Origin of the sequence: Spirulina sp. CCNP1310 (assembly GCF_034932185.1) — a bacterium.
Lineage (GTDB): Bacteria > Cyanobacteriota > Cyanobacteriia > Cyanobacteriales > Spirulinaceae > Spirulina.
In genome coordinates this window covers 1-56,518 of the sequence record NZ_JAYGHW010000067.1, presented here as the reverse complement: position 1 = coordinate 56,518, position 56,518 = coordinate 1, and the positions used below count along the sequence as shown (strand labels likewise).

At 53.4% G+C, this 56,518-nt stretch carries 56 protein-coding genes (1 of these 56 cut by a window edge); 19 read left to right on the top strand and 37 right to left on the bottom strand.

The window, feature by feature from the left end:
• Together VB712_RS12170 and VB712_RS12165 are read right to left on the bottom strand one after the other, a co-directional pair.
• On the bottom strand, positions 1-513 hold the 5' portion of the coding sequence (locus VB712_RS12170; RefSeq protein ID WP_323255035.1) for a Ycf66 family protein. The gene continues 372 nt to the left of window position 1, outside the view; the window shows 513 of its 885 coding nt (coding positions 1-513); its start codon is at positions 511-513; the stop codon falls past the left edge of the window.
• 87 nt (positions 514-600) lie between these two features.
• A complete protein-coding gene (locus VB712_RS12165; protein WP_323255033.1) occupies positions 601-3,291 on the bottom strand; it encodes a polysaccharide biosynthesis tyrosine autokinase in 2,691 nt (896 codons plus the stop codon).
• A gap of 250 nt (positions 3,292-3,541) precedes the next feature.
• On the opposite strand from VB712_RS12165, the gene VB712_RS12160 reads away from it, so the two are divergent.
• Positions 3,542-4,546 carry a diguanylate cyclase gene (locus VB712_RS12160; protein ID WP_323255031.1) on the top strand — a complete coding sequence of 335 codons (1,005 nt, stop codon included), beginning with the start codon at positions 3,542-3,544 and terminating at the stop codon, positions 4,544-4,546.
• Here the strand turns inward: VB712_RS12160 and VB712_RS12155 are convergent.
• Both VB712_RS12155 and VB712_RS12150 read right to left on the bottom strand, forming a co-directional pair.
• Positions 4,543-5,484, bottom strand: a complete 942-nt coding sequence (locus VB712_RS12155) for a S1 RNA-binding domain-containing protein (RefSeq protein WP_323255029.1) — start codon at positions 5,482-5,484, stop codon at positions 4,543-4,545. The genes VB712_RS12160 and VB712_RS12155 overlap by 4 nt on opposite strands.
• Before the next feature lie 57 nt (positions 5,485-5,541).
• A complete protein-coding gene (locus tag VB712_RS12150) occupies positions 5,542-6,306 on the bottom strand; it encodes a dienelactone hydrolase family protein (protein ID WP_323255027.1) in 765 nt (254 codons plus the stop codon).
• Positions 6,307-6,397: 91 nt separating this feature from the next.
• Between VB712_RS12150 and VB712_RS12145 the strand changes: the two genes are divergently transcribed.
• Entirely contained in the window at positions 6,398-7,390 is a 993-nt protein-coding gene (locus VB712_RS12145) for a GntR family transcriptional regulator (protein WP_323255025.1), read from the top strand.
• Between the two features lie 52 nt (positions 7,391-7,442).
• Positions 7,443-7,688 (top strand): UPF0175 family protein, encoded by a 246-nt coding sequence (locus VB712_RS12140; RefSeq protein WP_323255023.1) that lies wholly within the window; start codon positions 7,443-7,445, stop codon positions 7,686-7,688.
• Between the two features lie 5 nt (positions 7,689-7,693).
• Here VB712_RS12140 and VB712_RS12135 read toward each other — a convergent pair whose 3' ends face one another.
• From VB712_RS12135 to ureG, 7 genes are all read right to left on the bottom strand, one after another.
• Positions 7,694-7,963, bottom strand: coding sequence for a UPF0175 family protein (locus tag VB712_RS12135; protein WP_323255021.1), 270 nt, complete (start codon positions 7,961-7,963; stop codon positions 7,694-7,696).
• Between the two features lie 45 nt (positions 7,964-8,008).
• Positions 8,009-8,560 carry a DUF2808 domain-containing protein gene (locus VB712_RS12130; RefSeq protein WP_323255019.1) on the bottom strand — a complete coding sequence of 184 codons (552 nt, stop codon included), beginning with the start codon at positions 8,558-8,560 and terminating at the stop codon, positions 8,009-8,011.
• Positions 8,561-8,615: 55 nt separating this feature from the next.
• Positions 8,616-9,506, bottom strand: a complete 891-nt coding sequence (locus VB712_RS12125; protein ID WP_323255017.1) for an alpha/beta hydrolase — start codon at positions 9,504-9,506, stop codon at positions 8,616-8,618.
• 36 nt (positions 9,507-9,542) lie between these two features.
• On the bottom strand, positions 9,543-10,145 hold the full coding sequence (gene arsH, locus VB712_RS12120) for an arsenical resistance protein ArsH (RefSeq protein WP_323255015.1): 603 nt from the start codon (positions 10,143-10,145) through the stop codon (positions 9,543-9,545).
• A gap of 83 nt (positions 10,146-10,228) precedes the next feature.
• Positions 10,229-10,726: a DUF3368 domain-containing protein gene (locus tag VB712_RS12115; protein WP_323255013.1), complete on the bottom strand. Its 498-nt coding sequence runs from the start codon at positions 10,724-10,726 to the stop codon at positions 10,229-10,231.
• On the bottom strand, positions 10,723-10,983 hold the full coding sequence (locus VB712_RS12110; RefSeq protein WP_323255011.1) for a UPF0175 family protein: 261 nt from the start codon (positions 10,981-10,983) through the stop codon (positions 10,723-10,725). Before VB712_RS12110 ends, VB712_RS12115 begins: the two co-directional genes overlap by 4 nt.
• Before the next feature lie 96 nt (positions 10,984-11,079).
• Complete coding sequence (gene ureG, locus VB712_RS12105) at positions 11,080-11,679, bottom strand: urease accessory protein UreG (RefSeq protein WP_323255009.1); 600 nt, start codon at positions 11,677-11,679, stop codon at positions 11,080-11,082.
• A gap of 227 nt (positions 11,680-11,906) precedes the next feature.
• Here ureG and VB712_RS12100 point away from each other — a divergent pair, with 227 nt between their 5' ends.
• A complete protein-coding gene (locus VB712_RS12100; protein ID WP_323255007.1) occupies positions 11,907-12,419 on the top strand; it encodes a TIGR02652 family protein in 513 nt (170 codons plus the stop codon).
• Positions 12,420-12,517: 98 nt separating this feature from the next.
• On the opposite strand, the gene VB712_RS12095 is transcribed toward VB712_RS12100, so the two are convergent.
• Positions 12,518-14,170, bottom strand: coding sequence for an AarF/ABC1/UbiB kinase family protein (locus VB712_RS12095; protein WP_323255005.1), 1,653 nt, complete (start codon positions 14,168-14,170; stop codon positions 12,518-12,520).
• A gap of 268 nt (positions 14,171-14,438) precedes the next feature.
• Here VB712_RS12095 and grxC point away from each other — a divergent pair, with 268 nt between their 5' ends.
• Entirely contained in the window at positions 14,439-14,756 is a 318-nt protein-coding gene (gene grxC / locus VB712_RS12090) for a glutaredoxin 3 (protein ID WP_323255003.1), read from the top strand.
• Positions 14,757-14,777: 21 nt separating this feature from the next.
• Here grxC and VB712_RS12085 read toward each other — a convergent pair whose 3' ends face one another.
• The 10 genes from VB712_RS12085 to coaE all read right to left on the bottom strand — a co-directional run bounded on the left by VB712_RS12085 (position 14,778) and on the right by coaE (position 23,661).
• A complete protein-coding gene (locus VB712_RS12085; RefSeq protein ID WP_323255001.1) occupies positions 14,778-15,086 on the bottom strand; it encodes a TIGR03792 family protein in 309 nt (102 codons plus the stop codon).
• 47 nt (positions 15,087-15,133) lie between these two features.
• Positions 15,134-16,534, bottom strand: a complete 1,401-nt coding sequence (locus tag VB712_RS12080) for a DnaJ domain-containing protein (RefSeq protein ID WP_323255000.1) — start codon at positions 16,532-16,534, stop codon at positions 15,134-15,136.
• A 104-nt stretch (positions 16,535-16,638) separates the two neighbouring features.
• Positions 16,639-17,541, bottom strand: a complete 903-nt coding sequence (locus VB712_RS12075) for a phosphatidate cytidylyltransferase (RefSeq protein ID WP_323254998.1) — start codon at positions 17,539-17,541, stop codon at positions 16,639-16,641.
• 70 nt (positions 17,542-17,611) lie between these two features.
• The gene (locus tag VB712_RS12070; protein ID WP_323254996.1) at positions 17,612-18,166 is read right to left on the bottom strand and encodes a helix-hairpin-helix domain-containing protein; all 555 of its coding nucleotides are present in this window, start codon (positions 18,164-18,166) and stop codon (positions 17,612-17,614) included.
• Between the two features lie 3 nt (positions 18,167-18,169).
• Positions 18,170-18,970, bottom strand: coding sequence for an ABC transporter permease (locus tag VB712_RS12065; RefSeq protein ID WP_416236333.1), 801 nt, complete (start codon positions 18,968-18,970; stop codon positions 18,170-18,172).
• A 35-nt stretch (positions 18,971-19,005) separates the two neighbouring features.
• Complete coding sequence (locus VB712_RS12060) at positions 19,006-20,013, bottom strand: ABC transporter ATP-binding protein (RefSeq protein WP_323254992.1); 1,008 nt, start codon at positions 20,011-20,013, stop codon at positions 19,006-19,008.
• Positions 20,014-20,121: 108 nt separating this feature from the next.
• The gene (locus VB712_RS12055; RefSeq protein ID WP_323254990.1) at positions 20,122-20,769 is read right to left on the bottom strand and encodes a PspA/IM30 family protein; all 648 of its coding nucleotides are present in this window, start codon (positions 20,767-20,769) and stop codon (positions 20,122-20,124) included.
• Positions 20,770-20,809: 40 nt separating this feature from the next.
• Positions 20,810-21,778, bottom strand: coding sequence for a hypothetical protein (locus tag VB712_RS12050; protein WP_323254988.1), 969 nt, complete (start codon positions 21,776-21,778; stop codon positions 20,810-20,812).
• A 92-nt stretch (positions 21,779-21,870) separates the two neighbouring features.
• Positions 21,871-22,956, bottom strand: a complete 1,086-nt coding sequence (locus tag VB712_RS12045; RefSeq protein WP_323254986.1) for a peptidoglycan-binding domain-containing protein — start codon at positions 22,954-22,956, stop codon at positions 21,871-21,873.
• 99 nt (positions 22,957-23,055) lie between these two features.
• Positions 23,056-23,661 (bottom strand): dephospho-CoA kinase, encoded by a 606-nt coding sequence (gene coaE / locus VB712_RS12040; protein WP_323254984.1) that lies wholly within the window; start codon positions 23,659-23,661, stop codon positions 23,056-23,058.
• 223 nt (positions 23,662-23,884) lie between these two features.
• Here coaE and VB712_RS12035 point away from each other — a divergent pair, with 223 nt between their 5' ends.
• Positions 23,885-24,766: a 4-hydroxybenzoate solanesyltransferase gene (locus VB712_RS12035; RefSeq protein ID WP_323254982.1), complete on the top strand. Its 882-nt coding sequence runs from the start codon at positions 23,885-23,887 to the stop codon at positions 24,764-24,766.
• A 1-nt stretch (position 24,767) separates the two neighbouring features.
• Here the strand turns inward: VB712_RS12035 and VB712_RS12030 are convergent, their stop codons facing one another.
• The 4 genes from VB712_RS12030 to VB712_RS12015 form a co-directional block, all read right to left on the bottom strand.
• Complete coding sequence (locus tag VB712_RS12030) at positions 24,768-26,348, bottom strand: SpoIID/LytB domain-containing protein (protein WP_323254980.1); 1,581 nt, start codon at positions 26,346-26,348, stop codon at positions 24,768-24,770.
• A 210-nt stretch (positions 26,349-26,558) separates the two neighbouring features.
• Positions 26,559-27,056, bottom strand: coding sequence for a pentapeptide repeat-containing protein (locus tag VB712_RS12025; protein WP_323254978.1), 498 nt, complete (start codon positions 27,054-27,056; stop codon positions 26,559-26,561).
• A gap of 536 nt (positions 27,057-27,592) precedes the next feature.
• On the bottom strand, positions 27,593-27,985 hold the full coding sequence (locus VB712_RS12020) for a nuclear transport factor 2 family protein (RefSeq protein WP_323254976.1): 393 nt from the start codon (positions 27,983-27,985) through the stop codon (positions 27,593-27,595).
• A 101-nt stretch (positions 27,986-28,086) separates the two neighbouring features.
• Positions 28,087-28,581, bottom strand: coding sequence for an orange carotenoid protein N-terminal domain-containing protein (locus VB712_RS12015; RefSeq protein ID WP_323254975.1), 495 nt, complete (start codon positions 28,579-28,581; stop codon positions 28,087-28,089).
• A gap of 303 nt (positions 28,582-28,884) precedes the next feature.
• Between VB712_RS12015 and VB712_RS12010 the strand changes: the two genes are divergently transcribed.
• The 4 genes from VB712_RS12010 (at position 28,885) to leuS (ending at position 34,171) form a co-directional block, all read left to right on the top strand.
• The gene (locus VB712_RS12010; protein WP_323254973.1) at positions 28,885-30,222 is read left to right on the top strand and encodes a 16S rRNA (cytosine(967)-C(5))-methyltransferase; all 1,338 of its coding nucleotides are present in this window, start codon (positions 28,885-28,887) and stop codon (positions 30,220-30,222) included.
• A gap of 25 nt (positions 30,223-30,247) precedes the next feature.
• Positions 30,248-31,075 carry an alpha/beta hydrolase gene (locus tag VB712_RS12005; protein ID WP_323254971.1) on the top strand — a complete coding sequence of 276 codons (828 nt, stop codon included), beginning with the start codon at positions 30,248-30,250 and terminating at the stop codon, positions 31,073-31,075.
• A gap of 86 nt (positions 31,076-31,161) precedes the next feature.
• Positions 31,162-31,437: a hypothetical protein gene (locus VB712_RS12000; protein ID WP_323254969.1), complete on the top strand. Its 276-nt coding sequence runs from the start codon at positions 31,162-31,164 to the stop codon at positions 31,435-31,437.
• Positions 31,438-31,612: 175 nt separating this feature from the next.
• Positions 31,613-34,171 (top strand): leucine--tRNA ligase, encoded by a 2,559-nt coding sequence (leuS, locus tag VB712_RS11995; protein ID WP_323254967.1) that lies wholly within the window; start codon positions 31,613-31,615, stop codon positions 34,169-34,171.
• 164 nt (positions 34,172-34,335) lie between these two features.
• Here the strand turns inward: leuS and psbU are convergent, their stop codons facing one another.
• Positions 34,336-34,719 carry a photosystem II complex extrinsic protein PsbU gene (gene psbU / locus VB712_RS11990; RefSeq protein WP_323254965.1) on the bottom strand — a complete coding sequence of 128 codons (384 nt, stop codon included), beginning with the start codon at positions 34,717-34,719 and terminating at the stop codon, positions 34,336-34,338.
• A 583-nt stretch (positions 34,720-35,302) separates the two neighbouring features.
• On the opposite strand from psbU, the gene VB712_RS11985 reads away from it, so the two are divergent.
• From VB712_RS11985 to VB712_RS11975, 3 genes are read left to right on the top strand one after another with little or no spacing between them, the layout of a single operon-like run.
• Positions 35,303-36,778: a TldD/PmbA family protein gene (locus VB712_RS11985; protein WP_323254963.1), complete on the top strand. Its 1,476-nt coding sequence runs from the start codon at positions 35,303-35,305 to the stop codon at positions 36,776-36,778.
• Between the two features lie 48 nt (positions 36,779-36,826).
• Positions 36,827-37,423, top strand: a complete 597-nt coding sequence (locus VB712_RS11980) for a Uma2 family endonuclease (RefSeq protein ID WP_323254961.1) — start codon at positions 36,827-36,829, stop codon at positions 37,421-37,423.
• A 20-nt stretch (positions 37,424-37,443) separates the two neighbouring features.
• Entirely contained in the window at positions 37,444-38,784 is a 1,341-nt protein-coding gene (locus VB712_RS11975) for a TldD/PmbA family protein (protein WP_323254959.1), read from the top strand.
• Positions 38,785-38,855: 71 nt separating this feature from the next.
• Here the strand turns inward: VB712_RS11975 and VB712_RS11970 are convergent, their stop codons facing one another.
• Complete coding sequence (locus tag VB712_RS11970) at positions 38,856-40,328, bottom strand: site-2 protease family protein (protein WP_323254957.1); 1,473 nt, start codon at positions 40,326-40,328, stop codon at positions 38,856-38,858.
• A gap of 44 nt (positions 40,329-40,372) precedes the next feature.
• Here VB712_RS11970 and VB712_RS11965 point away from each other — a divergent pair, with 44 nt between their 5' ends.
• Positions 40,373-41,041: an MBL fold metallo-hydrolase gene (locus tag VB712_RS11965; RefSeq protein ID WP_323254955.1), complete on the top strand. Its 669-nt coding sequence runs from the start codon at positions 40,373-40,375 to the stop codon at positions 41,039-41,041.
• A gap of 198 nt (positions 41,042-41,239) precedes the next feature.
• Here the strand turns inward: VB712_RS11965 and VB712_RS11960 are convergent, their stop codons facing one another.
• The 3 genes from VB712_RS11960 to VB712_RS11950 all read right to left on the bottom strand — a co-directional run bounded on the left by VB712_RS11960 (position 41,240) and on the right by VB712_RS11950 (position 44,378).
• On the bottom strand, positions 41,240-42,253 hold the full coding sequence (locus tag VB712_RS11960) for a Gfo/Idh/MocA family oxidoreductase (protein WP_323254953.1): 1,014 nt from the start codon (positions 42,251-42,253) through the stop codon (positions 41,240-41,242).
• A 68-nt stretch (positions 42,254-42,321) separates the two neighbouring features.
• Entirely contained in the window at positions 42,322-43,329 is a 1,008-nt protein-coding gene (locus tag VB712_RS11955; protein WP_323254951.1) for an NAD(P)-dependent oxidoreductase, read from the bottom strand.
• The gene (locus VB712_RS11950) at positions 43,326-44,378 is read right to left on the bottom strand and encodes a Gfo/Idh/MocA family oxidoreductase (protein WP_323254949.1); all 1,053 of its coding nucleotides are present in this window, start codon (positions 44,376-44,378) and stop codon (positions 43,326-43,328) included. Before VB712_RS11950 ends, VB712_RS11955 begins: the two co-directional genes overlap by 4 nt.
• A gap of 196 nt (positions 44,379-44,574) precedes the next feature.
• Here VB712_RS11950 and VB712_RS11945 point away from each other — a divergent pair, with 196 nt between their 5' ends.
• Positions 44,575-45,186: a Uma2 family endonuclease gene (locus VB712_RS11945; RefSeq protein ID WP_323254947.1), complete on the top strand. Its 612-nt coding sequence runs from the start codon at positions 44,575-44,577 to the stop codon at positions 45,184-45,186.
• 65 nt (positions 45,187-45,251) lie between these two features.
• On the opposite strand, the gene priA is transcribed toward VB712_RS11945, so the two are convergent.
• Complete coding sequence (gene priA / locus VB712_RS11940) at positions 45,252-47,777, bottom strand: primosomal protein N' (protein ID WP_323254944.1); 2,526 nt, start codon at positions 47,775-47,777, stop codon at positions 45,252-45,254.
• A 132-nt stretch (positions 47,778-47,909) separates the two neighbouring features.
• On the bottom strand, positions 47,910-48,791 hold the full coding sequence (locus VB712_RS11935; RefSeq protein WP_323254942.1) for a DUF928 domain-containing protein: 882 nt from the start codon (positions 48,789-48,791) through the stop codon (positions 47,910-47,912).
• Positions 48,792-49,025: 234 nt separating this feature from the next.
• On the opposite strand from VB712_RS11935, the gene VB712_RS11930 reads away from it, so the two are divergent.
• The gene (locus VB712_RS11930) at positions 49,026-50,702 is read left to right on the top strand and encodes a transglutaminase domain-containing protein (protein ID WP_323254940.1); all 1,677 of its coding nucleotides are present in this window, start codon (positions 49,026-49,028) and stop codon (positions 50,700-50,702) included.
• 123 nt (positions 50,703-50,825) lie between these two features.
• On the opposite strand, the gene cysC is transcribed toward VB712_RS11930, so the two are convergent.
• The 4 genes from cysC to VB712_RS11910 all read right to left on the bottom strand — a co-directional run bounded on the left by cysC (position 50,826) and on the right by VB712_RS11910 (position 54,033).
• Positions 50,826-51,362: an adenylyl-sulfate kinase gene (gene cysC, locus VB712_RS11925; protein ID WP_323254938.1), complete on the bottom strand. Its 537-nt coding sequence runs from the start codon at positions 51,360-51,362 to the stop codon at positions 50,826-50,828.
• A gap of 196 nt (positions 51,363-51,558) precedes the next feature.
• Complete coding sequence (locus tag VB712_RS11920) at positions 51,559-52,713, bottom strand: serine hydrolase (protein WP_323254936.1); 1,155 nt, start codon at positions 52,711-52,713, stop codon at positions 51,559-51,561.
• 223 nt (positions 52,714-52,936) lie between these two features.
• Positions 52,937-53,413: a hypothetical protein gene (locus VB712_RS11915; RefSeq protein WP_323254934.1), complete on the bottom strand. Its 477-nt coding sequence runs from the start codon at positions 53,411-53,413 to the stop codon at positions 52,937-52,939.
• Positions 53,414-53,562: 149 nt separating this feature from the next.
• Positions 53,563-54,033 (bottom strand): hypothetical protein, encoded by a 471-nt coding sequence (locus VB712_RS11910; protein ID WP_323254932.1) that lies wholly within the window; start codon positions 54,031-54,033, stop codon positions 53,563-53,565.
• Positions 54,034-54,183: 150 nt separating this feature from the next.
• Here VB712_RS11910 and VB712_RS11905 point away from each other — a divergent pair, with 150 nt between their 5' ends.
• The 3 genes from VB712_RS11905 (at position 54,184) to VB712_RS11895 (ending at position 56,296) form a co-directional block, all read left to right on the top strand.
• Positions 54,184-55,164, top strand: a complete 981-nt coding sequence (locus tag VB712_RS11905) for an aspartate carbamoyltransferase catalytic subunit (RefSeq protein WP_323254930.1) — start codon at positions 54,184-54,186, stop codon at positions 55,162-55,164.
• A gap of 70 nt (positions 55,165-55,234) precedes the next feature.
• Positions 55,235-55,837: a hypothetical protein gene (locus VB712_RS11900; RefSeq protein ID WP_323254928.1), complete on the top strand. Its 603-nt coding sequence runs from the start codon at positions 55,235-55,237 to the stop codon at positions 55,835-55,837.
• 156 nt (positions 55,838-55,993) lie between these two features.
• The gene (locus VB712_RS11895; protein ID WP_323254926.1) at positions 55,994-56,296 is read left to right on the top strand and encodes a hypothetical protein; all 303 of its coding nucleotides are present in this window, start codon (positions 55,994-55,996) and stop codon (positions 56,294-56,296) included.
• Positions 56,297-56,518: the final 222 nt, after the last annotated feature.

Here is a 56,518-nt window from a genome sequence, read left to right as displayed (position 1 = left end):
AAACTGATCCCCATCAGGTTCTGGGGTCGATGCGGCCATCATCTCAGGCTCAGGTGTTGGGGTAGGAGCTTCTGCCACAACAGCCTCCAGTTCAGATTCAGGAGCAGGAGCAGGGGCTGCTTCTGCGACCGATTCAGGCGGATCTGCGACAACCACCGGCTTCGATTTTCCATCGGATTGGCGCTGGAACAATGCCCCCAGTTTGAACCGCTGTTTCACCTGCGCCACCGTTCCTTCAGTCACCTCGGTTTGATCTAATAAAGGGGTTTTGAGTCGGCGTAACGTCAGAGTTTGCCACCCCAACCAACCCAGGAGAGCAACACTAGCGGTTTGCCCCAACAATACGCCCCCTGTAATCCGGCCGGCACAGACCCACAACACAAGGGCATAGAATAACCCCACCCCACTCCAAACCAAATCGCGAGGGCGGTGTATTTCGGGGAAGAAGAAGGCCGCGATGTAAAAAATGAAACTACCAAGGGCAACGGCGATCGCCAAAATGTGAGCCAGCATAGGGAAAATGTCCTGAGGAGCCGGAGGGTTTATTCTCAATTGAAACACAGGGCGGGGCTGCCCCATCGTCAATTGGGGGAAGTCTGGTTAATCCCGCCAGGTTTGCGTCACCGAAGAGAGCCAGCTTCGTTCGAGCTTGGGCTTTGGTTTTGGTTCAATATCTGTGTCTGCATCGGGATCCACCTCTTCCTCCAACTCCACACCCTCGTTGTGATAGGTGACGATGGTTTGCTGATGGGATTGGCCATTGCCATTGCCATTGCTAGAGGTGACGGTTGTATCGCGATCGCCATGGCCATTTTGATGTTCCGCGATGGTATCTTCCTCTGCCTCGCCATCGACTTGGGTCACTGCCGTATCACTATAGTCCTCTTGGAAGAGGTGAGCATATTCCGCCATCGTTTCCATGGCCAAGGTCGTTTCTTCGGGGCCATCCTCCGTTTCCAGTACATCCGCAGCGGTATCCGCTTGGTGGAGTTGAGAGGGTTGATTGAGGTGATGAGGAGAGGGCGATCGCCCTTCCACCGTACTCTGCTCACCCCGGGCCACCGTAGTAGACTCCGGCTTCAGCATACCAGCCAAGAAATCCACAGCCACCGGCTCCTCAGGGGTAGCGGGTACGTCCGGTTGAGGCATTTTGATTTGAATACTTTTCACCCCATTGACGATTAAACCCAAAATATTTAAATCCGTTTGCCGCAGCGTTTCCTGAGCCGCCCCAGCATCGGTTTTATTGAGCACACCCGGCCGCAACACCAAAAGCACACCATCGGTGAGTTTACTCAACGACAGCATTTCTGGAGCCACCAGCAAGGCCGGCGAATCGATGATCACATAGTCATAAATTTCAGACATCCGCCGGATCAGAAGTTCCATGCGATCGCTATCCAGCAATGCCACCAAATGGGGCGCAACAATCCCCGCACTCATAATGTCCAAATTCGCAGTCATGGACTGAATCGCCTGCTCAGAAATAATCTGCTCCTGCAACACATTCCCCAACCCCCACACACTATTGAGCCGCCAAATTTCATGCTGTTGGGGAGCCGCCATATCCGCTTCCAACAACAGCACCCGATTGGAAAGCAGAGACAGAGAAACCGCCAAATTAGCCGCCGTTACCGATTTGCCTTCCCCAGGGACTGAACTGGTGACAGCTAAAATGCGGGCTTTTTGTTCCCGGTTAATCAGTTTCAAATTGGTCTGAAGCCGTCGATAGGCCACCGTCACCGCATAGAGCGGACTGGTGGGATCAGCGGAGGTTTCCACCAAGGGAAGGTTATAGTTCACATCCCGGTATTCCCCCTCCGCCGCTACGGGCCAATCCTGGGGATACCAAGCGGGAATCGTACCAATCACCGGGTATTGATGGAAAAAGCGGCGGGCTTCATATTCAGTGCGGATGGAGCGATCAATGAGTTCCAGCAAGATGGCAATGGAAAACCCTAAAAATCCCCCCAACATCCCCCCAGCAATCAATTCTAGGGAAATCAGTTTCGCCGCATTGGCCGGAAAAATTGGCACTTCGGCGGGGGTAATAATGCGCACGTTCCCCACCTCTTGGTTTTCCCGGACGCGGGCTTCCTGTAAACCCGCTAGGAGGGTCTCATAGGTCGTCCTTGCTGCCTGATGTTTCCGCTCTAGTTCCCGCTGCTGTTGCTCCAAACGGGGGATTTGTTCGGCTCGAGTTTCAAAGTTGTTGAGCTTGGCCCGCAGGGCAGTGAGGGAGCGCTGTAAGCCCAAGCTGGTGAGGTTGTCATCGACAATACTTGCCCGCAAGGTCTGCTCCTGTTGACCCGCTTCGATGATGGCATAGTTATCGAGGTTTTCTTGGGTAATTTGGTTGATCCGCTGGGCGAGGAGCGCTTCGAGGCGATTTCTGCGGTCAACGAGGGACTGAACAGCGGGGTTCGCATCGGTGAAGCGCGATCGCTGATTCTCCAACTCCAATTCCAACTGCTGGAGAGAACGATACACTTCCTGCACACCTGCGGATTGGCTCAGGGCGTTGGCGGTGAGGGCTTGTTCCGGGGTAAGGCCTAACTCCCGATTGACAAACTCTAGGCGAAGATTAACGGTTGCCAATTCCCGCTCCTGGGATAGGATTTGGGCTTCAAGGGAGGCGACACTTTCCGTCACAACTCCCGCCTCCCGCTCTAGGGAGATCACCTCATTATTTTCCTTAAAGCGCCGCAGGGCAAACTCTACCCCCTGTAGCTCTGCCTCCACCTTGGGGAGTTGCTCATCAATGAAAGCACGGGTAGCTTTGGCCTGTTGACGGTTGGTTTCAACATTATTTTCAATGTAAACATTCATCAACGTGTTGATCACTTGGGCCGCATCAGCGGCCCGTTCAGAGCGAAAGCCCAAACGGAGAATATCGGTTTGGGTAATCATCTCGACTTCCAGGTTACTCCCGATATAACCGGCCCCTAAGGGGTTGCCATCGGCATCGCGCAACTGAAGCTGATTGGCGACTTTTTCTAAGATAGGACGGGATTTAATCACCAAAGTCTCGGTGGCGAGGGGATTGCTCAGGGCACTGGTGGGGTTGAGTAAGCCCCGATCATTGCTCAACCCCACAAAGGAAATCGATTGCTGAGGAACCAGTTGTAATGTACCGCCAGCTTGATAAATGGGGGTCTCGAACATGGGAGGCACACCCCCACCCACCGCCCCCAGAAAACCGCTGACGATGATAATCGGCCAGCGACGTTTGATAATCAACCAAATCTGGCGAATATTAACTTCAATATCGAACTGTTCACGGGTGCGCATGGGCAAAACAACAGGTGGAGATCGCTCAGGGGGTGAGTTTTGCTTCCCTGCTTTTTAAGGATAGTCTAGATGTTCATGGGCTGACATCGGATCCCGTGAATTCTGACGCTGATTTCAAGTTCCTTTGTTCCAACAAAGCCCATGAAAATCCGGATCAATCAAGCTGAGACATGATACTCCTATCTTAAACTACAAGATCATGATTGAGATTGAGCCATGTCAAGCTTCACCCCGTTTCGCCCCCATACCCATGAATTTGCAACCTTTTGATCCCGCTCACTTTTTGATTATGGTCGTGGATGACACGGCTCCTAACCTGAAGATTATGGGAAGTATCCTTGAAGGTGTGGGGTATAAAACAACCTTTGCAATGAATGGCCAGCAGGCAATTGAGCGATTGGCGACGGTGACACCGGACTTGATTTTGTTGGATTGGATGATGCCGGAGATCAATGGTCTGGAAGTGTGTGAAATACTCCAAGCCAATCCCCAACATCAACAAATTCCGATCATTTTTCTCACCGCCCGTCAGGATCGGGAGTCCTGTGTTCAGGCTTTGGAAACGGGGGCAGTGGACTATATTACCAAGCCCTTTCATCGCCTGGAACTGTTGGCACGGGTGCGGACGCATCTGCGCTTGAAGGATATGAGCAATCGCCTCCAGGCTTCTCTCCATGCGGTGGAGCATTTGGCCCGCACCGATGCCCTGACGGGGATTTTAAACCGGCGATCGCTCTTTGAGTTTGCCGACCATCAGTTTCGCCTCGCCCAACGCTATGGTAAATCCTTTGCAGTGATTATTTTTGATATTGATCACTTCAAGGGGGTGAATGATAACTATGGCCATTTAGCGGGCGATCGCGTCCTCAAAGCGGTGACAGCCATGGTGCAATCCCAAATTCGTACCATGGACTGTTTTGGCCGCTATGGAGGGGAGGAGTTTGTGTTGGTGTTGCCCGATAGTGACCACACCGCCGGGAGTATTTTGAGCGATCGCCTCCGTAAAAACCTCGAAAATCTGCAAATTCATCCCATTGAACAGCCCATCACCGCCAGTTTCGGCGTGTCTGCCTACGAACCCCAAGATGATCACATTGACACCCTTTTCAATCGGGCTGACCAAGCCCTCTACCATGCGAAACAAGCAGGGCGCAATTGTAGTTTTGTTTGCAGCTATAGTGACCTGCTCCCACAATTTAATAATTGTCGGGAGATCACCCTTGAAACCATAGAGCCAGCGGAACCCGATGCTTAATCAGCGGTGGCGGTTTCAGGGGCAGGTTGGGCCGATACCGGCTGGGCTGCGGCATGGCGCTCTTCAGCGTTGGCCATCACCGTTTCAAATTTTTCGAGAATCTCACCGGGATAGCTTTCCAGGCTTTTGGTGGCAAAGGAAAGCCGGTTTTTTTGCTCGTCAATCTCGAGGACGACGACCTTGATCGCTTGGCCAACGGTGAGAACGGTACTGGGGGCTTGGATCGTATTGCGGCTGATCTGTTTCACATGGAGCAACCCGGTTAGGCCGCCAATATCCACAAAGGCCCCATAGGGTTGAATATTCACCACTGTTCCCGCCACCAATGCGCCGGGTTCTACGGTGCGCATCGCCGCTGTGCGGGCCGCTTCCCGTTGGGAGAGCACCAGTTTACGGCGGTCGGGGGAAACTTCGAGACAGGTGACGGTGAGGGCTTGGCCCACCAGTTCATCGGCAGTGCCATCGCTGAGGCGTTTCTTTTCCGATTCCATCAGGTGCGATCGCGGGATAAAGGCCCGCAAACCTTTCACTTGGCCCATCAACCCGCCGCGATTACTCCCAGTGACCCGCATTTGCACGGTTTTGCCCGTTTCCTGAAGTTCAACCAATTCATCCCAAGCCTTTTGGATCGCCAACTGCCGCCGGGAGAGAATCACCTGGCCATCGGCATCCTGATCCCGAATGATTAAAAATTCTAAGGGTTCCCCCTGGGGGAGGGCGGCGGCAATATCCGGGACACGGGTGAGGGCAATTTCATCCAGGGGAATAAATCCGGCTGCTTTCCCGCCAATTTCCACAAAGGCCCCATCGGTGGTGTATTCAATAATCGTGCCTTTGACCACCTTGCCCCGTTCAAAGTCAAAACGATAGCTCTCCTGTTCGAGGGCTTGGGCAAAGTCATCCATGGAGAAGGACGGTTGAGAGGAAGAAGAAGGCATAACGATTAAGGAAAACGATAGGAAAAGGGGAGAGTCGCCAATCACCCCGGATAACTCTTAAATATTAGCCGATGGCGCGGGGGATAGCTGACTGTGGAATAACTCTAGTACCTTTTGCCATGCTGCTTCTGCTGCTGCGGGTCGGTAATCGGCGCGGCGATCGCACATAAACCCATGGCCCGCCTCTGGGTAGCGGTGAATTTGATGGTCAATGCCATGGGTTGCCAAGGCTGCGGCCACCTGCTCCACTTCCTCAAGGGGAATGAGGGGATCCTGCTCCCCAAAAAAGCATTCAATTCGACCCTGAATTTCCGGTGTACGGGTGAGGGTTGGCGGGCCGCCGCCAGGGGTGAGGGTAGCAATGCCCGCACCGTAGAAGGAAGCGGTGGCCAGGACATCGGGGAGCGTGGCGGCTAGATAGGCCACATGACCCCCAAAACAAAACCCGATAGTTCCCACCCCGATGGGGGCAACGTTGGGCAGTTGGTAGAGGTAGCGGATTGTGCTGCCAATATCGCTGAGGAGTTCGGGGGCAGTGGTTTGGTTTTTGTATTCCCGCCCTTGGCTCACATCGGCTGCGGTGTAGCCCGTCTCGTAGCCGGGGGCTAGGCGTTGATAAATCGCTGGGGCAATGGCCACATAGCCCGCTTGGGCGATACGTTCCGTAACCTGGCGAATGTGGGGGTTAACCCCGAAAATTTCCTGAATGACGATCACCCCAGGATAGGGGCCGCCGCTGGTGGGGTGGGCAAGATAGGCTTGAATCTGGAGATCCCCGTTAGGAATCTCAACGGTGACGGTCTTTAGGGATGGAACAGGCATCAGCATTAACGGGTCTTCAGAATTTCTCTGTACAGCCTAAACTGGAGACTAGACGATTCTGTCTCTTTGCTGGCAAATTTTAAGTTTTCCTATGGCTAATCCGGTGCAATTTCACATCCAGACCGACAGCGATATCCCCGCCTCTCGGCAGTTGTTTGATCAAATTCAGTTTGCGATCGCCTCCCGCCAATATCCCCCCGGTCATCGCTTACCCAGTACCCGCCAACTGGCCCAGATCACCGGCCTCCACCGCAACACCGTCAGCAAAGTTTACCGGCAATTGGAGGAAACAGGCTTAGTCGAATCCCAGGCAGGATCGGGAATTTATGTCCGACCCCAGGGCCATGAGGGGGGGACAAATTTGCGATCGCCCAGTTTGGAGCAATACCCCGAAGCCTACAAACTCGTTCAAAAAAGCCTCGACGATCTCCTCTCCCAAGGCTGTACCCTCTCCCAAGCGCGGGAATTGTTCCTTGCCGAAATTGATTGGCGGTTGCGCTGTAGTGCGCGGGTGTTAGTCACTGTGCCAGCGCGGGATTTGGGGGCGGGGGAATTGATGGTGCAGGAGTTGGAAGATTCTTTATTGATCCCGGTGCAGTTAGTGCCATTGGAGGAATTGGCGGATGTGTTGAGTCTGACCCATTCGGGGACGGTGGTAACGAGTCGGTATTTTATTAAAGAAGCGGAGGCGATCGCCGCCCCCCGTTCTGTGCGGGTCATCCCCGTCGATATCTGCGACTACATGAAGGAATTAGCCCTGATGAAAACCCTGCCCAAAAACACCACTTTGGGCTTAGTCAGCCTCAGCGCAGGCATCCTCAACATTGCCGAAACCCTGGCCCACAGTCTCCGGGGGGATGATCTCCTCGTCATTGCTGCCCAAGTCAACGACACTTACAAGGTCAACGCCCTGATCCGCAGTTCCCAAACCATCCTCTGTGATAAGGCCAGTTATCAGCAGGTGAAGCAGGCGATTCTCAACCTCCGCGATGACCTAATCCGCCACCCGGATTTAGTCTGTAGTGAGAACTACATTGGCGAGAAATCCATTAATCTCCTGAAGCGAGAACTGGGGTTGGGTTAGTTTGGGGCTGTTCCTCCCGTTAAATATAGTGAGGGTCGCGAGAAATTCAGCAATGAGCATTGTTATTTCCAACGAAATGTTAACCGCAACCCGGATGAGTGAGGCTGAAATGCGTCAAGAAATCGCGGTGATGTTGTTTGATCGGGAGAAGCTAACCCTTGCCCAAGCCAGTCGATTTGCAGGCTTGAACCCTGTCACATTTCAGCACTTACTGGCCAGTCGTCAGATCCCCATCCACTACGGGATAGAAGATTTTCAAGAGGATCTTGAAAATCTACGGGCAATGGGCAGATTGTGATCATGTCAATGAATAGGGTTTGCCCAGAGGTGATGGAGGGTTGTGCGATCGCCCTCTAAATCGACCTCATCGTAGTGCAAATCAGCATGATGCTGCTTTAAAAAAGCATCGACTGCCCAGCGGGAGGGTAGCCCTAGCATCCGACCCACTTCACCATGGGTAATTTTTTCAGTTTGGTAGGCTTGAATCACCAAAGATTCTAGAATTTCAAGAGCGAGGTGATCACGATTAAAGTGCTGAATGAGTGTTTCCGGGAGATCAATGGTAATTTGCATGATCGAGGCTCCGTATTCGAGATTTTGATGGCGTTAGAGACCATTTTAAGGGAACCAGATACGCCGATCGCCCTCGTAAAACCGCAACCGCGCCGGGCCGAGATAAAGGCTGAAATCTTCAGCCATAAGCACCGTAATGCCGTAGCTGTATTCACCGCCCCAACGGGGATTGTAATGGGGGCGAAGTTGGAGGACGATCGCACTATTGGGGGGGATGGGATCGGCGAAGGTGAGGATCAGGGGTTCAGTGTGGCCGTTGCCGCTGTGGGAGGCGATCGCCCACGCTGCCCCATTCACCCAAACCCGTGTTTGGTCTAAGCGGAGTTGGATCGCCTCTGTGCCGCTGCGTTGCTGGATTTGGATCGCTTCAATGGGTTGGGCATCGGCGGGGGAGGCTAGGGTGATCCGGTATTGGGCATAACGGGAACGTACCCGATTATTTGTCGTGGTGGCTTCGAGGAGTTGGGGTGCACGACTGGGGCGCGTGGCCTCCGTTTGGGCTTCAACAGGAGCCAAGGGCATCAGGCTCGAACTGAGGGCGATGGGTGCGCTGGCGCAGATCGCCCCCCACAGTAGCAAAACAGACGCAATCCGCATCATCACCTCACTGAATATTTAAAATGTTTGATCTCTTCACCCTGGACTTAAAAATTTAAAAATTTGTGCCGGGGTTGCGTTGCTGCTCCAAAAACGTGAAAATTTCCGTTTCGCACCGCTCCGGATCGGACAGAAACGCCCAATGATGGCCGGGGATGACGCGATGGTCGAGGGAACTGAGATAGCGGTGATAGGGGGCCAATTGCCAGGCAGTGCGATTCACCCCCGCTGTGGGTTGGAGTAAAAGACTGGGGAGGGTGAGCGATCGCCTCAAACCCGCCACCTTGATCACCTCCTGAAAAATGCCATTGCGGGCAGCGATCGTGAACTTACTCCCCCATTGGCCATCGGGTTTGGCTTCCATACCCTCCCGAAAGACTGCTGATTGAAAGGGAGTCCATTCTCGATATTGCTTCAGGGTTTTCGCCTTGGCGATCGCCTCTTCTTCCGACAAGAACGGCCCCAACAACTGCAAAAAAGGCAACGTCCGATAAAGGAGGGGAAACGTCAACCCCACCCAATCCGGCAACTGTTGGATTAAAAATGGATCAACCAACGTCAAACTTTTCACCTGGGCCGGGCATTCCGTCGCCCACACACAGGCTACCTTCGCCCCCCAAGAATGCCCCACCAGATGCACCGAAGATTCCCCCAACGCCGCGAGTAAAGCCTGTAAATCTCCCACCATGGCGGCAAAACTGTAGGCGGCCGGGTCTTCCGGTTTACTGCTCTCCCCATGGCCGCGCAAATCCGGCGCAATACAATGATAGTGGGGCGCTAAACGTTGGGCCAAACTCGACCACACACCGCCATGATCCGCCAAACCATGGAGGAGGATCACCGGCTCCCCAGTTTTCCCCCATTCCCGATAGGCCAGATCTAGGCCCGGAGCAAGGGGTAAGGATTGACGGGGGATGAGAGCGGAGGGCGGGGTAGAGATGAACATGGTTGTTAAGGGGTTGAGCGAAGGATGGGGAGGCGGTTAGGCCTTGGGCCGCTCACTGTGGCGATCCGTGAGGTACTCTACTTTATCCCGCAACAGGATTGTGAATTTATACAATTCTTCCATCACATCAATGACGCGATCGCGGTAGGGGGAATCCTTCATCCGGCCATCTTCGTGAAATTCTTGATAAGCCTTAGCCACCGAGGATTGATTGGGGATCGTGAACATCCGCATCCAACGGCCGAGGATGCGAAGCGTATTCACCGCATTAAAAGATTGGGAACCGCCGGACACCTGCATCACCGCCAAGGTTTTACCTTGGGTGGGCCGGATCGCCCCGATTTCCAAAGGAATCCAATCAATTTGCGTTTTGATCAACCCGGAAACATTGCCATGCATTTCCGGACTTGACCACACCTGTCCCTCCGACCATTGCACCAACTGCCGCAATTCCTGAACTTTGGGGTGGGTATCGGGTTCGGCCCCATGGAGGGGGAGGCCACGGGGATCAAAAAAGCGGGTTTCTGCCCCCAAATCGGTGATGATCCGGGCAGCTTCTTCGGCGAGGAGGCGACTATAGGAACGCTCCCGCAGGGAGCCATAGAGGAAGAGGATGCGGGGGGGATGGTCGAAACTCATGGCTAAAAGGAAAACATCAAAAAAAATTGTTGCATTTCTGGGGACGGTTGTTAAACAATCACAAGAAAACCACCCTAGAACAACTAGAACTCCCCAACTTGTCTCAGGGCTTCGTTATAAACTTGCTGACTCAGACGAAATTTAGCCACAGTACGCAGGGCATCAAGCTGTTCTTGTAAATTCATAATTATACCTTGCCGTTTTGCCCAAATTAAGAGACCTAAAGTACCCAGTATTGGTGAATTCATCCGTCTTCCCACTTGTCGCGCTTTCTTTTCATCTAGCAATAGAGCTTCTGAAGCCTGCTCAATCCATAATAAGATCGCCTCTGCTTCACCTCGATCTAGATCTTGCTGCAATAGGGGTATTAAACTCTTGTTTTTTACCTCCTCAATAGACAACCAATTGTTTAATCCCGCCGCAACTTCTGCTGATCCTGGCCGTCCTGCACTAGTTTCCACCACTTCATACCACACTGCCTGTGGAATCACAATACCGCCTGGAAATCGCTGCGTTAATATCGACAATTGCCCAATGCTACTCAAGGCAATCAAGACCGATGAGTTGCTAATTGCTTTCAATCTAATTGCTCCAATGTGCTTAGATCTTTTTGTAGTTCTTCTAAGTCATAACTCCGTTCAATTTGCTCATCTCCTAATAATATGTGAAACTCCCACTTTGTCATTTGCGCTAACTCCCGTGCCTTGCCAAAAGAGAGTAAGCCTTTTTGGTATAAACGAACGGCTAATTCCCGTTGCACACGAGAGATCCGCTCTGAAGGTGGAAGTTGAAGAGAGTCAGCAACATCATTTGAGATTTCTAGTACCAAACTACTCATGATTTTTCTTCCACTGGGTCAATAACAATCACTCCCTCATTGTATCCTGGCGATCGCCTTGGGAATCACCCTGATCAGGATCGCCCCTCTTCCCCATCAATTAATGATCCGTTGCACAATAAACGCCAACACCTCCCCTAAACCCTGTTGGGTTTTTAAATTCGTGAAGACAAAGGGGCGATCGCCCCGCATTTTTGCCGCATCCCGCGCCATCACCTCCAAATCTGCCCCCACATAGGGAGCCAGATCAATCTTATTAATCACCAACAGATCCGATTTGGTAATCCCCGGCCCGCCCTTGCGGGGAATTTTATCCCCCGCCGCCACATCGATCACATAGAGGGTGAGATCCACCAACTCCGGGCTAAACGTCGCCGCCAAATTATCGCCGCCACTTTCGAGAAACACCAACTGCAACGGGTCAAACAGCGCTTCTAGCTCCTCCACCGCCGCCAAATTCATCGAGGCATCTTCCCGGATTGCCGTGTGGGGACAGCCGCCGGTTTCCACGCCCCGGATGCGATCGGGGCTGAGGGCCTGCGATCGCACCAAAAACTGCGCATCTTCCTGGGTATAAATATCATTCGTCACCACTGCGATCTGATACCGATCCCGCAACGCCTTACAGAGCGCATCCAGTAGCGCTGTTTTCCCCGACCCCACTGGGCCCGCAATGCCAACACGATAGGCAGCCATGATTTCACCGTGAAACAATCAAAGCCAATAATAGCAATCCGGAATGATTCAAGAAACCGACTACTCCCCTCTCCCACAGCTTAAGAGAGGGGTTTGGGGTAGAGCCAGCAATCCAGCCAAGGGGAAAACGCGATCGCAAATCAACCTCAGCCCTTTGGCGGGAAGTCCTATAATGAAACCACGTTAGCCCTCAGGCGGCTTCTATTTAGCTTTATTAGCGTGGTCTTATGATTAACCCGGCGTTTCAGTACCCGATCTTCGGCACAGAAATCCAATGTCCCCATTGTCGCCAAATGATCCCGGCGTTGACCCTGACCGATACCTATCTCTGTCCCCGCCATGGTGCCTTTGAAGCCGATCCGAAAACGGAGGAATTGGTTCATTTGCAATCGGGGCGACATTGGCGACAATGGGAAGGGGAATGGTATCGCCAACATACCCACCCCGACGGGATTCGCTTTGAAATCCATGAAGCCCTCGATCGCCTCTACACCCAAGGCTACCGCGCCACCAAGGTGATGATTGCCCACCGCTATCAAGAGTTGGTGAGTGCCTATCTCGAACGCAGCAGCCCTTGGCGCAGCGGCAACAGTGATGCAAAAATACCCCGGTTATACGGCTTGCCGGTGGTATTCAGCCCCGAAAATGCGGAAGATCCCTCCTGGGATGTGATTAATTTCGCCCTAGAGAAAGAGCCAGGCGTACCCGTGCGTTATCCCTATTTCCGTCTCTTTGATTAGTAGGGGCGTTGGCATAAGCCTGTCGGAGGGGCAAAAAATCTTTCGCCCTGGTTTGAGTAGGAGCTTTTCCCCCGGGGCAATCTTTTGCCCCCAAGGGTTTAAAGCAACTTTTCGAGGCGTTCCTTGGCCCAAAGACTGATTAAATTGCGGGCGAGAAGGAAAAACCAAAAAGCCGCGAGACCAAAAAGCGCGATCGCCCCTCCATCATGCCCTCCCAAAAGTAGCCCAATGCCCCCTAGGAATGTGAACCCGGTTAAACAGGTATAGATCAGGCATTTCAGGGCGAGATGAATGCGGCGCAAAAGGCGATCGCTCACATCTGAACGGGTGCGAAACTCCCATTCCCCCTGATTAATTCGACTTTCTAACAACGCAATGGCCTGCTCTGCACTGCTCGGTTTCGTGAGTTGATACTGCACAAAAGAGCGGGCTTGCTTCGCTAATTTGCGCAGTAAATTGCCCTTATCGACATTTTGGGTGAGGTTGGCAATAAAGGGCTTGCTGGCCGCCAATAAATTGTATTGCGGGTTGAGATTGCGGGCAATGCCGTCCAGGGTAGAAACAGATTTAACAATAAACATCATCTGAGCCGGGAGCCGAAACGGTTGCTGTTCAAACAGCACATAAACCTCATCACTCATTTCCTGAAAGGCCCGCAAATCCACCGGCTTCTCCCGAAACCGATCCAGAACAAAACTCACCACCCGCCGCACCGGAGTCATATCCTGCATCGGCTCCAATAGCCCCATATACATCAAACTATCCACTACGGCATTAGTATCCTTGCGTAACACCCCAAAAAAGGTATTAATCATCTGGTCTTTAGCCAGGGCCTTCACCTCTGTCATCGTACCGAAATCATAGAAAATCAGCCGACCATCCCGACGCACCGCCATATTGCCCGGATGGGGATCCGATTGAAAAAAGCCATCTTCTAATAATTGTTTTAAATAACAAGAAACTCCCAATTGAATAACATGATTGGGATCAATTTGGCAATCTTCAATGGTGCGGCGATCATCGATTTTAATGCCGGGTAAATATTCTAAAGTCAGCACCTTTTTCGAGGTATAGCGCCAATAAACCTTAGGAACTAAAATATGATGATAATTTTTAAAGTTATTTTGAAACCGCTCGGCATTGCGGCCTTCATTCATATAATCAATTTCTTGATAGAGTAGCCCAAAAAATTCATGATAAAGGGCTTCCAGTTCATATTTTCGCGCTCCCGGTACATATTGATTCAACAACCGCACCACACGATGCAACACCTCAATATCCAGGTTAAACAACGCCTCCAACCCCGGTCGCTGCACCTTCACTACCACCTCCTCACCACTGTAGAGTTTGGCACGGTGAACTTGGCCCAAACTGGCGGCCGCTAGGGGAAAAGGATCAAACTCTTCAAACAAATTTTGTACCGATCCCCCCAATTCCGCCTCAATCACCGCCATGGCTTCCGCCGTGCCAAAGGGGGGAACACGGTCTTGGAGTTCGCTGAGGGCTTCGACGTATTCCAGGGGGATGAGGTCGGAGCGAGTGGAAAGGGCTTGGCCCAGTTTGATGAACGTTGGCCCTAGTTCGAGGAGTTGACGCACTAACCACTGGGCGCGGCGACGGCGTTGGCGTTTGCCATTCCCCCAGAGGCGATCGCCCCCCAATTGGATGAAAAACTGAGTGGCCACACCAAAAATATCCAGTTGACGGGTGAGGGGAGAATATTTTTTACGTTGCCAACGGGGTGCTTTCATAGCGGGGCAAGATGCAGAGAAAAAACCAAGTCCACAATCAAGGACTGCAATCCTCTAGACTACAGGGAAACTTGCGTCCTAGGCGATCGAGAATTTTCCTTAATAAAGGAATCCTGACGGATGGGGGGATTGGGGATCTCCTTCCAGCCCATAATGAAGGGATGTCTTGGAGTACGGATGCAAAGCACATCCCGACGAGATTCGCCATCATCGGTGTGGCAATGTGAAAGAATAGGAACGTTAACCGCTCAATCTGGGTTCATGAACAATGCTGGATTTTAATTGGCTCAATGATTTACTCGGTCGCCATCCCGAACAAATTAAAGCACGGGTAGAAATCTACACTTGGCAAACCTGTCCCTATTGCATTGCGGCTAAGGCCCTGCTGTTGTGGAAAGGGGTGAATTTTCAAGAATATAAAATTGATGGCGATGCCGCCGCCCGTGACCAAATGGCGCAACGGGCCAACGGTCGCCGCTCTGTGCCGCAAATTTTCATCAATGATGAACATATTGGCGGTTCTGATGATCTCTATGCTTTGAATGAAAAGGGTTTACTCGATAGCCGCCTCAGCCAAGCTGCCTAACCATTCCCCATTGCCCATTCCCTAATTATGGGGCAATTTCCGAATCCGATAGCCCTGAACTTCCAAGAGTTCATAGTTTTCTGCCCCCATGGCCGCCGCAAAGCGGGCTTCGGTGGCATCAACGAGATCTGTAGGAACTGCATTCCAGAGTTCTTCGCTCTCCCAATGGACAATCACCACCACCTGATCGGGGGCAGCCCCTAACCAAATTTCTTTGCCGAGGTAGCCGGGAGAAGAGGCGATCGCCTCATCCCAAATTTCCTGATCCAATTGGATAAATTTTTCCCGCAGTTCTGGCTTAACGCGAAAACGCAACCATTCGTTAATCATAAAAACCCATTGCACAATATTGTTATTGTGCCATTGCTGGGGGATCTTCAGGATTGCCGTTGCCAGCAGCGAATGGTTCGATCCCAGCTACTGCTATAAAGCTGATCGCCTTGGGGGTTGAAGACGAGGCCAGAAATTGTGTCATGGTGGCCCGTGAGCGTGGCGATCGCCTTCCCGGTGGCAATATTCCAAATCATGATCGTTTTATCCCAACCCCCGGTGGCGAGATGGAGATTATCGGGGCTGAAGGCCAGGGTGGTAATGCGGAGGGAATGGCCCACTAAGGTGAGGGGAGGCTGATCCCTGGCGAGATTCCACACTTGGGCGATGGTGTTGTAGCCTCCAGCCGCGAGATATTGGCCATTGCGGCTAAATTCCAGGTTTAAAACCCCCCCATTGCTTTTGATCGAGCGTTTAATTTTGCCATGGGCGTAATCCCGCAGGCGGATGTGGGGTTCAAGGCCACCACTGGCAAAGAGGGCAGCGGTGGCACAGGGGGCGATCGCACTCACATCCGCCCCATAGCCTTTCAGGGTTTTGAGCAGGCGGGGGGGCTGGGTTTGCCAAATTTTGACGGTGCGATCGCGGCTGCCGGTGACAAAATACGCCCCATCTTGGCTAAAAGTCCCACTTAACAGGGGTTGCTCATGGGCCTGGATGGTTGTCAACAGTTCCCCCTTGGTCATCTGCCACAATTTCACCGTGCCGTCGCTGCTAAAACTGGCGAGGATCTCCCCTTGGGGATGCCAAGCAACCTGAACCACATCGCGACGATGGCCCCTCAAAGTCTGCTCCCGGCTGCCGGTTGCCGCATTCCACACCCAAACCTCACCACCACTCAACCCTCCGGCTAGGGCCTGGCCGGTGGGATCGAGGGCCAGGGCCATGATCGGCTCAGGGGTGGTGAACGGTGGGCGAGCTTGCCAAAGGAGGCTGGGGTTTGTTGAAGGGGGCGAGGGTTCCGAGGGGGCTTGATCAGCTTGAGCCGCCTTGAGTTCAGCGGCGCGGCGAAAGTCCGCCATGGCGCGATTTTGAAACCCCAGTTTTTCATTCAAGAAGGCCCGGCATTGATAGGCCCTTTGATCATCTGGGTTGAGGTGAATGGCTTGGGTGAGGTGGGCGATCGCCCCTTCATCCTCCCCCTTTTGGATCGCCGCCATCGCCAAATCGTAGTAAAAGTTGGGATCAATGGGTTGGCTGGAAACTTTGGTGGAGCGAGTTGGGGCCGGCTCAGGGGTTGGTGGCGCGTTTCCCTGGGCTTTAATCCATTCGTAGGCCGCATTAATTTCCTGAAACCGACTGGCCGCAGTTTGTTGTTGGCCAGGATCGGTGCTAAAGCGATCGGGATGCCATTGTTTGGCCAAACAGCGATAGGCCTGCTTCACCTGTGCCGCTGTCGCATCGGGAGGCAGACCCAAAACGCGATAATACAATTCGCCTCGATTCATGCAGCTTAAAAAATGGATCACCCTCGATTTTAAACCAGGGCTTGAGTGGGGCGAAAAATTTTTCGCCCCTACGGGAAAAACCCGGTTTTATGGGGTTGGGGTGGTTAGGGGAACATCGGTAAAAAGAGCGTTACGAAGTAGTAGACGAAGGGGGCGGTAAAGACATAACTATCGGTACGGTCTAAAATGCCCCCATGGCCGGGGATCAGTTGGCTGGAATCCTTCATCCCTGCATCCCGTTTCATCATCGATTCCGTTAAATCCCCCGCTAAACTAACACAACCAATCAATAACCCCAAAATGATGCCCGTCGTGGCCCAACTGTGCCAATGGAGGCCCCAAGCCCCTGCTAACCCCACAACGGTACTGCCGAAAATGCCAAAGGCTGCCCCCTCCACAGTTTTCTTCGGGCTAATGGGGGAAAGTTTCGTGCGGCCAAAAAATTTGCCCATCAAATAGGCCCCAATATCCGCCGCCCAAATGCAGGCAAAGGCCAAAACCGTAATCGTTAACGCCGGGGAGAGGCGATCAGGATGGGTGGCTAGTTCCCACCAGGAGGGCTGGGCCAGTTGTAGGGCGGGGGTGTGGTCAGGGTCAGCGGCGATTAAAATGCCTGAGGGAAAATCTAGCCCCACCCGCAACCGAATCCAATAGGTAGGCAGCCAACCGCCGTAAAACAGGCCGAGGATCGAGGTGGCCATATCGGCAATGGTGGCAATTTTGGGTTGAAACAAGAGATAACAAAAAATCAGGATGCCGCTGATGGGGGAAAAGGCATCGGTGAAGGCAGGGGCGATAGTTGCAATAATCAGCAGTAATTGGGATAACACCAATGTGGTTTTGGCGGCTGGCTCAATGCCTTTGGCCCGCACGAGGTTGAAGTATTCCCGTTGACCCAGGTAAACAATCACCATGAAACCAGCGGTAAAATACCAGCCACCGGCCAAAATCATCGTTAAGGCGGCACCCAGGGCCACAATTGCACTCACGACACGAGACCAAGGCATAGGACAGTTGGGGGTTGAATGTAAGAATTAGGTTAAAGAAATCTTATCAGAACTTTAAGGGGCGCGAAGCTTAAAACTTAAGGTAGTAGATTAATTGGGCTACTAAATCCGGGTTGAGGTTGAGGCGGTTTTGAAGGGCGGCGAGATTGGGGTAGGGGCCATGGCGATCGCGCTCCCCCACGAACTTTGCGACTAACTCCGCATTTAAAACTGGGATTTGCGCCAGTTGTTCCGGGGTGGCGGTGTTGGCGTTGAGTTGGATCGGGGCGATGAGGCTGGCGGGATCGCGGTAGGTGAAGCGGAGTAATGGGGCGTAGGGTTCCAAACGGGCCAGGGGCAGGGTGAGGGCTGCTGCTAGATCCTCCAAACAGAGGAACTGCACGCCGTTGGCGGTGAGGGCGACGAGGGCGCGGGCTTGGTGAATGGAAATCCCCGGTAGGCGGAGCCAATCGTCAACGCTGGCGGTGTTGGCATCGAGGGTTAAGCCCAGTTCAGCGGCGATCGCCACCTCTAGGGGGGATTTCAACCGAGCATAGGGGTTTTGGGCTAATCTGGTGCGGATCGCCCGTTGTTGGGGGGTGAGGCTTTGCCCCCATTGCTGAAGTTGTTGCCACCACTGTGCCATGGGTTAGGAGCGTTGGAAGCGGAGAATTTCAATGGATTGGGCGGTGAGGAAAATGCCTAGGAAAATATAGCTGGCAAACACAAATAAGCTACTACTATCAAAAACCCCTTGGACTAAATTTTCGTAATGTTTAATTAAAGAAATATGGGCGATCGCCCCCTCATAGGGTTGTCCCAACTGTCGCCCGACTAAATCCATAATCGCCAACAATAACACCAGGGCAAAAGTGAGGATGGCGGCAATAATATTGCTCTGGGTGAGGGAAGAAAGAAACATTCCCAAGGAGAGCAACGCCGCCGCCAAGAGGATTAAACCCACATGGGCCACTAAGGGGACAGCGGGAGGCACTGGGGGGTCAGCGGCCGCAAAGGCCACCAATTCCAACACCAACATGGGCATCAAGAGCGTGATATAAAACATCAACACACCGAGCAATTTCCCCAGGGCCACCGCCCAATTGGTGAGGGGGGAAGTGGCCAGGAGTTCTAATGTGCCGTTTTTGCGCTCTTCGGCATAGAGGCCCATGGAAAGGAGCGGAACAATAAACGAGGTAAGGGAACCGATGATCCCCAAATAGCGCAGCAGGAAAATATAGGCCACATCTACCGGCGGCATGGGAATACCGGACTGTTCACCAATGGCCACCTCTTGAATAATCCCATTGGGACTGAGGAGCAAATAGACAAAGACAATCCCCGACAGCAGCCAAAACAACCCCGCCACCACATAGGCCAAAGGGGAGAGGAAATAACTTTGCAGTTCTTTGCGAAAGATGGCGAGAATATTAGCGAGTAAGGTCATGATCTACTCAAATTAATTGCTATGGGTAGCAGGGAATCTCAAGGGTCTACGATTAATTCAGGGTCATCAGCATCGACCTTATCAATGGTGCTGTCCACCATCGGCAAAGGCTCTTCCTCGGTGGTTAACTCTAAGAACACATCCTCTAGGGTGGGGCGGGTGCGGCGCATTTCATGGAGTTGACAACCGGATTTAATAATCGCATTGGCGATCGCACTCCCCGGTTCCGTTTCCCCATGGCAGGTAATCTGTAAACGGGTGCGGGCCGAATCGGGGATGTCCTCCACCTGTACCTCCCGCACCCCAGAAATCGCCATCAATTTTTGTGTCAGCAATGGACTCATACCGCCAATTTCCACCGCATAACCGAGGCGGCCGATCAACTCCTCCATGAGGGTATCCGGGGCATCGGTGGCAACAATCCGACCATGGTTGATAATCGCGACGCGATCGCAGGTCATGCTCACTTCCGGTAGGATGTGCGTCGAAAGGATAATCGTATGATTTCCCGCTAAACCCTTGATTAAATTGCGCACCTCCATAATTTGGCGGGGATCGAGGCCCACCGTCGGCTCATCGAGAATAATCACCGGGGGATTGTGAACGATGGCCTGGGCTAAACCCACCCGTTGGCGAAACCCCTTGGAAAGTCGGCCGATCAGCGTTTGGGTTTCCGTTTCCAGATTGCATTGTTGAATGGCAAGATCCACCTGTTTGCGGCGATCGCCCGCATTCACCCCCTTAATCCGCGCCACAAAATGGAGATAACCCAACACGGTCATCTCGTTATAAAGGGGGGGATTTTCCGGGAGATAACCAATGCGTTGGCGCACCGCCATCGATTGGGTATGGACATCAAAGCCCGCCACCCTTGCCGTGCCGGAACTGGCGGGAAGATAGCCCGATAAAATCCGCATTGTCGTCGTCTTCCCTGCCCCATTGGGCCCCAAAAAGCCCAAAATTTCCCCCGGCTCCACGGTAAAAAACACATCCTCAATGGCGGGATGGGGGCCATAACTCTTACTCAGATGTTCCACTTCAATCATGGGGGCAACCTCCGGAGCATTTCAACAGGCGGATCACCCGGGATAAAGGGATCATTGTGCTCAAATGTTCAACTTCAATCATCAGGGCAACTTCCAAAGGATGGTGACTCACGACGCGCCCCCCTGCATTTTTAATTGGTTTAACTCCGCTTCGAGGCGGGCTTCTCGCTCCAAACGGTTAAACTTCGCCTCTGAAGTATTGTCCGCTAATTCCACCACCGCCTCCTCCGTCAAAAGCTGCGCCTCCACCCGGTCAAACATTGCCCAAGGGCTATCCTCTGTGGCTGATAATAATTCCTGAAGGCGACGGCTGGCCTGGGCGGACTGAAGACGAGCCATGATCATTTCCTGTTTAATCCAGGCTTGGGCATAGCGGCTTTCGAGGGTTTGTAAATCCTGCTTGAGCTTGGCGATCGCCCCCCCCTGCTCCTGGAGTTGGGATCGTAAAAAGGCTGCCGTTTCCTGATAGGTATGGCGACGGTGGAGAGCGGCCCGGGCCGTAGGCTCATCCTGAGCGGCGATCGCCCCTTGGGCCCGTTGGTAGCAATCCGCCGCCGCCGCTTCGTTTTGGAGGGCTTGGCGTTCAGTGCGCTTGTGGGTGGCGATCGCCATCGCCACCCCTTGGCGCAGCGTCGTCAACTCCTCCTGCATCTGAGTGATCATCTGCATCAACCGTTGCGCCGGATCCTCCGTCGCCGTGATCCAATGATTGACATTGGCTTCCACCAATCGCCAGGCTCTTTTCCAGACAGTCATCGCTTGTTCAGTGAATAACGCTAAACCGATCCTAATCCCCTTAGTCGGGGCCTTGGTGGACTTCCCCCACAAGGCCCCGACTTTGCAGCGCATTCGCCAACCGTTGGGCATCCGCCGCATTATCAAAGGCCCCCATTTGAATCCGAATGCCCTGGGGAAATTGCCGCACATAGGCATCAGGAATTGCTCCCCGCGCTTCCCGAAGGGAAGCCTCACCATCGTAACCCACCAACACATAATAGTAGGGATCATTACTGGGGGGCGCAGTGGCCACATTGGGGATGGTTTCCCTGGGGGGGGCTGCGGGGGTGGGGGAGGGTTCTGGGGCGGGAATAGGAGAATTGGGATCAGGCAAAAGCGCTGATGTGAGATCGGAAGGCCGTCCAGGGATGGCGGGACTAGGGGCCGGCGCTGGCTCACCCGCTTCCGGTTCGGGGGCGGGCAATGCCGAAGTTGTGGGGGTTTCCTCGGTAGCAAGATCGGGGCCATCCAGATTCAAGGGCGCACCATTGGCATCCAACTCCCTAGAGGACGAGGGGGACTCAGTGGGGGCGAGGGGCGTTTCACTGATGGGTTCTGGTGCGAAGGGATCAGGGCCATAAAACGCCCAACCAAGGAGGGCTACAGTCAGCACGCCCAACCCCATCGCCCCTAGAGCTAAGGGGCTTAAGCCCCGTTTTTTCGCAGATTTGGCCGCCGGAGTCCCTGGCGAATCATCCTGCTTGAGGGTATTGAGGAGTTGCTCTGAGGATTGGAGATAGGTTTGGGGACTTTGACCCTCGGCGGGGGGGCGAGGGGGCTGGGTATAGTTGGCAATGTCGTGATCCTGACTGGGGGCAGGGATAGGGGCAGGGGCAGCAATGGCCACCGCTGTTGTTGTCGCAGCGGGTTCATGTTGTTGCCGCTGGCGGCGATAGCGGGCTAGCTCACGATCCACATCCACATCCAGGCAACCGAGGGCCGCTTCAAGGGTGGGATGTAGCGTAACGGGTTTGGGGTCTTGGCTCATGGGGGTTCAAAAATCCAAAATAGGGCCAAACAGGGAGGGAAATCTTAACCCCAGGATACAACGGGATCTGGGTTTCCCGTTGGGGTTATGGGTTAATCCTCTAGGGCTACCATTTGGCAAATCAGTGTTAGCTCTGGGGTTTGGGCATTGAGAATCTCGCAGGTGCTCAAGCCAAAAATACCATCGGGGAGGAGGGCATAGGCGGCTTGAAAGCGGGCGATCGCCCTTTCCGTTTCCTGGCCTAAATAACCATCCAGGGGGCCGCCATAAAAATCAAGATCCTGAAGCAGTTTTTGCAAGGCCAACACATCCAAACCCCTCAACTGGGAACGCAGAAGACGCTCAAACCGAATCGGTTGAGAAAAATCGAGGTGGGAGAGGGAAAAACTGGGTTGTGCTGGGTTGTTCCGGGGTGCAGAGCGGGGTAAATCTTGGCTGAATTGGGTCAGGGGGGCAAAGGGGGAGCGGGGCGGTTGGAGGGGGGTTGTCCTGGCCGGAACCGATGGGGAGCGGTTCGCGGCAGGTGATTGGGGAGTTGCTCGCGGGGAGCTACTGCGGCTAGGGCGGGCAAGGGGAGCCGCCCCCGTCATCAAAAGCGTTAACTCATTACTAGCTTCCGGAGCATCATCGCCATTGATGCCAGGGGTTGTGGTTTGGGGGTCTGATCCTGAAGCAGGGTTCGGAAAATCGAGGGGAATTTCCACCACTGCGGTTCCCGACTGTGCCTCTGGATCCATAGAATCGATCAGTTCTGGATCGGCGGGATCAGCGGGATCAGCGGTTTCGCCCTCATCCTCAGGATCTTCAGCAGCTTCTGGAGATGGGCGAGCCGTCGGCCGAGGGGAAGCAGTGGGTACAGGGGAATTTTCTTCCCGCAAGACTAAATCCGTCGTCAGTTCAACAATGGCTAAAATTGGCAATCCTACCCCGATCAACACCGTGGCAAAGGTGGCAAACCGCACCTCTTTAATTTGCTTTTTAAAAAGTAAAAACAGTAGAAACCCAAAGGTTAAAACCGATAGAAGAATTAACCCCGTGTAGTAAGGGACGGCGGGGTTTTCCGAGGGGGCGGCGGGTTCGTAACGGGGTTGAAGGGTTTCTTCAAGTCGAGCTTGCGATCGCAACCCCAAAGAATTGCCCGGTAGAGATGGTAATAAGTCAAGGAATGGATTGACCATGCGTATAGCTGTGATGGGCGACGAATGGACGACAAGGGAAAGGGTTTTGAGCAAGGGGAGCCGCCGATTAATTCTATCGCAATAATGAGGATCTCCCCTTCACTCCCCACTTCCCACTCCCCACTCCCCCAATGCCTGATCAATCTGCCCATAAAGCTCCGCCAATGTTCCGGTATTGTGCAAAACCTGATCGGCGGCAGCGATCTTTGCCGCTAAGGGCATTTGCTGATTGATCCGGGCTTGGGCTTGAGCCGTGGTGAGGCGATCGCGCTCTATCAATCGCTGTTGTTGTTGTGCCGGATCGCAGGTTACGACCCAAATTTCGCTGACGAGATCGGTCATGTTCGCTTCAAATAAGAGGGGGATCATTAAAATCACCCTGGGTTGATCAGTCCAGGTGGTGAGGGTTTGGGCGAGGCGATCGCCTACCACGGGATGAATTTCCCCCTCCAACCAGCGCAGTTCCGCAGGATCGCTAAACACAATCTCCCCCAATTTTCGGCGGTTAATTTCGCCATCCGGTAATAGGATCTCGTGACCGTACCTATCTCGCACCCGTTCCCACACCGGACTTCCCACCATTACCGCCTGCCGCGCCGCCTGATCCGCATCAAACACCGGCAGGCCGTAGCGATTAGCTAAATAATCCGCCACCGTACTCTTCCCCGTACTAATGCCCCCCGTCAACCCAATGCGCCGCTGCATGATTTCTCCTCTCATCGAACCTATAGTGCTAGACAGAATCATCAGGAAAAGTTCGTAATGCGGATTTCAGTCCGCTCCCCCGTGGCTTTAAAGATTATTGATCCGGCACACTACCGCAAATCGGCATGGGGAGGGCGAAAGATTTTTCGCCCCTACAAGGGTGAGCCGATTCCTTGGCCGCTAAACGGTTAGGATAACTATAAATTGCGTTTCCCCTGCGGCCATGACTCTGCAATCCTCCTCTGAACCCCGTTGGCAAACCATTCTCCGTCTGTTGCGCTGGGATAAACCCGCCGGTCGCCTGATTTTAATGATTCCCGCCCTTTGGGCCGTCTTTCTCGCTGCGAAGGGCCTGCCCCCCTGGCCCCTGGTGGGGGTGATTATTCTCGGCAGTTTAGCCACCAGTGCTGCCGGTTGTGTCGCTAATGACCTTTGGGATCGCGATATTGACCCCCAAGTGGAGCGCACCCAAGCCCGTCCCCTCGCGGCCCGGAGTTTATCGATTCAAACCGGGATCGCCGTTGGGATTGTCGCCCTGGCCTGTGCGGCGGGTTTGGCGTTTTACCTCAAACCCCTCAGTTTCTGGCTGGCGGTGGCGGCTGTGCCGGTGATTTTGCTCTATCCGGCGGCGAAACGGGTGTTTCCCGTGCCGCAATTGGTGCTGGCTATAGCTTGGGGGTTTGCGGTGTTGATCAGTTGGACGGCGGTGACGGGGAGCTTAACCCTGGGGACAGGATTGTTATGGGGAGCGGTGGTGTTGTGGACGTTGGGCTTTGATACGGTCTATGCGATGAGCGATCGCCCCGATGATGCCCGCATTGGCATCCAGTCCAGTGCCTTGTTTTTTGGCTCCTTTGCCCCCCATGCGGTGGGGCTGTTCTTCCTCGGCACGGCGGCCTGTTTAGCGGTGATGGCGGTGGTGATCTCCCTCTATGGCAGTTTTTGGGTGAGTTGGGCGATCGCCCTCCTCCTCTGGGGCAATCAAACCCGCCTGCTCTTCAATCCCGACCTCCCCCGCGCCTGTTATGGCCAAATCTTTAGCCAAAACGTGGCGATCGGCTTCATCCTTTTAGCGGGAATGATTACCGGCGTACTGTGGAGTTAGCTTATTCCCGATACCGCACAATCTCCGGCGTGAGCGCCTCAAGGGTCGTCCCCGGATAATAAAACTGAAGAATCCGGGCATAATTCCAACCCTGTTGAGAGAGGGTGTAGGCACTGTATTGACTTAAGCCCACGGCATGGCCAAACCCTCCCCCCACAAAGCGGTAGCCGGTGAGTTCTCCCTGGCCATTGAGGATCGGATCGAGATAAAACAATGTGCTACGGGGCGGCCCTAAAGCACTGCGGGCTTCGGTTTTGCGCAGTTCAATCAGGCCCTTATCGGTGGTAATCGCTAAAATGCGAATCCGGCCCGAGGGCGATCGCTCCGTCACCGCCATGCGAATAATCCGCCCCACCGGATTCAAGGGGTGTTTAATGCGATCTAGATAGCGGTTGAGGTCGGCGGTGAGTTCGGGTAACGTGCTGCTGCGTTCCCAACGGAATACAGAACTATTCGCCCCATTAAACCCTTGCCTTTGATTCAAAAATGCCCGGATTGCCGGTTCCGTATTGAGGGGATTTTGGGCTAAATCCCAAGGGGGGGCGATCGCATCCACCCGCGCCTGAAGATAGGGCCGGGGCGCACCATCCCAAATGTCCTCAAATTGCGCCGTCACCCCACCACTATGGGCAGAATAGAGGGCATCCACTAACTCATTATCGTAGGTAAGCACCTGGCCCGCCGTTGCTTGAATCGCCCGATCCGCCGTTGCCACCGTCCCCGTCAACCCCTTATAAACCTGACAATGCACCGTCGCGCAGAGTTCATAGTTATCCGCCCGAAAGCGGCGCGTATTCCGCAGGGCATAGGTACGGGCGATCACCGTCTGCGCCTGTACCGCCGTATAGGGGGCTTGGGGGCCAATCTCATGGGGAACCACCCCCCGCAAATAGGTTTCAATATCCACCTCATTCACTAAGGTAAAATCCCCATAGGCATTGGGCTGGACGTGCATCCGACCGCCATAAAGAATCGTGCCTTGAGCATCTTGAACTTGAATGCGGTTACTGGGGGTCGTTATCGCCAATTCAGTACGGTTGTAGCGAAAGTTGCCCACTTGGAAGGAAACAATGGGCGTAGTTTGTAACAGTTCACTGTGGAGATAAGGCCCCGTTTCCCCCGCCTCCTCAAGGCTTTCTAACAGTTTGCGTCGCAACATGGGTGTAGCATACACATCCCTTTTCGCCCAAACTTGCCAGCGGCCCGGCTGGGTGACTTCCACCTCAATGCCCCGACTCGCCCAGCGTTTGGCGTGGTCTTCAGCGGTTTCAAACGTGGCATGATCCCCCAAAACCACCCATTCCTGTAAAACCGGATTGCTTTGAGGCTGGGGGCGAATCTCAAGGGTGACAGTGGCGGCGGTGACGGTGGTGGGCTGGCCGCGGCCATCTTTGAATTGGAGCGTGAGGGGGCGATTATCCGCGCTGCTGAGGGTGAGACGCTCCACACTAGCCTGCCCATCGATCTGGCCATCCCCAAACCGTTGCACAATGCCGACGGAAATTTCCGTGACAGCGATGGCCGGGGGAGCAATACCCAGCAGCAAGGTCGGCAACAGGAGGAGGGCAGCGGGTCGAAGCATAGGAATGAGGATTGAGGATTGAGGATTGAGGAGAGAGAATTGAGGGGTGACAAGCAAGCTGAATCCATCGCTCTCTTCTCTTTTCTCTCTCCTTCCCCCTAGAGTACAACATCAGAAAAACAGTGGTCAGCATCCGAAAGATGCAAACCACTGCCAATCTATCCATCCCAAACTTTTGCATGGGGGGAACGATCAAGTTGGAAATTGAACCTACTCCACCATTTCCGGAAGGATATCGGGATCCATTTCATCCCAGCTTCCCCCCACACTAATGGGTGTGTTTTCGATGGTGGCATCGGTAATGACAATATCGGTTAATGTTGCTCCTGCTAATTGCACATCGCTGAGGGTGGCGGCGGTGAAGTTAACGCCTTCGAGAACAGCACTATTAAGGATCGTGGCGTGGAGCGTGGCATGGGAGAGATTCGTATCGGTCAGTTCGGCATCGGTGAGCATCGTTAGCGTCAAGTTTGCACCTGTTAAATCTGCGCCGGTTAAATCTGCCCCTTCTAAATTTGCGCCGGTCAAATTCGCATCGGTCAAATCCGCATCGCGTAAATCTGCCCCGATCAAGTGCAACCCGGTGAGATCCGCACCGGATAAATCACAACCTGGGCAAGCACGGGTCTCCGTCAAGGTTTCCAGATTCTGAGCCGTTTCCGCTAGTCCTGGCGCTGCCAGCCCTAAAACGGTGGCTAAAGTGATCATAGATGCAATGTTTAAGTAACGCATACGTTCCTCCCAATGACTTCTGTCCTCAACACCCAGAAGAACCACTCAAGGTCTGCCCACATCCACAGTAAAATCTGACGGTAAAAAGGATTGATTAAATCACTATGACGCTCAGGTTTAATCAACACAAGTGCTGGGCAAGAATAACCTTGCTGAGACCTTTGAACTGCTCTTCCTGCTTTCTATAATAGCAATGGATTGGGGCAGTTAAATCTATCGATAGGCTGAAGTCGCGTAACTCTTACTGAAACGTTGCATAACTTAATGATCACGAGAAAATCTGTCTCACATAGGGAGGAAAGAGGATAGAGCAGAGAGGATAGAGTGAAGGTGTATGCTCCTCCCCTCCTCACCCCTCATTTGGGAGATTGACTTTCTTGTCAATTTATGCAGGATCGGTTGCGATCGCCTCCGGATCTATAAAGATCAATTAATATATCGGTCAGCGATCGCAAATTGTCAGAATCAGGGGTTGTCTTTTCGCCCATTTTATGATTTCCCTTTGAGGCTCCTTAATGGGGGCGGAGCATTAACAGTTCTTCCGGCTTGGCGAGGAGGTGGATTTGCAATTGGGCGATCGCCCCTTGGGGATTGAGATCAATTTCCCAAGCCACGCTCAGGTTAAACCAAGGGGAGCAGGCTTTGCCCCGAAGGTAATAGTGGCTTTCCCCCTGGGGTTGAATTTGCTCAAGGGTAAAGGTCATGCCGGGGGCTTCTTTTTGCAGGTAGCGGGCGATCGCCCTTGGCCCCGTAATCGCGGTTTCAAAGGGGGGGATCAGTTGACCGCTGGGGGCAAAGCAGGCCGCCGCCGCATCGTAATCTTCAGCATTGAGGGCGGTGAAATAGAGAGCAATCACCTCCGGTTGCGTTGCTGATGTCAGCGCTGCCCTAGGGGTAAAAACCATAAGGAGTCTCCCAAAAATGGAATAGCAAAGGGGGCAAGGTGTTGCCCTGCCCCCCAAAAAGTAAAGGATGTGGACTTTAGAAGGGATCAGCCCCAACAAACCTAGGCAAAGGGATCAAAGCCCATCGGCGCAACCACATTGCGGAAGACCGTGATTTGTTGGTTAAACTCCAGGTTTTCCAATGCCTTAAAGGCTCGCAGGGCATCAGGACTCATGATGTAGGCATCGGGGACAGGAATCACCGTTCCCTCCACCATCAATTCACTCAAAACAAACCAGAAGGCCAGTTTAGTATTGGTGCTGAGGATACCGTAGGCCCGACTGATGGGATTGTTGACACGATTGACAAGGTTGCGCATCGCCGTCATTTGTTGCTCACGGCTCATGGCTTTGAACTCATCGAGCAGCCCTTGGGCGAATTCGAGACGAGCGGCTCCGGGGGCGGCGGGGGTCATGGAGCGACCCAATTGCTTATAGGCAAACCACAGGAGAGCAAGTTGGTCATCGGCACCGAGGCGTTTAATTTGCTCAGTGGTGGTCGCAACTGCATTGGCCAATTCAGGAAGAGTGGCTTGGCGTGAAATGGAGTAAGTCATGGCGATTCCTCTTGGCTTTTCTTCAGATTGCTCACAAGACAGCGACTGGTTAGCTTGGCTTGCTTACCCCCCATTATGCAAACTTTTCCAACGAAGTGCAAATAAATATTAAAAATGTATGACATTAACTAGACAAAATTTATCTGATATGCATTGTGACATTGATCACGGTCAATCGGGCTTCATCACCCTAAGGGCCATTAGTAGCACGCTTGCCAGTTGACTGCCCAGTTGGCTAGGGCCGCCTTCCCAGGGGTTCCGGGAAACCGCTAATCTGGGAAGTCCAGAACCTGAGCTTCCCCCATGAATCCCCGCCACCTTGCCCTGATCACCCTCCAACAAATCGATCGCCACGGAGCCTATACCGATATTGCCCTTGACCGCACCCTGGGCAAAACCCCCGACCTGCCGAAGAGCGATCGCGGCCTTGTGACTGAACTCGTCTACGGTGTAGTTCGTCGTCAACGCACCCTCAACGCCATCATTGACCATCTCGGCACAAAACCCGCCCAAGCCCAACCGCCCCTATTGCGCACGATCCTGCAATTGGGCCTCTACCAACTCCGCTACCTCGACCACATCCCCCCCTCTGCTGCTGTGGATACAAGCGTTGAACTGGCGAAAACCAACGGCCAAGGGCGCTTAACAAAAGTGGTGAATGGCCTATTGCGCAACTATCTCCGCCAAACGGAAGCGGGGACAGACCCCCTGACGCTTCCCGATGATCCGATCCAACGCTTGGCGATCACCGCCAGCTTTCCCGATTGGATGGTGGGGCAATGGTGGGGGGAATTGGGGGAAGAGGAGGCGATCGCCCTTTGTGATTGGTTTAATCAGGCTCCGGTGATTGATCTGCGGGTGAATCCCCTCAAATCTGACCCCGCCACCGTTCAAGCTGCTTTATCAGAATCGGGAGTGAAAGCCCAAACTGTTCCCGCCTTGCCCCGCGCCCTGCGGTTGCCCGGTTCGGTGGGGGCAATTCCCAAGCTGCCCGGTTTTCGGCGGGGTTGGTGGACGGTGCAGGATAGGAGCGCTCAATGGGGGGGGGCGTTGCTCGATCCGCAACCGGGGGAGACGATTATCGATGCCTGCGCGGCCCCAGGGGGGAAAACGACGGATATTGCGGAACGGATGGAGGATGCGGGGACGGTAATCGCCTGCGATCGCACTCCCCACCGCCTCGAAAAAGTCAGCCAAAACGCCCAACGGTTAGGATTAACCTGTATTGAAACCCACTTAGGGGATAGTGCGACCCGTGGCGATTTTGTGGGCTGGGCGGATCGCCTCCTCCTCGATGTCCCCTGTTCCGGCTTGGGAACGCTCCACCGCCATCCTGATATTCGGTGGCGACAAACCCCCGATAATATTGCCCAACTCACGCAACTACAAAAGGAATTATTAGCCAATACTGCTCGCTGGCTTAAGCCCGGTGGCCGGTTAGTCTATGCCACCTGTACCCTCAACCCGCCGGAAAATGAGGACATTATTCAAGATTTTTTAAGCCATCATGCGGATTGGCAGATCAGCCCCCCTGGCCCTGAATTTTCCTCCTTTGCCAGTCCGGAGGGTTGGGTCAAAATTTGGCCCCAGCGGGCGCAGATGGATGGCTTTTTTATGGTGGCTCTCATCGCTCCCGCCTAAACTGGGAAGGTATAGGGTTGGCAGGATGTTGATGGATCCAAAATGGCGGCGGTTACTGATTGGCGAATTAAGTTGGGCGCGGTTGGGGCGATCGCTCCTCTTCATTTACACATTTTTCGCCCTCTATGTCTTTTTCATGGCGGATCGGATGATGTTCGTCCCTCAACCCGTCAGTTATGAACTAACCCCCGATATGATGGCGATCGCCACCCCCAACGCCCAAATCATCCGGGCCATTCACCGCCCTAACCCTGAGGCTACCCATACGATTCTCTATTCCCACGGCAATGCCGAAGATTTGGGGGACATTGCCCCGATTTTGGACATTATTTACAACGCCGGGTTTAGCGTCTTTGCCTACGATTATCGCGGCTATGGCCAGAGCGAAGGCCGTCCTTCCGAAACCAACGCCTATGAAGACATTGAAGCCGCCTATCAACATTTGATCGCCGTCGAGCAGATCCCACCAGAGCAAATTATTTTATTAGGGCGATCCATCGGGGGCGGCCCCTCGGTGGAGTTAGCCACCCGTTACCCTGTGGGGGGCCTCATCCTCGAAAGCACCTTCACCCAAGCCTTTCGCACCGTCGTTCCTTTCCCCCTGCTCCCCTTTGATAAATTTCGTAACATCGCCAAAATTGATCAGGTGAAGGCCCCGATCCTGATCATCCATGGCACAGCGGATGAGGCGATCGCCTTCAGCCATGGCCAACAACTCTATGAGGCAGCCCCCGAACCGAAGCGATCGCTCTGGGTAGAAGGGGCCGGCCATAATGATCTAGTCTGGGTTGCTGGGGAAAAATACCCGGAAACCCTCCAAGCCTTTAGCCAATTGTTAACCGCCCAGGATTAATTTTTGTAAAGAAAGTTTGACATCTGCCTATAAATCCAAGCCCTTCTGCGTAGAGAAACAGTAGCACCTTTTACGTGGGCGTGGTCATGTCGAGTTCTTCCCCCAGCAATACCCCCAGTTTGCCCCACTGCACTGCTTGCCCCAAATGTGGCAAATTCACCATCGTTGCAGAAGGCCATCAACTCTACGTCTGCCTTGCCTGTGGTGAAAAAAAGAGTACCGCCCCCAAAAAACCCAAAGACCCCCCCGTGTTTGGTGTAACCTTCATCATTATCGGCATTGTCCTCTTTCTCAACTTTCTCCACCACACCGAAAACCCTCACCCTCACCCCCAACCCCCCACCAACAGCCAAACCCCCTAACATCCCAGGAACGGGTGTGGGGGCGAATGGGCGAATGGCGTGGGGCGAAAAATTTTTGTGCCTCCGGTAGGCTTACGCCAACGCCCCTACCAGAGGAATTGCCGATCCCCACTTCCCACTCCCCAAAAGCCATAAAATGAAAACCAGTCCCATTTAACCCCTAGGAGCAAACACCGTGGAATCCCGCTATCAAGCCGCTGCGATTGAGTCAAAATGGCAACAGTTTTGGGCTGACCAGGGGTTAGACCGCACTGGGGAGGATCGGCAAAAACCAAAGTTTTACGCCCTTTCGATGTTTCCCTATCCTTCAGGGAGTCTCCACATGGGCCATGTGCGCAACTATGTGATTACCGATGTGATTGCCCGACAAAAACGGATGCAAGGTTATCGGGTTTTGCACCCCATGGGCTGGGATGCCTTTGGGCTACCGGCGGAAAATGCCGCCATCGATCGCGGTATTCCTCCCGCTACTTGGACGCTGCAAAATATTGCCCAAATGCGGGAGCAGTTGAAAGAATTGGGCCTCTCCATTGATTGGGATCGGGAAGTCACCACCTGCGCCCCGGATTACTACCGCTGGACGCAATGGCTGTTTTTACAATTCCTCGATGCGGGCCTGGCCTACCAAAGAGAGGCGGCGGTGAATTGGGATCCCATTGATCAGACGGTGCTGGCTAATGAGCAGGTGGATAGTGAGGGAAAATCCTGGCGATCGGGGGCGAAGGTGGAGCGTAAGTTATTGCGCCAATGGTTTTTAAAAATTACCGACTATGCCGAAGCCCTGTTACAGGATTTGGATCAGCTCACCGGCTGGCCGGAGCGGGTGAAGTTGATGCAGGAAAATTGGATCGGCAAATCCGTGGGGGCCTATTTAGAGTTTCCCGTTGTCGGGCTGGATCAAAAAATTGCTGTGTTTACGACGCGCCCTGATACGGTCTACGGCGTGACTTATTTGGTTTTAGCCCCCGAACACCCTTTAACGGTTGAAGTAACGAGGGGCGATCGCACCCCTGCCGTGAACCAATTCGTTACCGAAATCGCCCAAACCAGCGAGCAGGATCGCACCGCTGAAGATAAACCCAAACGGGGCATTCCCACCGGGGGCATGGCGATTAATCCCTTTACCGGGGAAGAAGTGCCGATCTGGATTGCGGATTATGTGTTGTATGAATATGGCACGGGGGCAGTGATGGGGGTTCCCGCCCATGATCAGCGGGATTTTGCCTTTGCTACCCAAAATAATTTAGCGATTAAAACGGTGATTATTCCCGCCGATGGGGATGCCGCTGCGGTTCTTGAGCAGGCCTATACCGAGCCGGGGCTGATGGTTAATTCTGGCTCCTTTGATGGCACGGATTCGGTAACAGGAAAAACGAAAATTATTGAATATGCTGAGGCTCAAGGCTATGGTAAGGCCCGGATTCAATACCGCTTGCGGGATTGGCTGATTTCCCGGCAACGCTATTGGGGCTGTCCGATTCCGGTGATCCATTGCCCCAGTTGTGGGACGGTTCCGGTTCCCGATGCTGATTTGCCGGTGAAGTTGCCGGAACAGGTGGCGTTTTCCGGTCGTGGCCCTTCCCCTTTGGCGAAAATGGCGGATTGGGTGAATGTGCCTTGCCCCAGTTGTGGGGAACCGGCGAAACGGGAAACCGACACGATGGACACATTTATTGATTCCTCTTGGTATTTCCTCCGCTATACTGATGCGTTGAATGATCAGGCGGTGTTCACGCCGGAGGCGGCGCAAAATTGGCTGGCGGTGGATCAGTATGTGGGGGGGATTGAACACGCGATTTTACACCTCCTTTATTCCCGCTTCTTTACAAAGGTGTTGCGCGATCGCAACCTGATCACCATTAATGAACCCTTTCAACGCCTCCTCACTCAGGGGATGGTGCAGGCCCTCACCTATAAAAATCCAATCACGGGGAAATATATCCCCGCCGATCAGGTGGATAGCAACAACCCCCAAGACCCGGAAACCGGGGAACCCTTGGAGGCGTTCTATGAAAAAATGTCGAAGTCGAAATACAACGGCGTAGATCCCAAGGCGGTGCTGGGGAAATATGGCGCAGATACGGCCCGGATGTTCATCCTCTTTAAAGCACCTCCAGAGAAGGATCTGGAATGGGATGATGCGGATGTGGAGGGGCAATTCCGGTTTTTAAATCGGGTGTGGCGATTGGTGCAGGCTTATCAAGGGGTGACTCCCTCGGTAGTGGGGGAATTGAGCAAGGGGGAGAAGGAGTTACGGCGGGCCATTCATGGGGCGATCGCCGCCATCTCCGAAGACCTCGCAGGAGATTATCAATTTAATACCGCTGTTTCAGAATTAATGAAACTGAGCAACGCCCTCAGCGATACCCATCATCTCACCTCTTCCGTTTATCAAGAGGGGATTCATACCCTGCTGATCCTTTTAGCACCCTTTGCCCCCCATTTAGCGGAAGAACTGTGGCACGAGTTGGGACAAACCGGCTCGATCCATCAACAGCCTTGGCCCGTTGCCGATCCTGATGCTTTGATGGTGGATGAAATCCCCCTCGTGGTGCAGGTGATGGGCAAAAAGCGGGATCTGATCCAAGTTCCCACCAATGCCACCAAAGCAGAATTAGAGGCTTACGCCCGCAGTTCTACCAAAATCCAACCCTACCTAGAGGGTCAGGTGGTGAAAAAGGTGATCGTCGTCCCCGGTAAATTGGTGAATTTCGTCGTCGCCCCTGGGTCTTAATGTGGGGGCAAAATGTGCGTGTGGGGGCGAAAAATTTTTCGCCCCTACAGGCTTACACCAACGCCCCTACAGGGTCACAACAAAAAACCCCCCTTTTTAAGGGGGGCAGGGGGGATCTAGCGTAGGGTGGGCATTGCCCACCCTACCAGGTGTTTAGGGGGGATCTAGTCGTAAATGCCGTTATTGAGGCGATCGTCTCCTTCCGTGAAGACATCCACCGCATCCAACACCGTAAACGCATCTAAATTGGCTTGGAGGCGTTCCTTTTGGGTTTCCGACAGTCCTGGAATGTTCAAAACATCTTTGACATTCTTGTAAGGCGCATTGCTGACGATTTTTTGCGCCAACACCGGATAGAAACCGCGCAACTTGCGGAATGCCCGAACATTGGTATTATTCAGGTCAATTTTCGCCCCAAACTCCGTTTGTAGCATCACATCCGCATTATTGCGATAGGTGGATTCTGCGGCTTGGCTCGGTTGAGCACCCCAGAAAAACACACCCATCACCAGCACTATCACCAATAGCCCATTGATTAATCGTTTCATAAAAATCTCCTTGTGGAAACCCCCACCTCGCACCGCAGGTGGGGGAGGAAACAATCGTCAGGCAGCGGGGTTCAATACCCCACTGACTGACAATCTTTACGGACAACTGACCAAAATGCCCGTGGCGCGATAAAGTAGCTCAACCCTCGTAGCACTGAACTGGTCAATGCGCTTCCAGTTGAATGGAAGATAATTCCAAAACTACAGGTCTCTTAAGCCAGTTAGCACGGTGTTTCTGGGCTGACCCCACTCCCTGAGATTCCAGGGCCTTACAAATAATCCGATTTAGAGAAGCAACCGGAAGTGTTGCCGTACTAACCTGAGTGGCCTATTCGCAGCTACGACCGGGTTATCTCCGGTCACTCCCCCACCTCGGCAGATGCCCGGTGGGGGTCATTGAAAAAATCTCCTCAGCAAGGAGAAATTGAAGAATGACCGCAGGCATTCTCTTTATATCCATTTGATATCCACCCATCTTAGCCTAGAAGGGGTCGCTCCACAGTCTTCTTGAGCAGAGTTCTAAGCCAGGGATTTTGCTAGACTAAGCGAGACGCTGCTGATCACCCATGTCAATTCATCTCCTATGTCTCCAAGCACTCTCTTGATCACGAAAGAACTCCCCAGCCTTGACTATCACCTCGCTACCCCTGCCCGGTTTGATGGTACTTGGGAGGCTCCCCTCTCCACACTCCTCGGTTTAGGCCGGGCAGCGGGGGCTGATTTTGTCGAATTTTTCCTAGAACGGGTCAACTACATCAGTTGCTTGGCAGAAGACGATCGCATCACCAGCATTTCCCCCAGCCTCACCACAGGGGCGGGGATTCGCGTCTTTTTAGGTAAGGGGGATTGTTACGTTAGCACTAACGATCTATCTTTCAATGGCTTAAAAACGGCCCTCGAAAAAGCCCTGTCCATCCTCGGCCTCCATCTGCCCGGCCCCAATGCCTTCGTCCCGGAAATTTATCTGGAAATGTTGCGGGACTATGCGACGGCCAAGGATAAAGAACTGTGGTTGCCGGAATGTAGCTCGATTCAAGAAATGGGGGATATTCTCCTGGCCACCACCGACAGCCTGGAGAAAAAAACCAGCCATCTCCAAGCACGGCGGGCGGCATTTTTCCGGGATTGGCAGGAAGTGCTGGTGGCGGCCAGTGATGGCACGTTTGCGCGGGATATTCGCCTCACCCAATCGGTCTCTTGCAATGTGCTTTGTGCCGATGGGGAACACCGCACCTCGAACGGTTTGCGGGATGGGGACACCAGTGATCCTGATTTCCTCCGCAATTGGAATTATCAAAAGGCGGCCGCCCAAATCGCCGAAAGTGCAGGGCAGATGCTCTATGCCGATTATGTGGAGTCGGGGACGTACCCGATTGTGATGGCGAATCATTTTGGCGGTGTGATTTTCCATGAGGCCTGTGGCCATTTGTTGGAAACGACGCAAATTGAGCGCAAAACTACGCCGTTCTTAGACAAGAAGGGGGAAAAGATTGCCCATGAGAATCTGACGGCTTGGGATGAGGGGCGATCGGAGGATGCCTTTGGGACGTTGGATATGGATGATGAGGGGATGCCGACGCAGCGGACGCTGTTGATTGAGAATGGGATTTTGAAGAATTTCCTGAGCGATCGCGCCGGCCAAATGCGGACGGGCCACCCCCGCACGGGCAGCGGCCGCCGTCAAAGCTACAACTACGCCGCCGCTTCCCGGATGCGCAATACCTACATTGCGCCGGGGGATTACAGTTTGGATGCCATTTTTGCCTCCATTGATCACGGTATTTATTGCAAGAAGATGGGGGGCGGCAGTGTGGGGCCGACGGGTGAGTTTAATTTCGGTGTGGATGAGGCCTACCTAATTGAGAAGGGGAAAGTGACGAAGCCGCTGAAGGGGGCGATCCTGATCGGTGAGGCGAAGGACATCATGCACAAGATTTCAATGTGTTCTGAGGATCTGAGTCTTGCGCCCGGTTTCTGTGGTTCAGTCAGTGGCAGCATCTACGTCACCGTGGGTCAACCCCATATTAAGGTGGATTCCATCACCGTCGGCGGTCGCTAACCCCCCGCAGGGTGGGCATTGCCCACCTACCCCTCAGGATCAACAACTATGGCTACTCCTCTCACCGCATCCCCCAGCCTCTCCCTCTCGGACTTCCTCGCTCAACCGGAAACCAAGCCTGCTACTGAATATGTTGCCGGCCATCTCTATCCCAAACCGATGCCAAAAGGAAAACACAGTGTTTTGCAAGGGTGGCTGATTGCTTGGCTCAATCAACGGGGAATTCCCACCCAAACCTATTTGGCCTTTCCAGAGTTGCGCTGTACTTTGGGCGATATTGCTCCGCAAGGGCAAGCCCAACGCTCCCTTGTTCCAGATATTAGTGTATTTGGATGGGAGCGGTTGCCCCGTGATGGGGCGGGAGAAATTGCCAATGATTTTGCGATCGCCCCTGATTGGGCGATTGAAATTTTATCCCCCGCCCAAAGTCCCAGTCGGGTGATTGATAACCTACTCTTTTGTCTCAATTACGGGACAAAGCTGGGCTGGTTACTCGATCCGAGCGAGAAAATCCTGATCAGTTTTCAGCCAAACCAACAGCCACAAACTTGGAGTAATGCGGCCATTGTGCCTACTCTGTTTATGGCAGATCAAAACCTCAGTGTTGAGGAAATTTTTGCCTGTTTAAACCCGTTTGCTCCCTAAATTTATCTAACTTCAAAACCATGGTACAAACACAAAAACTCGCCCAATACACCCAAGAAATTGCCCAAAAATTGGGGATTCATAAATATGATGTTTATGGTGCCAATACCGATGGCATTAGCGTCCAGGTTGATCAAGGCGAACCCAAACAGGTGAAAGCCTCCAACCGCTCCAGCGTCATCGTTCGCGTTTGGAACGATCAAGGCACGATGGGCGTAACCAGCACTACGAATGTTGATCCCGTTGGCATTGAATTGGCCCTCAAAACGGCTCAGGAAGCTAGCACATTTGGTGTCAAAGACCATATCCCCGACTTCAGCCCCGAAGCCACCGCTCCCCTTCCTGCTGTTAATACTGCCAAGGCCCAACCTGCCCCGGTCACTGACCTGATCTCTGCCCTGGTTGATGCGGAAAAGCAACTGCTAGCGGCCCATCCTGCCATCCATAGTGTTCCCTATAACGGCCTGTCTCAACAGGAAATTGAGCGGTTTTATCTCAATAGTAGCGGGGCGGTACGGTCTGAAGAACGCACCTATGCTTCAGTTTATCTTTATAGCAAGACGGAACAGGAGGGGAAAAAGCCCCGCAGTGCGGGGAGTTTTCGCATGAGTGCGGGGTTGGAAAGTTTGGCGATCGCCCACTGCATCCAAGAAGCCAGCGCCAAAACCATCAGCCATCTCAATTATCAAAAAATTCCCTCCGGGAAATACCGCGTTGTTTTTTCCGGGGAAGCATTCCTGAGCCTTTTAGGGGCCTTTTCTAACCTCTTTAATGCCCAAAGTGTTTTAGATAACCAAAGTTTATCTACCCCGGAATCCATCGGCCAGGCGATCGCCTCTCCTCTCCTTTCCCTCGTTGATGATGCCCTCCACCCCGAAAATGTGGGGGCAGAAACCTTCGATGGCGAAGGCACACCTACCCGCGCCGTTCCCCTGATTACCGATGGCGTGTTAACCAGCTTTATCCACAGTGCCGGAACCGCCAAACGCCTTAACGCCCAACCCACGGGCCACGCCAACATCGGCGCAAAAGTCAGCGTCAGCCCCCACTTTTACCACGTCCTCCCCGGTAAAACCGTCGATCCCCAATACGATCTGGCCACGGCGGAAAATGTTCTGCTCATTGATGACCTCAGCGCCCTCCATGCGGGGGTGAGTGCGCTCCAGGGTTCGTTTTCACTGCCCTTTGATGGTTGGTTGGTGAATAAAGGGGAGAAGGTCAGCGTCGATGCAGCAACGATTGCCGGGGATTTCCGGGAACTGCTCAAGGCGATCGCCTATATCGAAACCACCCCAGAACTCACCCCTGGGGGGATTTGCCCCCGCGTTTGGGTGGATGATGTTTCGGTGACGGGGGAATAAGCCAACGGACGGCGCAACGGTTGCCCCCTCCCAAACGTTGCTATACCCCATCCCCTAGGGGGTGGGGTCGTTTAAACCTGCAACCATTGGGCCACACCACCGGGGAGGGGCAATAAAATGACCACCAACAGCGTTAAGGCCGCCAACCCTAACAGATCTCGGCCTTGGTTGAGTTCCGTCACATCATTGAGGGCCGGCTCATCCATGTTGGGCATAAAGAGCAGGAAAATGGCCCAAATAATAAACTCAGAGCGCACAAACCCCAAAATCAACATTAATAACCGGGCAATCTGACCAATGCCCATGGCCATGCGTTGGCCAAACATGGCATGGACAATATGCCCCCCATCCAATTGGCCGACGGGCATTAAATTTAAAGCGGTGATGATGATGCCTAAATAGCCCGCAACGGCGATGGGATGGAGTTGAATCGCCATATCTGCACCAAATTCAGACCCTAGGGTGACTTTACTCAGCACCGCCATCAAGAAGGAAAAGCGGGGGTCAAGGGATTTGAAGTTTAATAAGCTGGAGGTTTCCTCAAGGGGGACGGGGGTGGAAAGGTGTAGCCCCCAGATTAACAACGGCAGGGCGAGGAGAAAGCCGCCAATGGGCCCCGCAAAGGCAATGTCAAAGAGGGCGCGACGGTGGGGCATGGGCGATCGCGTTTGGATAAAGGCCCCAAAGGTTCCCAGCAAGAAGGGCATCGGGATGAAATAGGGGAGCGTCGTCCGGACTTGGTAATAGAGGGAGGCTCCATAGTGGCTAAATTCATGCACCCCTAAAATGAGCAAGAGGGGCAAGCTATAGCTCAACCCCTGAAGCAAGAGGATGGGTTCTGTTTGAACTTGCTTTAGGGCGATGCCCGCAAACTCAATGCCGATGACCGTTGTGGTGAAGAGGGTAATCAGAAATAAAGCGCTGGCCCAGAGGGGACGGTGGAGGGGTTCTTGATGGCGTTCGGTTTGGGTTTTGTTCCAGGGGTTGGGAACGAGGGCGAAAAAAGGCTTGTTCGGTTGGCCTTCTTGGAAAATGAGCAGGAAGCGATCGCCAAATTTTGATTCGACATTTTCCCGCACCTTCTCATAGGCCACCTCTGGATTAGTGGTCAACCGCCCCCGACAGAGGATCGCTTGGGGGCGATAGTCCACCGCTTGGAGGTAATAAATCCCCCATGGGAAGCAATTGCGTAAGCTTTTTTCCTCCTCAGCGGTGAGGGGGTTGGGGTTCGTGGGTTTCTGGTTGGAGTCGGGTTCAGTTAGAGCGATCGCTGCCTTCGGCTCCACGGAAGTTTTCCGCCCCCGTTGGATCAACCACCAGTAAAGTATCGTACAAACAATAAACGGCAGCAGCGCTACCACCAACGGCAGGGGTTGATCATCCCCCATAATCACCAACCACAGGGACAAAAATACCGGAGGGGCCATCAGTGTCGCCCAGAGCAACCAAATCGGCGTATCCGTCAACTGTGCCACGGTACGCTTCACGATAAGGTAACTAATAATGCCCAAGAAAATGAGCAGGAGTATTTCTACGATTTCCATACAGTCTAATTTCTACCCTTGCTATGCAACTCTCGTCGAACCCAATGCCGAATCATCCCATCCATTTGCCTCAGTCCATTCTACCGGGAATTTTCAGCCTACCGGGCCATCGTGAGGGCAGTCTTGCCTACCTTATTGTAGAAAAAGGTGGCCAGAATATTTTGATTGATTGTCCGCTGTGGACGGAGGAGTTACAGGCTTGGCTGCAAGAACAGGGGGGTGTGGGGACGTTGTGGATTAGCCATCGGGATGCCATTGGCCCAAAATTGGGCAAAATTCAAGACCAATTCCGTTGTGCGATCGCCATTCAAGAGCAGGAGGCCTATCTGATTCCGGGACGCTCACTCACCCCTTTTCAAGATCAATATTTCCTCACCCCCGATATCCGCGCCCTGTGGACTCCGGGCTATTCCCCTGGCTCCAGTTGTCTCTATGTGGAACAGCAGGGGGGAATTTTATTCACAGGCCGCCATTTGCTCCCCATCGCACCGGGTCAAATCGGGCCAATACGGCAGGAGAAAACATTCCATTGGGGGCGACAGTTGGCGAGCGTGGCGAAGTTATGCTCTAGCCTCGCCCATAAACCCCTAGCCTATCTTTGTCCGGGGGCCAACCGTCGCTATCTAGGGGAATTGGGCCTGATTGCCGACCCTTGGCCGCAGTTGAAGGCGTTGGATTTGGAGGGGTTGAGAGCAGTAAAGGGTGAGGAGTAGGAAGTGGGAAGTATGGGCGTTGGCGTAAGCCTGCCGGAGGCACAAAAATCTTTCGCCCCCACGCCCATTAAGCTGCTCTCTCGTTACTTGGCTCTGCCAAGTAACGCCCCGGTGGAGGGCTTCTGCCTCCATTCAGCGGGCGGCAGAGCCGCCTAAAGTCCATGCCATGGCAGAGCCATGGCACGAGTTGATAATGGGTTAGTTGATGGGAACTGCAATACCCCCCCGATCCAGCGACGCACTCAAAGCGGTGAGAATCTGCACCAAAGTTGTAGCCGTGGCTCCACTGGCGGCGGGGTCGGGGGTTTGGGTGTGAATGGTGGTGAGGAAGCGATCGCACACCACGCCTAATGATTCCCCCGTAGCAACCGGAATTGCTTCTGTCGCTAAACCCAGGGGGGGAAAGTTGACGGCAGCATCCCCTACATAACCCCGTTGTAATGTGAGAGGGCGTTCCCCTTGTAACTCATCAAAAATCAGCGTTCCCCCACTGCCCACCAACGCCAGCCGCCGCTGTTTATCGGGGTTTGCCCAACAGAGATGAATTTGCACGATCACCCCTTGGGGATAGGTCAGCGTCGCCCAAACCAGATCCGGTAATCCCGGCTGAAGCCAGGTTTTGCCCAAGGCTTGGGCCGCAATGGGGGTCATGCCTAACCAATGGTTAAAAATGGCGATATCGTGGATCGCCAAATCCCAGAGGGCATCCACATCGGTACGGACGGGGCCGATATGGCTGCGGGTCGCGTAGCCATAGTGAAAATCCCCCAAGACCCCCGATTGAATCACCCCATGGCCCGCAGCAACGGCAGGATGGAACAGGTAGGTGTGATCCACAAAAAGCTGTACGCCCCGATTTTGGGCGGCTTGGGTGAGGGTGGCACATTCCGCAGGATCGAGGGTGAGGGGTTTTTCGGCAAGGACATGGTAGCCTTGGGCGATCGCCCCCTTAATTAATTCAAAATGAGTCGAGGCCGGCGTAGCAATCACCACCGCATCGAGGGAGAGATGGCGCGGTAGCGTTTCCCAAGTTTCAGCTAAAACGACGGTGGGGGGTAGGTTGAGGGTGGATTGAAGGGTGGTGAGGCGATCGCCATGGGGATCCACCACCGCCACCAAATTTGCCCCCGGATGCTGGGCAAAATGACGCACAAAATGGCGACCCCACCGGCCCGCCCCCAAAACAGCGATGGCAATTTTTCGCGCAGTCATAGAGCAATCCTCAATGATTTCTACTACCCCCCTCTCCCAACTGTGGGAGAGGGGCCGGGGGTGAGGGCTTAAACCTTGAGTAATTCCCCATCCCCACAACTGCGATCGAGGGATTCTGTGAAACTATACTTGGGTTGCCAATTTAAGACCGTTTTCGCCCGTTGGTTCGTATAACGTAGGGGCTTAAAACGACCATGGAGTTTAGCCGGAACCACAATTCCCGGCATTTTTGCCCCCCCCTTCAGGAAAGTTTGATTAATCCACCAACCAAAACCGGCAATGGATTTCATCACCACCCAAGGACAATAGTACAACTTGGGCGCGGGGTGGCGTTTCTTTAATTCCTGAGTGTATTTGCCCTGAGTAGGAAGATGATCATCAACAATATTCAGGGTTTGACCAATAGCCGCCTCCGATTCCGCCGTGATGATCATTGCCTCAGCGCAATTTTCCACATAACTTAAGGGCAACGTTCCCCGCGTGCCAATCTGCAACAATACCGAGCCAAATTCTGCCCCTAACAGCGCGTGCCAAAGGTATTCCCGACCGTAGATCATCCCCGGCCGCAGAATCGTCACCTTGCCCCCCTCCTCTTCAAACTCTCGATACAGTTGCTCTTGAATCAGCTTCGTTTGGGAATATTCATCGCGGTTCACGACCCGTTCTGCTGTCACCAAAGGCGAATCTTCATCTAACAAACTATGGGCGCGTTTTTGCTGATATTCATACACCGAAAAGGTACTAATGGCGATTAATCGGGATACTGCCGCCGTTTTCATGGCGGCTAATAAACTTTCCGTGGCCATCACCGTCCCCGCAAACTGATCATAAAAATCCCCCGACTTCACCGCCGCCAAATGAATCACCCCATCCACACCCGCTAAAGCTGCGGTCAGTTCCGCCTGTTGGCGCAGATCAATGCGTACCAATTCTAAACAATCATGATCATGCCAGGGAATGCGGGTGACATCGGTTTGGGGTCGGACAACAGCTTTAATCTCATGGCCCCGCCGTAACCCTTCGGCAACAACATATTTGCCCACAAAACCCGATGCGCCAGTAATTAATAATTTCATCCTTGGTTCTCCTCCGCCACAAGGGCATCAATTAAACGGCTGGTGCGCTCCATCTCTTCGTAGGAGATGGGCAGGTCTGTCCCCTGAACAAGGGCGGTATAGGTGCGATCTAGTAAAACCTTGAGGCCCTCGTAGGGGGTGCGCTGCATAATTTTATTGCGAAAGTTGCGGACACTGGCTTTCATTAAATCCACACCATTCACCCAATGGTTAATTAACGGCGATAACTGTTTGCCGCCTCTGGGATAAACCGCACGGATATAGGGTTGAAACAGGTCGGTTTCGGCGTAACCTTCGGTACCCCGTACCTTAAAGCTGAAGGTTTCCGGCATGGTGTAACAGCTAAACCGGAAATGAGCATGAACGCCGCCGCCGATCACCAAGGCATCCAGGTCATCGTATTTGAAGAGGTCGCCGCCGCCGTGGTTGCTCCAGGTGGCGCGGATGTGGTCGAAGCTGGGGAGGTAGGGGAGGGCGAGGTAGATGAGATGGGTGATCAGGTCGTGGATTACGCCAGCGGGCATTTTGTGGATCGGGCTGGGGAGGTTTTCATCGGCAAAACGTCCGCCGGCCCGCAACGCCAGGGACATCCGCACTTCTACTTCTTTAATTTCCCCCAATTTCCCCTGGCTGATTAAATCCTGGATGGCGAGGATGGGGGTGTTAAATCGGTAGTTTTGGTCTTCGATCAGGTGGCGATCGCACTCCTGGGCCAAAGCCCAAAGTTCTTCAAAATCCTGATGATTGGCAGCAATGGGTTTTTCACAGATCACATGAGCGCCCGCTTTGAGGCATTCGGTGGCGATGAATTTATGGCTTTGGGGGGGGGTGAGGATATGGACGACATCGGGTTTAGCTGCCGTGAGCATTTGCCGAAAGTCCGTATAGGCGGCGGTGGCTCCGTAGCGTTGGGCGGCATAGCGGGCCGCAGCACGGGAGAGGTCGCAAACCCCCACCAGTTCGGCATGGGGACAGGTGGCGAGGAAACTGAGATGTTCTTTAGAAATGACCCCAGTTCCGATCACCCCTGCTTTGAGCGGGGTTGTCATGGTCGATTGGCTCCACAATTCAGGGATGGCATTTTTCCGATACCGGCATTGTCTCTCACTTTCCGCTTGGATTTTGCCGTTGGGGTGGAAAACGTGAAAAAATCCAGTTTCCCTTTCCAAACTCCCACACCCTTGCTATAATAAGAACAATTGTCCTGCTTGTCTTCATCGCTCAACCCCTCCCTCTCTAAAAACCATGACTCAAACGATTACAAAATCTATCTCCTTTGATCAATTCGTTGATTGGTATCCAGAGAACGCCACTTGTAAATATGAATTACACAACGGAGCCATTGTTGAAATGCCACTAGCAACGGGTCAGCACTCTAACATTGTCGGGTTTATTATTGGCGAACTTCACTTTGAAATGCGACGGCTTAAATTAGCCTACTCGATTCCTGGGGATTGCTTAATTAAATTTTCAGAAGATGAATCGGGTTATTTACCGGATATTATTGTTCTGGATCGAGAGCAGTTGGCCAATGAAACCCGTTGGCAAAAAGAATCTGTGATTAGTTCAGGGCAATCGGTGCGTTTAGTGGTGGAAGTGGTGAGTACTAATTGGCAGAACGATTATTTAAGGAAAGCCGGGGATTATGAATTGCTGGGGATTCCTGAATATTGGATTGTCGATCATGGTGGCTTAGGGGGACGGCGTTTCATTGGTGATCTGAAAGCCCCGACAATTTCTGTTTATCAAATGATTAACGGTGAGTATGAAGAAAAGCAATTTCGCGGTGATGAAGTGATTGAATCCTTAGCCTTTCCTGAATTAAAGTTAACCGCAGCCCAAATTTTTCAAGCCTAGATCTACGGGGCGAAAAATTTTCACCCCTACACAATGGTGGAAAGGTTTTTCGCCCCTCTCGTTTTTTAGCCGAGATTGAGGGGATCAAAATTGAAACTCATATTCACTGTGCGGGGACAGAGATCCCGCAGTGGGGAAAAGTCCGGTAACGGATGGGTTTTGGGTGGAAACTTCAACAAAATATGCCAATGAAAATAGCGATTCACCCGCATGACGGGGGCGGGGGCGGGGCCTAACAGAATGGCACTGGGGGGAAGGAGCGATCGCCCCTTGATCGCCATCAATTCCGCCGTCCGTTGCACGACTGCTAAATTAGACCCCGTGAGCCGTAGCAATACCAAGCGGCGGTTGGGGGGGTAGCCGTGGTTTTGGCGTTCCGCTAATGTTGTCGCTGCAAACCTTGGATAATCATAGGCTTGTACCGCTTGAACGACGGGATGATCGGGGCTATAGGTTTGCAAAATCACCCTTCCCGGTTCTGCCCCGCGACCGGCCCGCCCCGCTACTTGGGTGAGCAGTTGGAAGGCCTGCTCACTGGCCCGGTAATCCGCCCGATGGAGCAGGCCATCAGCGGCCAAGATGCCCACCAGCGTTACTTCGGCAATATCTAACCCTTTGGTGAGCATTTGCGTCCCCACCAATAGATCCGCCTCTCCCTGTTCAAACTGATTTAAAAGGTTGCGGTGAGCGCCTTTGCTGGTGGTGGTATCGCTATCGAACCGGATCGCCCGCAGTTCTGGAAATTGTTGGGCTAATTGCTCCATGACCCGCTGTGTACCACTACCAAAATTCTTTAAAAAGGGGGAACCGCAGGCCGGACATTGGGGGGGCTGGGCTTGGCGATGGTTGCAATAGTGGCAAATGAGATGGGGAAATTCGCCGCTGTGGTGGTAGGAGAGGGAAACGTCACAACGGGGGCAAAGGATGACTTCACCACAACTGCGGCAGGAGACGAAGGTGCTGTAGCCTCGACGGGGGATAAAGAGGATGCCTTGTTTTTTTTGGGGTTTGAGGGTCTGGAGGGCTTGGGCGAGGCTGTGGCTAAAGATGGAGCGGTTGCCAGCTTGGAGTTCGCGGCGCATATCAATGATTTCGATGGGGGGGAGGGGGCGCTGCTCAATGCGGTGGGGGAGGGGTAAGTAGTCGATTTTGCCGGTTTGGGTTGCTTGCCATGTGGTTAAATCGGGGGTGGCGGAACCGAGGATCAGGGGGCAATTTTCGAGTTCGGCCCGCCATTGGGCGACGGTGCGGGCGTGGTAGGTGGGTTGGCGTTCTTCTTCTTTAAAGCTGCTGTCGTGTTCTTCGTCGAGGATGATCATCCCCAAGTTACGCAGGGGGGCAAAGACGGCGGAGCGTGTGCCGATGAGGATTTGGGCTTGGGGGTTGAGCATGACTCGCCAGGTGTCGTAGCGTTCCCCTTCGGAGAGTTGGCTGTGGTAGACATAGACGCGATCGCCAAACCGCGCCCGAAACCGATCCATGAGTTGGGGGGTGAGGCCAATTTCGGGGACGAGGACGAGGGCGGAACGACCGGCGGCTACACAGGGGGCGATCGCCTGCAAATACACTTCGGTTTTCCCCGATCCCGTTACCCCATGGAGGAGGATCACCCGAAACCCCGGTTCCGCTTGAATGGCTGCCAAGGCCGCCGCCTGTCCCGGATTGAGGGTTTTGGGTTGATCGGGGGCGATCGCTCCTCCTTGAGCCAGTCGCAACACCTCACGGGTTTCAATGCCGACATAGCCCAGATCTTCGAGCTTTTTGATTGTGATCTTATTGGTGCGCAAGGCCTGACGGCAATCGGTTAACCAAGTTTCCCCTCCAATATATTGAAGTTCACGGATAATCTCCTGTTGACGCTGGGTGAGTTTCTCAAGATTGCCCGCTTGAATGAGATTAATAATTTCATCCTTCTTGGGGCGAATATAGCGGGGGGGTTGCAGATAGCTTTCGACCCAACCCTGAGCGATTAAATACGCGATACCTATTGCCGCATTAGTAATCTTTTGGTGAATGTATTTGGCGGTGTAGTCTCCTTTAGGACTTTTTCGGAGGAGGTCAAGGACAGATTGGGCGATGGGAGGGAGGGAGGCTTCAGGGAGATCGGGGGCTTCAACTTCGGAGGGACAGGGAGATTCAGTTTCAGAGGGATCAGCTTCGGAAGGACAGGGATCTTTAGGGGAGAGGCAATCAGGAATGAGACGGATGCGCCGCTGGGATTTACCCAAGAGGCCGGGGGGGAAAGCGGTACGGATCACCAACATTAGGGGAGCATGATAATAATCTGCCACGCGATTGAGGAGTTCCCAGTATTGGGGGCTGATTAATCCAGTGGCGATGCGATCTCCCACCGGCTTTAACCGCTCCGCTTCAATATGGGTCGGAGCCATCGTTAAACCCTGCACGATAATCCCTGTCAACTGCCGCGTATTAAAGGGAACCTGCACCACATCCCCCACCTGAAGATCCAACTCCGGCGGCACGATATAGGTAAACAACTGTTGGAGATTGGGTTGATCCTGATCTGGAGAACGCTGATTTTTAGCCTCAGGACAATCCACCAACACATCAACCCAAGGAAAACGAGACATGAGCAACCATCCATAGCGAAACCCGGTTTCGAGATTGAGGGAAACCGGGTTTTAGCAAAATTTGCAACTTTGATCTTAAGGGATGGAGGGGCGAAAATTTTCGCGCTTTTTCGCCCCTCTGGTTTTAGGGGATTAGAGCAATTCCCCCTCGATGAATTGGCGCGATTGGGCCATTTGGGTTAACACCGTGGCAATTTCTGCCGGACTGAACCCCGCCAACTCCAACACCTGTTGCCAATCCGCAGCGGTGGCCATGGGATCATCTTGGTAGGCTTGGGCTAAGGCAGCGATCGCATCATACCAAACAAAATTTTGGAACAACACCGTTCCCTTGCGGTGAGGGGTCAAGCTGGCCAAATAATTGGGAATCGGCCCCGCCGTCGGTTCAACATTTTGCCAATTGACCTGCCCCGGATCAATTTGGCGAATATAGCCCTCCACCTGCCCCGTAATGGCATCGGTATTGTCATAAACCAACACCACCCAGCGATAATCCTGATTCGTTTGCATCAGCGATCGCTGGGCTTGGGGATGGTTATTGTGGGGAATCGACGGGGGCAGACTCAAATTCATTATGCCGCCGTTTTGCCCCACTTCCCACTCCTGAGCATAGACAAACTTACGGGTGGGGCCACTCCCCAGACGGCCGGGGGTCACTTCTTCCAACTCCAGACGGACAATGCGATCGGTTTTTGCCGTGGGCAGATAGACCAAAATCTGCGGATTGCCCGCAATGGTCACGCCAAACTGATTGTATTTTGGCACAAGGGCCATTAAAGATAACCCTTCCATGGGCGCATTCTCAGGGCCACGGGTTCCCCCCACATCGCTGCGATTCGGCGTGGTATCGACATTGGGCTTAAACCCGGCAGATTGCCATTGGTCGAGGCTGGGTAAATTCTGGGCGATCGCCCCTCCGCTGGTAAATATCCCAGGGGTTAGCGATGTCATGATGGTAGCCGCTGCCACCAATGTAACCCACCGCAGGCGACGGGAGGAAAGTCGAAAATCCATAACCAAATCCCTCAACAGTGAAAGGTTTAAGTAAAACATATGATCTAATCAAGCAATGCTCAGAATTTTGAGTCACCTGCACCCTGAAATACTTCTGTTGTAACTAAATCCAGAGGCTAACGTCCACGGAAAGTTCAGTTTAAGCAGTAGACAGGGCGATGTTTCTGCTAAGTTTGGGGGTTGTAGCCACTAAACCCATAGCGGCCCGTTTCCGTTTCCTCACGCCAACTGAGCATGATTCCAGATTCCTCCTGGGCCCAACCTGCCCCCCCGATCCGCACCATCTACCCCTATGCTGCGGCAGCGATCCACGGCATTACCTTTTATCAAGGGATGCTCTATGCCCTCGATGCCACCACCGGCTATCTCTCGGCCATAGACCCGGAAACCCACAACACCCGCATCCTTAACCCCCACACTTGGCAGGATTTTGTGGGGGCAACGGGGTTGGCGATCGCCCAAGATACCCTATGGTTCACCAGAGGCGAAGATCTTTATTTTTGTTCCCTAGAGGAAACTGATCACCTCCGTCCCCATCGGTTTTTCAGCCTCTACTACCCCCTCAATGGCGTTGCCGTTGCTGGCGGCACGATCTACGTCACCTGTCAGCGCACCGGCCATATCCTCATCTTCAGCCGCGAAACCCGCCGAGAAATTACCCGCTTCTATGCCCCCGGCATTGGTGTGGAAAATATCACCATTCGGGGTGAGGAACTCTGGCTCACCGATGATATTGAGCAGAGTGTGTATTGCTTGGATCGGGCCACAGGGGAAATGCTGTTTAACGTCCTCACCCCCTTTGAATCCCCCACGGGCCTCGCCTTTGAGGGGGATACCCTGTTTGTGGCCTATGCCCAAAATGAACCCTATCTACGGGATAACCCCAACGCCAACCCCAACTACGAACTGCAATACCGCGATCGCACGTTCATTCACCCCCTCTACTGCGCCTACTACCCCGATCAAAAATACGCCCTCTCCAACGGCTATCTGGTGGAAATGAGCTATGTGGAAGAGCTTTCCCCCCTCGATACCGTCGATGTCCATGATTTGGAATGGCGCATGGCGTTGCCCGCTGAGACCCCGCGCCAAAAGATTCGCAATATTGAGGCGATCGGCCTCCCCTTTGAAGAGCGGGAGGTAGAAGGGGAAAGGGTTGCGGTGTTTAAGTTTGATCAGCTTAAATCAAAGGATCGGTATATTTTCGGCTGGAAGGCCACCCTAGAGGTGTGGGGGATTAAATACCAATTTGGCCCCCAAGATGGGGAAAAAGTGCCGGAATTGCCGCCGGAATTTGGCGATCGCTACCTTGTCGATAACGACAACCTAGCCATGGATCAAGAAATCATCCAACGGGCTGCCCAAGATGCCGCCGGCCGGGAAACGAACCTGTTGCGAAAAATGTACAGCATCCGCAACTACGTCTACGATCACCTCTCCTACGGCATCAAGCCCCACATTGACACCCCCGACGTGGCCCTAGCGCGGGGCGTAGGTTCCTGTGGGGAATATCTAGGGGTTTTACTCGCCCTCGCCCGTTTAAATGGCATCGCCTGCCGTACTGTAGGCCGCTATAAATGTCCCCCCCATGCGCGGGAGCGGGGCCACCTCCTCGAACCAGATTTTAACCATGTGTGGATGGAATTCTATCTCCCCGGCTATGGTTGGCTCCCGATGGAATCCAACCCCGATGATGTCACCGAAGGCGGCCCCTATCCCACCCGGTTCTTTATGGGCTTGGCTTGGTATCATGCGGAGATGGCCAAGGGTATTCCCTTTGAAAAGCTCTACATTAACAATGTGTTAGTCACCAAAGAACAATTATCCATTGGCGATCTGGCCATTAACCATGTGCGCTTCCGTATTTTGGCAGAATTACAGCCCCCACAGCCTGAGAGCAAATCCGCTTAATCCGTTGATATCGGGGCGAAAAATCTTTGTGCCTCCGGCAAGCTTACGCCAACGCCCCCACGCCCATCGATAAAGTAGGGGCGCAATGCTTGCGCCCTCTTCGGTTCGTTTGTAGAGAATCCGTTAGTGGGTGGGGAGATAGCCTAGCTCTTGGAGTTTGGTCATCACCTTATGGATGCTTGCTTCGAGATCTTCGAGATCGGTGCGGCATTCAATTTCCGGGTTAAGGGGGGCTTCGTAGGGGTCATCAATGCCGGTGAATTGCTTGATTTCGCCGGCCCGGGCCTTTTTGTATAACCCTTTAACATCCCGCGATTCACACACATCTAAAGGCGCATTAACAAACACCTCGACAAAATCCCCAATCCGCTCCCGCACCGTTTCCCTTGCCTCTCGGTAGGGGGAAATGGCGGAGACAATCACAATCACGCCATTGCGGGTTAAGAGGTGGGAGACAAAGCCAATGCGACGAATATTTTCGTCCCGGTCTTCTTTGCTGAAGCCTAACCCCTTGGTGAGGTTGGTGCGGACAATATCCCCATCGAGGACTTCGAGTTGATAGCCTTGGGCTTGTAGTCGTTCTGCCACAGCCTGGCTGATCGTCGTTTTGCCTGCACCACTCAGGCCCGTAAACCAAACGGTAACTCCGCGTTGCGCCATGAAAATCCTTAACCTCTTAAATTCGCACCCTATATCTTATCGGATTGCTTGGCCTAATCCGGAAGAAGGGGGAAATTATTGGGGAAGCGGGGAGTGGGGAGTAGATATGTAGGGGCGAAAAATTTTTCGCCCCCAAATTTTTCGCCCCTACATCAACCTTGCTCCCTTCTCTTTTCTCTCTCCTTCATCCAAAGGATTAACGGTTGAAATAATCATAGGCAAGGCGGGAAATTTGGTGAATTAAGGCTTGGGCTTTGGGATCGTTCTGGGGACGCTCGACAATAACGGCGATGATATACCTTGCTCCTTTGGGGGTATCCACGAGACCCACATCGGCGAGGACTTTACCCAGGGTTCCGGTTTTATGGGCAATGACGGCCCCAGTCCCTAAGCCTTGGGGCAGGAGTTGGCGGTTATTCACCTCAGTGAGGGTGCGGAGAATGCGATCGCGCGATCGCATCGAAATAAACTGACCCTGCTCCACCCCAATCAAGATATTGGTGAGATCGACGGGGCTGGTGGTGTTTGTGCCGGGGATATCCGGGAGCCAGTTATTCACTGTGGTATGGGTTAAGCCAAGGCGCTGAAATTGACTGTTGATGGCGGCTTTCCCCCCCAACCGCTCAATAATCATATTTGTCCCCGTATTATCACTGATGGTGATCATCCGGGTCGCCGTTTCCAGGGCGGAAAATTGGGTTCCCACCGGGCTAAACTGCATATTGCCCGCTTCCGGGGCCCTTAGCTCGGCGGTCATCGTCAACAATTCATCGAGATCAACGCGCCCTTGATCCACCTGTTGGTAAAACATGGCCAGGATGGGCAGCTTAATCGTACTGGCGGCGATAAAGGATTCTTCCCCCCGGACATTGACATAATTGCCTTTGTCTAAATCGAGGATAAACACCCCCACCCGGCCTTGGGGATAGGTGGCGATCGCCCCATTAATCTGCGTTTGCAGCGGTTCAATCGGGGCTTTAATCGGGAAGTTAACCGCCATTTTGAGGGAATCAACGGTAAAACCCATCTGGGCAGTTTGGGTTTCCAGCTTCACCGCAGTTGATTCTGGTTTGGCAGAACTGATCATGAGAATACCCACAAACAACCCCACGCCCACACCACCGGCAATCATCGCCAACAGTGTGAGGGGCCAAGGCCATTGTGAGGGCTGTTTCTGCTCCAGAGGTTCCGGGTTTTGGGGCCTCTGGGTAACAACGACAGCAGAATTTGAGGCAATGGAAGCACGAATTTCAGCAGCCGTGGGACGGGAACGCGGCGGTTTGCCAGACTGAGGGGAGACGAAATTTCGCCTTGCCCCACGACTGGAACGGGGCTGGGGTTGATAAGTCATGATGCACAAAAAAACCCTGAATGGTGTATCAATTACGGCTGACAGTCAACGTTGACCTGCCCAACCACTGTAACTTTACGCCATTTATCTTAGACCGATTAGGAAGGATAAACAATCTGCACATCTGGATTTTTTACAGAAAATTGACTCAATTTTGAGTACTAAAAGAGAGGGTGCTTCTGCCTCAGCCAATCAGCGAGGTTTAAGGGGTTAGCGCCAGCCGTTAATAAACCCGGTATGTGAGCCAATGCTCAGGCTGGCCTTGTTTTTCCTCTGAGGGAAGAATTTCTGGCTTGAGCCAACGCCAAGTTTTTCCTTCCCGTTGACGCTGTAAATAAATATCAAAAGAATTGCGATTTTGATCTAAGGTTTGGTCGGGCAATTCCAAGCTTAAATCATAATGACCCTGGAGGTGATAGGTCGGCAATTTGGCTAGGTACAGACTTTCTAATTGGTCTACTTTGATATGGCGAATGGTGAGGTCAGGGATGGCGGCTTGGAGTTGGGCGCTGAGGGCGGTTTGACTCTGTTGCACTTGGAGGACGATCGCCTTGCGGATAATTTCCTGGGTCGGGGCGAGGCTAATGGAGGGCTGACCGCCGCTACAACTGGTGAGCAGGAGGCAAAGGGCGATCCCGATCAAGGTTTTTACCCAAGCCCAGGGTTTTTGCTGATGTGGATGCGATCGCGCCTCTACCATGGTTTGTTTGTGTTTAGCGATGGCTATCGGAGAGATCCCCCCTGCCCCCCTTAATAAGGGGGGTTCCGGAATTTAACCCCTGGTTAAGGGGGGCGGCGTAGCCGGGGGGATCGCGATCCGAATTCTTAAAGCCTAGTCTATCGCCTATTTTAAAGAACGATCGCCTCTCCCTGTTGGGTAAATTCCACTGTTTGGATCTGCCAAGTGGCATGATGGGTTAGGGTTTGGCGGAGACTGCCAAAGAGGGCGAACTGTTGACAAGCCGATAAAGTTTGCAGCGGGCGGCTGTTGGGGGGAGTGCGGAGATCGATGGTGGCGGTGTGGGTTTGGGGATTAAGGGCGACGCGATAACCGGCGATCGCATAGTCGGCGGTATTGAAATGATCGATAACGATGGCGATCGCCCCCTCCATATCCGTTTGCGCCGCTTCTACCTGCGTTGGTACAAGGGTTTCACAGTTGGCATCGGGCAAATAAACCTCCAGGGTGGCCATTGTGGTTGTCGGCATTACCGGAGCGGGAGCCTGGGTTTCTAATTGGGGGGGCTGTTGGCAAGCGGTTAACCCGAAAAGGGACAAGGCCAAGGTCAAGGCGAAAAATCTAGGAACTTTAGCAGACATGGCGCACCTCAAGAATGACAACCGAAAAGTCCATACTTTCCGGGGTAGATGCTGATCTATTCAGGTCTGAGGCAGGGGAGATCCGGATTAATTCCCAAGGGAAGGGGCAAAAAATAGTGTAGGGTAGCCTTGCTCCTTTTGTTGGTGATCATGCCTGCGACCTCGGTTTGGACCCGCCGCCATCTCCTGGCCTTGGCGGACTTTACCCCCCTTGAATATGATGCGGTACTCACAACCGCCGTCAGCTTCCAAGCTGTTCTGGCCGGACGGACGAAAAAAGTCCCCGCCCTTCAGGGGCAGGTGGTGGCCAATCTCTTTTTTGAAGCATCCACCCGCACCCGCAGTAGTTTTGAACTGGCCGCGAAACGCCTTTCCGCCGATAGCCTCAACTTTGCTCCCGGTAGCTCCTCCCTCACGAAAGGAGAAACGATCCTCGATACCGCCAAAACCTATTGGGCGATGGGGGCAAATATTTTGGTGATTCGCCATCAACAGGCGGGCGTACCGGGGGCGATCGCCGCTGAAATGGATCGCCTTAGCAGTGGTGTGCGCGTCCTCAATGCGGGCGATGGTCAGCACGAACACCCGACTCAGGGCTTACTGGATCTCTTCACCCTCTGCACCAGTATTGATCCCCAAAATCCCCGGTTAGAACTGTTGGCGGGGAAAAAAATTGTGATTGTGGGGGATATTCTCCATTCCCGCGTTGCCCGGTCTAATCTGTGGAGCCTCACTGCCGCCGGAGCGGATCTCCATTTAGTCGGCCCCCCCACATTGTTACCCCCCCAATTCGCCCAACTGGCCCCCGTCCATCTCCATTGGGATCTAGGGCCCGCCCTTGAGGGGGCAGATTTTGTAATGACGCTGCGGCTCCAAAAGGAACGGATGAGTGATAACCTCCTGCCCAGCCTGCGGGAATACCATCAACGCTATGGGATCACCCGCGATCGCCTCCAGGTTTGTGGCCCCACCGTTAAGGTTTTGCATCCCGGCCCGGTGAATCGTGGGGTGGAACTGAGTTCCGACCTCATGGACGATCCCCGATTGAGTTTAATTCCCCAGCAAGTCACCAGCGGCGTAGCGGTGCGTATGGCCCTCCTCTACTTTTTGGGTGGAGAGCAACCTGTTTAACAGTTTTTCAGGGTGATTCTCCCCTAGAATCGGGTCAATACTCGTTTATTTGTTTCACAGCGGCAACGCCATGCAACTTCAGCGCACCACTTGGTTTTTATTACTCGCAGCTATTATTTTGGGGGGTGTGGTGTACGTGGTGGAAGGAGTGATCCCCCAGCGACAAGCCCAAGAACAACGGGAGCGATCGCAAATTTTCGCCGATCTGGAATTGGCAGATCTGCGCCGCTTTGAGATCAAAACCGCCCAGGATCGGCTCGTGATCCGCCAAACTGAAGATCAGCAAGCCCCCTGGCAAATGACCCAGCCCCAGCGGGTGACAGCAGAACGGGCTGTAGTGCAGTTTCTCACCAACCTCCTGCTCGAAGGTCGCTATGACCGCACCCGCAGCGTCAAGGCCGTCGAAACAACTCTGGCGGAATATGGCTTGGCGGCTCCCTTTGCAACCCTTCGGATCTATCGCCACAGCCAAACCCAGCCCCTTACCCTCTTTCTGGGCGATACCACCTTAGATGAGCGCTGGGTTTACGGAACCTTCACGGATCCGGAAAATGCCACCGATGGCGTTGAGGTGATGCTCTTACCCATTGAATTTAAATATGCGGTGGAGCGCCCATTGGGGGAATGGATTGCCGCCGAGGAACAGGACAATGTTGCTGATGATGCAGAATAGGCGGCTTGGCACGGAAATGGGGGGCGATCGCCCTATACATTAATTTTTGTAACGAAAAATATCAGATTCCTTCACAATTGGGCGCAGTTCGAGTAAATTAACTGATCAGTTCTTAATGAATTTTAATATTAATCCTCAACCTCCCTCACCAAAACCATGGCAAAGCAAGGCGCATTTTTCCTCGAACCCGATGACGCAAAAACCTTGGGCGATATCGATTACATGCGGACTCCCAACAAAGTTAAGCACAAATTTCCAAAAAGCAAAGCCAATGGCGGTGGCTTTGAAATCGTGAAGGAATTAAATTCCATGGAAGTAAAAAATGGTGAAGCTCCCGCTACCCCAGCCGCTTCCACCCCTGCCGAAGCCCCCGTGGCAACGCCGACCACACCCCGCCGTAAAGCCGGTGATAGTGCCATGGATATGTTCCGGCAGATGGCGAAAAGCATTAAACGTTAAACAGATCCAATCAGGCTGAACCCTCAGCCCTCAACCTTAACCCTAACGACGATGGGAGGCAATGCCTCCCTTTTTTTGTTGCCGTAGAATGCGGTTTGACTACTCCCCGCTCTAAAGAGACGGGGATTCCCTGGAGGGATTTCAGAACTTCCGACAAGTCGGACTCTTAGGCGAAGTCAAATACGCCTCTATAGGTTGCCCGAAGGCTTCCTTTTACTTATT

What these genes read in the sequence shown, in the direction of transcription:
- VB712_RS11905 (WP_323254930.1), top strand. Translation starts at nt 54,184, where the DNA reads ATGCCTGCGACCTCGGTTTGGACCCGCCGCCATCTCCTGGCCTTGGCG.
- VB712_RS11955 (WP_323254951.1), bottom strand. Translation starts at nt 43,329, where the DNA reads ATGAAATTATTAATTACTGGCGCATCGGGTTTTGTGGGCAAATATGTT.
- VB712_RS12095 (WP_323255005.1), bottom strand. Translation starts at nt 14,170, where the DNA reads ATGAAAGCACCCCGTTGGCAACGTAAAAAATATTCTCCCCTCACCCGT.
- VB712_RS11895 (WP_323254926.1), top strand. Translation starts at nt 55,994, where the DNA reads ATGGCAAAGCAAGGCGCATTTTTCCTCGAACCCGATGACGCAAAAACC.
- VB712_RS11985 (WP_323254963.1), top strand. Translation starts at nt 35,303, where the DNA reads ATGTCTCCAAGCACTCTCTTGATCACGAAAGAACTCCCCAGCCTTGAC.
- VB712_RS11930 (WP_323254940.1), top strand. Translation starts at nt 49,026, where the DNA reads ATGATTCCAGATTCCTCCTGGGCCCAACCTGCCCCCCCGATCCGCACC.
- VB712_RS12165 (WP_323255033.1), bottom strand. Translation starts at nt 3,291, where the DNA reads ATGCGCACCCGTGAACAGTTCGATATTGAAGTTAATATTCGCCAGATT.
- VB712_RS12130 (WP_323255019.1), bottom strand. Translation starts at nt 8,560, where the DNA reads ATGCGGATTGCGTCTGTTTTGCTACTGTGGGGGGCGATCTGCGCCAGC.
- VB712_RS11935 (WP_323254942.1), bottom strand. Translation starts at nt 48,791, where the DNA reads ATGGATTTTCGACTTTCCTCCCGTCGCCTGCGGTGGGTTACATTGGTG.
- VB712_RS12160 (WP_323255031.1), top strand. Translation starts at nt 3,542, where the DNA reads ATGAATTTGCAACCTTTTGATCCCGCTCACTTTTTGATTATGGTCGTG.
- coaE (WP_323254984.1), bottom strand. Translation starts at nt 23,661, where the DNA reads ATGCAGCGGCGCATTGGGTTGACGGGGGGCATTAGTACGGGGAAGAGT.
- VB712_RS12100 (WP_323255007.1), top strand. Translation starts at nt 11,907, where the DNA reads ATGATTAACCCGGCGTTTCAGTACCCGATCTTCGGCACAGAAATCCAA.
- VB712_RS11945 (WP_323254947.1), top strand. Translation starts at nt 44,575, where the DNA reads ATGACTCAAACGATTACAAAATCTATCTCCTTTGATCAATTCGTTGAT.
- arsH (WP_323255015.1), bottom strand. Translation starts at nt 10,145, where the DNA reads ATGAGTTTCGACCATCCCCCCCGCATCCTCTTCCTCTATGGCTCCCTG.
- VB712_RS12075 (WP_323254998.1), bottom strand. Translation starts at nt 17,541, where the DNA reads ATGCCTTGGTCTCGTGTCGTGAGTGCAATTGTGGCCCTGGGTGCCGCC.
- psbU (WP_323254965.1), bottom strand. Translation starts at nt 34,719, where the DNA reads ATGAAACGATTAATCAATGGGCTATTGGTGATAGTGCTGGTGATGGGT.
- VB712_RS12085 (WP_323255001.1), bottom strand. Translation starts at nt 15,086, where the DNA reads ATGATTAACGAATGGTTGCGTTTTCGCGTTAAGCCAGAACTGCGGGAA.
- VB712_RS11950 (WP_323254949.1), bottom strand. Translation starts at nt 44,378, where the DNA reads ATGACAACCCCGCTCAAAGCAGGGGTGATCGGAACTGGGGTCATTTCT.
- VB712_RS12000 (WP_323254969.1), top strand. Translation starts at nt 31,162, where the DNA reads ATGTCGAGTTCTTCCCCCAGCAATACCCCCAGTTTGCCCCACTGCACT.
- VB712_RS12025 (WP_323254978.1), bottom strand. Translation starts at nt 27,056, where the DNA reads ATGATCACTTTAGCCACCGTTTTAGGGCTGGCAGCGCCAGGACTAGCG.
- VB712_RS11975 (WP_323254959.1), top strand. Translation starts at nt 37,444, where the DNA reads ATGGTACAAACACAAAAACTCGCCCAATACACCCAAGAAATTGCCCAA.
- VB712_RS12050 (WP_323254988.1), bottom strand. Translation starts at nt 21,778, where the DNA reads ATGAGCCAAGACCCCAAACCCGTTACGCTACATCCCACCCTTGAAGCG.
- VB712_RS12045 (WP_323254986.1), bottom strand. Translation starts at nt 22,956, where the DNA reads ATGGTCAATCCATTCCTTGACTTATTACCATCTCTACCGGGCAATTCT.
- VB712_RS12070 (WP_323254996.1), bottom strand. Translation starts at nt 18,166, where the DNA reads ATGGCACAGTGGTGGCAACAACTTCAGCAATGGGGGCAAAGCCTCACC.
- VB712_RS11970 (WP_323254957.1), bottom strand. Translation starts at nt 40,328, where the DNA reads ATGGAAATCGTAGAAATACTCCTGCTCATTTTCTTGGGCATTATTAGT.
- VB712_RS12015 (WP_323254975.1), bottom strand. Translation starts at nt 28,581, where the DNA reads ATGACTTACTCCATTTCACGCCAAGCCACTCTTCCTGAATTGGCCAAT.
- VB712_RS11910 (WP_323254932.1), bottom strand. Translation starts at nt 54,033, where the DNA reads ATGTCTGCTAAAGTTCCTAGATTTTTCGCCTTGACCTTGGCCTTGTCC.
- VB712_RS12125 (WP_323255017.1), bottom strand. Translation starts at nt 9,506, where the DNA reads ATGTTCATCTCTACCCCGCCCTCCGCTCTCATCCCCCGTCAATCCTTA.
- VB712_RS11915 (WP_323254934.1), bottom strand. Translation starts at nt 53,413, where the DNA reads ATGGTAGAGGCGCGATCGCATCCACATCAGCAAAAACCCTGGGCTTGG.
- VB712_RS12030 (WP_323254980.1), bottom strand. Translation starts at nt 26,348, where the DNA reads ATGCTTCGACCCGCTGCCCTCCTCCTGTTGCCGACCTTGCTGCTGGGT.
- VB712_RS12010 (WP_323254973.1), top strand. Translation starts at nt 28,885, where the DNA reads ATGAATCCCCGCCACCTTGCCCTGATCACCCTCCAACAAATCGATCGC.
- ureG (WP_323255009.1), bottom strand. Translation starts at nt 11,679, where the DNA reads ATGGCTGCCTATCGTGTTGGCATTGCGGGCCCAGTGGGGTCGGGGAAA.
- VB712_RS11900 (WP_323254928.1), top strand. Translation starts at nt 55,235, where the DNA reads ATGCAACTTCAGCGCACCACTTGGTTTTTATTACTCGCAGCTATTATT.
- grxC (WP_323255003.1), top strand. Translation starts at nt 14,439, where the DNA reads ATGCTGGATTTTAATTGGCTCAATGATTTACTCGGTCGCCATCCCGAA.
- VB712_RS12110 (WP_323255011.1), bottom strand. Translation starts at nt 10,983, where the DNA reads ATGAGTAGTTTGGTACTAGAAATCTCAAATGATGTTGCTGACTCTCTT.
- VB712_RS12035 (WP_323254982.1), top strand. Translation starts at nt 23,885, where the DNA reads ATGACTCTGCAATCCTCCTCTGAACCCCGTTGGCAAACCATTCTCCGT.
- VB712_RS11965 (WP_323254955.1), top strand. Translation starts at nt 40,373, where the DNA reads ATGCCGAATCATCCCATCCATTTGCCTCAGTCCATTCTACCGGGAATT.
- VB712_RS12080 (WP_323255000.1), bottom strand. Translation starts at nt 16,534, where the DNA reads ATGAATCGAGGCGAATTGTATTATCGCGTTTTGGGTCTGCCTCCCGAT.
- VB712_RS12135 (WP_323255021.1), bottom strand. Translation starts at nt 7,963, where the DNA reads ATGCAAATTACCATTGATCTCCCGGAAACACTCATTCAGCACTTTAAT.
- VB712_RS12020 (WP_323254976.1), bottom strand. Translation starts at nt 27,985, where the DNA reads ATGGTTTTTACCCCTAGGGCAGCGCTGACATCAGCAACGCAACCGGAG.
- VB712_RS11960 (WP_323254953.1), bottom strand. Translation starts at nt 42,253, where the DNA reads ATGACTGCGCGAAAAATTGCCATCGCTGTTTTGGGGGCGGGCCGGTGG.
- priA (WP_323254944.1), bottom strand. Translation starts at nt 47,777, where the DNA reads ATGTCTCGTTTTCCTTGGGTTGATGTGTTGGTGGATTGTCCTGAGGCT.
- VB712_RS11920 (WP_323254936.1), bottom strand. Translation starts at nt 52,713, where the DNA reads ATGACTTATCAACCCCAGCCCCGTTCCAGTCGTGGGGCAAGGCGAAAT.
- VB712_RS12145 (WP_323255025.1), top strand. Translation starts at nt 6,398, where the DNA reads ATGGCTAATCCGGTGCAATTTCACATCCAGACCGACAGCGATATCCCC.
- VB712_RS11980 (WP_323254961.1), top strand. Translation starts at nt 36,827, where the DNA reads ATGGCTACTCCTCTCACCGCATCCCCCAGCCTCTCCCTCTCGGACTTC.
- VB712_RS12060 (WP_323254992.1), bottom strand. Translation starts at nt 20,013, where the DNA reads ATGATTGAAGTGGAACATCTGAGTAAGAGTTATGGCCCCCATCCCGCC.
- VB712_RS12055 (WP_323254990.1), bottom strand. Translation starts at nt 20,769, where the DNA reads ATGACTGTCTGGAAAAGAGCCTGGCGATTGGTGGAAGCCAATGTCAAT.
- VB712_RS12155 (WP_323255029.1), bottom strand. Translation starts at nt 5,484, where the DNA reads ATGCCTTCTTCTTCCTCTCAACCGTCCTTCTCCATGGATGACTTTGCC.
- VB712_RS12150 (WP_323255027.1), bottom strand. Translation starts at nt 6,306, where the DNA reads ATGCCTGTTCCATCCCTAAAGACCGTCACCGTTGAGATTCCTAACGGG.
- VB712_RS12140 (WP_323255023.1), top strand. Translation starts at nt 7,443, where the DNA reads ATGAGCATTGTTATTTCCAACGAAATGTTAACCGCAACCCGGATGAGT.
- cysC (WP_323254938.1), bottom strand. Translation starts at nt 51,362, where the DNA reads ATGGCGCAACGCGGAGTTACCGTTTGGTTTACGGGCCTGAGTGGTGCA.
- VB712_RS12005 (WP_323254971.1), top strand. Translation starts at nt 30,248, where the DNA reads ATGTTGATGGATCCAAAATGGCGGCGGTTACTGATTGGCGAATTAAGT.